This is a genomic window from Streptomyces sp. NPDC020299 (genome assembly GCF_044387825.1).
Lineage (GTDB): Bacteria > Actinomycetota > Actinomycetes > Streptomycetales > Streptomycetaceae > Streptomyces.
This window is the reverse complement of the sequence record NZ_JBIRWL010000004.1, coordinates 57,672-113,143: the sequence shown is the minus strand read 5'-3', so window position 1 is coordinate 113,143 and position 55,472 is coordinate 57,672. Positions and strand designations below refer to the sequence as shown.

55 protein-coding genes, 1 tRNA gene and 2 pseudogenes (2 of these 58 cut by a window edge) are annotated in these 55,472 nt (G+C 71.1%); 26 read left to right on the top strand and 32 right to left on the bottom strand.

Annotation, left to right across the window (positions count from 1 at the left end; all coding sequences use genetic code 11):
- Nucleotides 1-753 carry the 3' portion of a pyruvate kinase gene (gene pyk, locus ACH45E_RS11875; RefSeq protein ID WP_361437216.1) on the top strand. It extends 678 nt beyond the left edge of the window, so 753 of the gene's 1,431 nt are visible here — the last part of the coding sequence; its start codon lies beyond the left edge, outside the window; the stop codon is at nt 751-753.
- A 14-nt stretch (nt 754-767) separates the two neighbouring features.
- Here pyk and ACH45E_RS11870 read toward each other — a convergent pair whose 3' ends face one another.
- A complete protein-coding gene (locus ACH45E_RS11870; RefSeq protein ID WP_361437213.1) occupies nt 768-1,523 on the bottom strand; it encodes a helix-turn-helix domain-containing protein in 756 nt (251 codons plus the stop codon).
- Between the two features lie 106 nt (nt 1,524-1,629).
- A tRNA-Leu gene (locus ACH45E_RS11865) sits at nt 1,630-1,704 on the bottom strand.
- A 102-nt stretch (nt 1,705-1,806) separates the two neighbouring features.
- On the opposite strand from ACH45E_RS11865, the gene ACH45E_RS11860 reads away from it, so the two are divergent.
- Complete coding sequence (locus ACH45E_RS11860) at nt 1,807-2,463, top strand: response regulator (RefSeq protein WP_361437210.1); 657 nt, start codon at nt 1,807-1,809, stop codon at nt 2,461-2,463.
- Between the two features lie 99 nt (nt 2,464-2,562).
- Here the strand turns inward: ACH45E_RS11860 and ACH45E_RS11855 are convergent, their stop codons facing one another.
- The 8 genes from ACH45E_RS11855 to ACH45E_RS11820 all read right to left on the bottom strand — a co-directional run bounded on the left by ACH45E_RS11855 (nt 2,563) and on the right by ACH45E_RS11820 (nt 12,138).
- Entirely contained in the window at nt 2,563-3,279 is a 717-nt protein-coding gene (locus ACH45E_RS11855; protein ID WP_361437208.1) for an ABC transporter ATP-binding protein, read from the bottom strand.
- Complete coding sequence (locus ACH45E_RS11850; protein ID WP_361437205.1) at nt 3,276-4,232, bottom strand: ABC transporter ATP-binding protein; 957 nt, start codon at nt 4,230-4,232, stop codon at nt 3,276-3,278. The genes ACH45E_RS11855 and ACH45E_RS11850 overlap by 4 nt, the downstream gene beginning before the upstream one ends.
- Nucleotides 4,229-6,049 (bottom strand): branched-chain amino acid ABC transporter permease, encoded by a 1,821-nt coding sequence (locus tag ACH45E_RS11845; RefSeq protein WP_361437203.1) that lies wholly within the window; start codon nt 6,047-6,049, stop codon nt 4,229-4,231. Before ACH45E_RS11845 ends, ACH45E_RS11850 begins: the two co-directional genes overlap by 4 nt.
- Before the next feature lie 5 nt (nt 6,050-6,054).
- Nucleotides 6,055-6,984, bottom strand: a complete 930-nt coding sequence (locus tag ACH45E_RS11840; protein WP_361437201.1) for a branched-chain amino acid ABC transporter permease — start codon at nt 6,982-6,984, stop codon at nt 6,055-6,057.
- A 129-nt stretch (nt 6,985-7,113) separates the two neighbouring features.
- The gene (locus ACH45E_RS11835) at nt 7,114-8,340 is read right to left on the bottom strand and encodes a branched-chain amino acid ABC transporter substrate-binding protein (protein ID WP_399040521.1); all 1,227 of its coding nucleotides are present in this window, start codon (nt 8,338-8,340) and stop codon (nt 7,114-7,116) included.
- Nucleotides 8,341-8,817: 477 nt separating this feature from the next.
- Nucleotides 8,818-9,246 carry a hypothetical protein gene (locus tag ACH45E_RS11830; RefSeq protein ID WP_361437199.1) on the bottom strand — a complete coding sequence of 143 codons (429 nt, stop codon included), beginning with the start codon at nt 9,244-9,246 and terminating at the stop codon, nt 8,818-8,820.
- A 75-nt stretch (nt 9,247-9,321) separates the two neighbouring features.
- Complete coding sequence (locus ACH45E_RS11825) at nt 9,322-9,810, bottom strand: hotdog fold thioesterase (protein WP_361437197.1); 489 nt, start codon at nt 9,808-9,810, stop codon at nt 9,322-9,324.
- Between the two features lie 48 nt (nt 9,811-9,858).
- Complete coding sequence (locus ACH45E_RS11820; RefSeq protein WP_361437195.1) at nt 9,859-12,138, bottom strand: FdhF/YdeP family oxidoreductase; 2,280 nt, start codon at nt 12,136-12,138, stop codon at nt 9,859-9,861.
- Nucleotides 12,139-12,299: 161 nt separating this feature from the next.
- Here ACH45E_RS11820 and polA point away from each other — a divergent pair, with 161 nt between their 5' ends.
- On the top strand, nt 12,300-15,026 hold the full coding sequence (gene polA, locus ACH45E_RS11815) for a DNA polymerase I (RefSeq protein WP_361437193.1): 2,727 nt from the start codon (nt 12,300-12,302) through the stop codon (nt 15,024-15,026).
- Between the two features lie 256 nt (nt 15,027-15,282).
- Entirely contained in the window at nt 15,283-15,675 is a 393-nt protein-coding gene (locus tag ACH45E_RS11810; RefSeq protein ID WP_361437191.1) for a hypothetical protein, read from the top strand.
- Here ACH45E_RS11810 and ACH45E_RS11805 read toward each other — a convergent pair.
- Nucleotides 15,596-16,462, bottom strand: coding sequence for a DUF4184 family protein (locus tag ACH45E_RS11805; protein WP_361437189.1), 867 nt, complete (start codon nt 16,460-16,462; stop codon nt 15,596-15,598). The genes ACH45E_RS11810 and ACH45E_RS11805 overlap by 80 nt on opposite strands.
- A 280-nt stretch (nt 16,463-16,742) precedes the next feature.
- Between ACH45E_RS11805 and ACH45E_RS11800 the strand changes: the two genes are divergently transcribed.
- From ACH45E_RS11800 to ACH45E_RS11790, 3 genes are all read left to right on the top strand, one after another.
- On the top strand, nt 16,743-18,509 hold the full coding sequence (locus ACH45E_RS11800; protein WP_361437187.1) for a lytic transglycosylase domain-containing protein: 1,767 nt from the start codon (nt 16,743-16,745) through the stop codon (nt 18,507-18,509).
- Between the two features lie 174 nt (nt 18,510-18,683).
- Complete coding sequence (locus tag ACH45E_RS11795; RefSeq protein ID WP_361437185.1) at nt 18,684-18,818, top strand: SPW_0924 family protein; 135 nt, start codon at nt 18,684-18,686, stop codon at nt 18,816-18,818.
- A 25-nt stretch (nt 18,819-18,843) separates the two neighbouring features.
- Nucleotides 18,844-19,836: a DUF3068 domain-containing protein gene (locus tag ACH45E_RS11790; RefSeq protein ID WP_361437183.1), complete on the top strand. Its 993-nt coding sequence runs from the start codon at nt 18,844-18,846 to the stop codon at nt 19,834-19,836.
- On the opposite strand, the gene hrpB is transcribed toward ACH45E_RS11790, so the two are convergent.
- Together hrpB and ACH45E_RS11780 are read right to left on the bottom strand one after the other, a co-directional pair.
- Nucleotides 19,826-22,357, bottom strand: coding sequence for an ATP-dependent helicase HrpB (gene hrpB, locus ACH45E_RS11785; protein WP_361437181.1), 2,532 nt, complete (start codon nt 22,355-22,357; stop codon nt 19,826-19,828). The genes ACH45E_RS11790 and hrpB overlap by 11 nt on opposite strands.
- Before the next feature lie 4 nt (nt 22,358-22,361).
- Entirely contained in the window at nt 22,362-23,222 is an 861-nt protein-coding gene (locus ACH45E_RS11780; protein ID WP_361437179.1) for a class I SAM-dependent methyltransferase, read from the bottom strand.
- 317 nt (nt 23,223-23,539) lie between these two features.
- Between ACH45E_RS11780 and rpsA the strand changes: the two genes are divergently transcribed.
- From rpsA to ACH45E_RS11760, 4 genes are all read left to right on the top strand, one after another.
- A complete protein-coding gene (rpsA, locus tag ACH45E_RS11775; protein ID WP_361437177.1) occupies nt 23,540-25,039 on the top strand; it encodes a 30S ribosomal protein S1 in 1,500 nt (499 codons plus the stop codon).
- A 193-nt stretch (nt 25,040-25,232) separates the two neighbouring features.
- Nucleotides 25,233-26,171: a PAC2 family protein gene (locus tag ACH45E_RS11770; RefSeq protein ID WP_361437175.1), complete on the top strand. Its 939-nt coding sequence runs from the start codon at nt 25,233-25,235 to the stop codon at nt 26,169-26,171.
- Between the two features lie 409 nt (nt 26,172-26,580).
- A complete protein-coding gene (coaE, locus tag ACH45E_RS11765) occupies nt 26,581-27,213 on the top strand; it encodes a dephospho-CoA kinase (protein WP_361437173.1) in 633 nt (210 codons plus the stop codon).
- Nucleotides 27,214-27,263: 50 nt separating this feature from the next.
- Nucleotides 27,264-27,644, top strand: coding sequence for a tetratricopeptide repeat protein (locus tag ACH45E_RS11760; RefSeq protein WP_361437171.1), 381 nt, complete (start codon nt 27,264-27,266; stop codon nt 27,642-27,644).
- A gap of 39 nt (nt 27,645-27,683) precedes the next feature.
- Here the strand turns inward: ACH45E_RS11760 and ACH45E_RS11755 are convergent, their stop codons facing one another.
- Nucleotides 27,684-28,004, bottom strand: coding sequence for a DUF6343 family protein (locus ACH45E_RS11755; RefSeq protein WP_361437169.1), 321 nt, complete (start codon nt 28,002-28,004; stop codon nt 27,684-27,686).
- A 66-nt stretch (nt 28,005-28,070) separates the two neighbouring features.
- Between ACH45E_RS11755 and ACH45E_RS11750 the strand changes: the two genes are divergently transcribed.
- The 3 genes from ACH45E_RS11750 to ACH45E_RS11740 all read left to right on the top strand — a co-directional run bounded on the left by ACH45E_RS11750 (nt 28,071) and on the right by ACH45E_RS11740 (nt 30,283).
- On the top strand, nt 28,071-28,982 hold the full coding sequence (locus ACH45E_RS11750; RefSeq protein ID WP_361437167.1) for an acyltransferase domain-containing protein: 912 nt from the start codon (nt 28,071-28,073) through the stop codon (nt 28,980-28,982).
- 74 nt (nt 28,983-29,056) lie between these two features.
- Nucleotides 29,057-29,734: a class I SAM-dependent methyltransferase gene (locus ACH45E_RS11745; RefSeq protein ID WP_361437165.1), complete on the top strand. Its 678-nt coding sequence runs from the start codon at nt 29,057-29,059 to the stop codon at nt 29,732-29,734.
- Between the two features lie 66 nt (nt 29,735-29,800).
- Nucleotides 29,801-30,283: a DoxX family protein gene (locus tag ACH45E_RS11740; RefSeq protein ID WP_361437163.1), complete on the top strand. Its 483-nt coding sequence runs from the start codon at nt 29,801-29,803 to the stop codon at nt 30,281-30,283.
- A 21-nt stretch (nt 30,284-30,304) separates the two neighbouring features.
- On the opposite strand, the gene ACH45E_RS11735 is transcribed toward ACH45E_RS11740, so the two are convergent.
- Entirely contained in the window at nt 30,305-30,802 is a 498-nt protein-coding gene (locus ACH45E_RS11735; protein ID WP_361437161.1) for an RNA-binding S4 domain-containing protein, read from the bottom strand.
- A gap of 90 nt (nt 30,803-30,892) precedes the next feature.
- Here ACH45E_RS11735 and ACH45E_RS11730 point away from each other — a divergent pair, with 90 nt between their 5' ends.
- On the top strand, nt 30,893-31,606 hold the full coding sequence (locus ACH45E_RS11730; RefSeq protein WP_361437159.1) for a uracil-DNA glycosylase: 714 nt from the start codon (nt 30,893-30,895) through the stop codon (nt 31,604-31,606).
- A gap of 7 nt (nt 31,607-31,613) precedes the next feature.
- Here ACH45E_RS11730 and ACH45E_RS11725 read toward each other — a convergent pair.
- Nucleotides 31,614-32,036, bottom strand: a pseudogene (locus ACH45E_RS11725) (GntR family transcriptional regulator); the annotation flags it as partial.
- On the opposite strand from ACH45E_RS11725, the pseudogene ACH45E_RS11720 reads away from it, so the two are divergent.
- A pseudogene (locus ACH45E_RS11720) lies at nt 32,024-32,497 on the top strand (aspartate/glutamate racemase family protein); the annotation flags it as partial. The pseudogenes ACH45E_RS11725 and ACH45E_RS11720 overlap by 13 nt on opposite strands.
- Here the strand turns inward: ACH45E_RS11720 and ACH45E_RS11715 are convergent.
- The 4 genes from ACH45E_RS11715 to ACH45E_RS11700 all read right to left on the bottom strand — a co-directional run bounded on the left by ACH45E_RS11715 (nt 32,498) and on the right by ACH45E_RS11700 (nt 34,687).
- Nucleotides 32,498-32,956 (bottom strand): GNAT family N-acetyltransferase, encoded by a 459-nt coding sequence (locus ACH45E_RS11715; protein WP_361437157.1) that lies wholly within the window; start codon nt 32,954-32,956, stop codon nt 32,498-32,500.
- Nucleotides 32,953-33,354, bottom strand: a complete 402-nt coding sequence (locus tag ACH45E_RS11710) for a RidA family protein (RefSeq protein ID WP_361437155.1) — start codon at nt 33,352-33,354, stop codon at nt 32,953-32,955. The genes ACH45E_RS11715 and ACH45E_RS11710 overlap by 4 nt, the downstream gene beginning before the upstream one ends.
- A gap of 40 nt (nt 33,355-33,394) precedes the next feature.
- On the bottom strand, nt 33,395-33,664 hold the full coding sequence (locus tag ACH45E_RS11705; RefSeq protein ID WP_361437153.1) for a hypothetical protein: 270 nt from the start codon (nt 33,662-33,664) through the stop codon (nt 33,395-33,397).
- A gap of 66 nt (nt 33,665-33,730) precedes the next feature.
- On the bottom strand, nt 33,731-34,687 hold the full coding sequence (locus ACH45E_RS11700) for an expansin EXLX1 family cellulose-binding protein (protein ID WP_361437151.1): 957 nt from the start codon (nt 34,685-34,687) through the stop codon (nt 33,731-33,733).
- 220 nt (nt 34,688-34,907) lie between these two features.
- Here ACH45E_RS11700 and ACH45E_RS11695 point away from each other — a divergent pair, with 220 nt between their 5' ends.
- The 3 genes from ACH45E_RS11695 to ACH45E_RS11685 all read left to right on the top strand — a co-directional run bounded on the left by ACH45E_RS11695 (nt 34,908) and on the right by ACH45E_RS11685 (nt 38,324).
- Complete coding sequence (locus tag ACH45E_RS11695; protein ID WP_361437148.1) at nt 34,908-35,639, top strand: hypothetical protein; 732 nt, start codon at nt 34,908-34,910, stop codon at nt 35,637-35,639.
- Nucleotides 35,640-36,170: 531 nt separating this feature from the next.
- Nucleotides 36,171-38,045 (top strand): FUSC family protein, encoded by a 1,875-nt coding sequence (locus tag ACH45E_RS11690; protein ID WP_361437145.1) that lies wholly within the window; start codon nt 36,171-36,173, stop codon nt 38,043-38,045.
- Nucleotides 38,046-38,147: 102 nt separating this feature from the next.
- Complete coding sequence (locus tag ACH45E_RS11685; RefSeq protein WP_361437143.1) at nt 38,148-38,324, top strand: hypothetical protein; 177 nt, start codon at nt 38,148-38,150, stop codon at nt 38,322-38,324.
- Between the two features lie 28 nt (nt 38,325-38,352).
- On the opposite strand, the gene ACH45E_RS11680 is transcribed toward ACH45E_RS11685, so the two are convergent.
- The 3 genes from ACH45E_RS11680 to ACH45E_RS11670 form a co-directional block, all read right to left on the bottom strand.
- On the bottom strand, nt 38,353-40,293 hold the full coding sequence (locus ACH45E_RS11680) for an ABC transporter ATP-binding protein (RefSeq protein WP_361437140.1): 1,941 nt from the start codon (nt 40,291-40,293) through the stop codon (nt 38,353-38,355).
- Between the two features lie 288 nt (nt 40,294-40,581).
- Nucleotides 40,582-40,989, bottom strand: coding sequence for a hypothetical protein (locus ACH45E_RS11675; protein WP_361438192.1), 408 nt, complete (start codon nt 40,987-40,989; stop codon nt 40,582-40,584).
- A 26-nt stretch (nt 40,990-41,015) separates the two neighbouring features.
- Entirely contained in the window at nt 41,016-41,696 is a 681-nt protein-coding gene (locus ACH45E_RS11670; RefSeq protein ID WP_399040509.1) for an ATP-binding protein, read from the bottom strand.
- 282 nt (nt 41,697-41,978) lie between these two features.
- On the opposite strand from ACH45E_RS11670, the gene ACH45E_RS11665 reads away from it, so the two are divergent.
- The 3 genes from ACH45E_RS11665 to ACH45E_RS11655 all read left to right on the top strand — a co-directional run bounded on the left by ACH45E_RS11665 (nt 41,979) and on the right by ACH45E_RS11655 (nt 44,000).
- Nucleotides 41,979-42,839 carry a helix-turn-helix transcriptional regulator gene (locus ACH45E_RS11665; RefSeq protein WP_361437136.1) on the top strand — a complete coding sequence of 287 codons (861 nt, stop codon included), beginning with the start codon at nt 41,979-41,981 and terminating at the stop codon, nt 42,837-42,839.
- The gene (locus ACH45E_RS11660; RefSeq protein WP_361437133.1) at nt 42,840-43,094 is read left to right on the top strand and encodes a DUF397 domain-containing protein; all 255 of its coding nucleotides are present in this window, start codon (nt 42,840-42,842) and stop codon (nt 43,092-43,094) included. It abuts the gene before it with no gap.
- 93 nt (nt 43,095-43,187) lie between these two features.
- The gene (locus tag ACH45E_RS11655) at nt 43,188-44,000 is read left to right on the top strand and encodes an SAM-dependent methyltransferase (protein ID WP_361437131.1); all 813 of its coding nucleotides are present in this window, start codon (nt 43,188-43,190) and stop codon (nt 43,998-44,000) included.
- 29 nt (nt 44,001-44,029) lie between these two features.
- On the opposite strand, the gene ACH45E_RS11650 is transcribed toward ACH45E_RS11655, so the two are convergent.
- Nucleotides 44,030-45,487 (bottom strand): PLP-dependent aminotransferase family protein, encoded by a 1,458-nt coding sequence (locus ACH45E_RS11650; RefSeq protein WP_361437129.1) that lies wholly within the window; start codon nt 45,485-45,487, stop codon nt 44,030-44,032.
- 47 nt (nt 45,488-45,534) lie between these two features.
- Between ACH45E_RS11650 and ACH45E_RS11645 the strand changes: the two genes are divergently transcribed.
- Complete coding sequence (locus ACH45E_RS11645; protein ID WP_361437126.1) at nt 45,535-46,014, top strand: carboxymuconolactone decarboxylase family protein; 480 nt, start codon at nt 45,535-45,537, stop codon at nt 46,012-46,014.
- 30 nt (nt 46,015-46,044) lie between these two features.
- Here the strand turns inward: ACH45E_RS11645 and ACH45E_RS11640 are convergent, their stop codons facing one another.
- From ACH45E_RS11640 to ACH45E_RS11630, 3 genes are all read right to left on the bottom strand, one after another.
- Nucleotides 46,045-47,532 (bottom strand): glutamate synthase subunit beta, encoded by a 1,488-nt coding sequence (locus ACH45E_RS11640; protein ID WP_361437124.1) that lies wholly within the window; start codon nt 47,530-47,532, stop codon nt 46,045-46,047.
- A 201-nt stretch (nt 47,533-47,733) separates the two neighbouring features.
- Nucleotides 47,734-48,213 carry an anthrone oxygenase family protein gene (locus tag ACH45E_RS11635; protein ID WP_361437122.1) on the bottom strand — a complete coding sequence of 160 codons (480 nt, stop codon included), beginning with the start codon at nt 48,211-48,213 and terminating at the stop codon, nt 47,734-47,736.
- Nucleotides 48,214-48,377: 164 nt separating this feature from the next.
- A complete protein-coding gene (locus tag ACH45E_RS11630; RefSeq protein ID WP_361437119.1) occupies nt 48,378-49,073 on the bottom strand; it encodes a DUF2293 domain-containing protein in 696 nt (231 codons plus the stop codon).
- Between the two features lie 62 nt (nt 49,074-49,135).
- Here ACH45E_RS11630 and ACH45E_RS11625 point away from each other — a divergent pair, with 62 nt between their 5' ends.
- Nucleotides 49,136-49,777: a uridine kinase gene (locus ACH45E_RS11625; protein WP_361437117.1), complete on the top strand. Its 642-nt coding sequence runs from the start codon at nt 49,136-49,138 to the stop codon at nt 49,775-49,777.
- Nucleotides 49,778-49,820: 43 nt separating this feature from the next.
- Here the strand turns inward: ACH45E_RS11625 and ACH45E_RS11620 are convergent, their stop codons facing one another.
- Entirely contained in the window at nt 49,821-50,948 is a 1,128-nt protein-coding gene (locus ACH45E_RS11620; RefSeq protein WP_361437115.1) for a magnesium and cobalt transport protein CorA, read from the bottom strand.
- A 149-nt stretch (nt 50,949-51,097) separates the two neighbouring features.
- Here ACH45E_RS11620 and ACH45E_RS11615 point away from each other — a divergent pair, with 149 nt between their 5' ends.
- Nucleotides 51,098-51,913, top strand: coding sequence for a methyltransferase domain-containing protein (locus ACH45E_RS11615; RefSeq protein ID WP_361437113.1), 816 nt, complete (start codon nt 51,098-51,100; stop codon nt 51,911-51,913).
- A gap of 10 nt (nt 51,914-51,923) precedes the next feature.
- On the opposite strand, the gene ACH45E_RS11610 is transcribed toward ACH45E_RS11615, so the two are convergent.
- The gene (locus ACH45E_RS11610; protein WP_361437111.1) at nt 51,924-52,853 is read right to left on the bottom strand and encodes a PfkB family carbohydrate kinase; all 930 of its coding nucleotides are present in this window, start codon (nt 52,851-52,853) and stop codon (nt 51,924-51,926) included.
- Nucleotides 52,853-53,761 (bottom strand): pseudouridine-5'-phosphate glycosidase, encoded by a 909-nt coding sequence (locus ACH45E_RS11605; RefSeq protein WP_361437109.1) that lies wholly within the window; start codon nt 53,759-53,761, stop codon nt 52,853-52,855. Before ACH45E_RS11605 ends, ACH45E_RS11610 begins: the two co-directional genes overlap by 1 nt.
- Nucleotides 53,762-53,860: 99 nt before the next feature.
- On the opposite strand from ACH45E_RS11605, the gene ACH45E_RS11600 reads away from it, so the two are divergent.
- Nucleotides 53,861-54,289 (top strand): VOC family protein, encoded by a 429-nt coding sequence (locus ACH45E_RS11600; RefSeq protein ID WP_361437107.1) that lies wholly within the window; start codon nt 53,861-53,863, stop codon nt 54,287-54,289.
- A 16-nt stretch (nt 54,290-54,305) separates the two neighbouring features.
- On the opposite strand, the gene ACH45E_RS11595 is transcribed toward ACH45E_RS11600, so the two are convergent.
- Together ACH45E_RS11595 and ACH45E_RS11590 are read right to left on the bottom strand one after the other, a co-directional pair.
- Nucleotides 54,306-54,860, bottom strand: coding sequence for a methylated-DNA--[protein]-cysteine S-methyltransferase (locus tag ACH45E_RS11595; RefSeq protein ID WP_361437105.1), 555 nt, complete (start codon nt 54,858-54,860; stop codon nt 54,306-54,308).
- 54 nt (nt 54,861-54,914) lie between these two features.
- A protein-coding gene (locus ACH45E_RS11590; RefSeq protein ID WP_361437103.1) for a glycerophosphodiester phosphodiesterase family protein crosses the window boundary here: on the bottom strand, nt 54,915-55,472 show its 3' portion. 315 nt of this gene lie beyond the right edge of the window; only the last 558 of its 873 coding nucleotides appear in the window; the start codon falls outside the window, past its right edge; the stop codon is at nt 54,915-54,917.

The window sequence follows — 55,472 nt, the reverse complement described above, 5'->3', positions numbered from 1 at the left end:
GCCATCGAGGACATCGTCGCCGCCTTCGACGGCATCATGGTCGCCCGCGGCGACCTAGGCGTCGAGATGCCCCTCGAACAGGTCCCCCTCGTCCAGAAACGCGCGGTCAAACTGGCCAAGCGCAACGCCAAGCCGGTGATCGTCGCCACCCAGATGCTGGACTCGATGATCGACAACTCCCGCCCGACCCGAGCGGAGGCCTCCGACGTCGCCAACGCGGTCATCGACGGCACCGATGCCGTGATGCTTTCCGGCGAGACCAGCGTGGGCAAGTACCCCGTCGAGACGGTCCGCACCATGTCCAAGATCGTCGAGGCCGCCGAGGAAGACCTCCTGGCCAAGGGCCTCCCGCCGCTCACCGAAAGCAACAAGCCCCGCACCCAGGCCGGCGCCGTCGCTCGCGCCGCCGCGGAGATGGGCGACTTCCTCGGCGCCAAGTTCCTCGTCGCCTTCACCCAGTCGGGCGACACCGCCCGCCGCCTCTCCCGCTACCGCTCGCCGATCCCCCTCCTGGCCTTCACCCCGGAACCGGCGACCCGGTCCCAGCTCGCCGTGACCTGGGGCGCCGAAACCTTCCTGGTGCCGGACGTCGGCTCCACCGACGCGATGGTCGACCAGGTGGATGAACTGCTCCTGCGGTACGGCCGCTGCCGCCCGGGCGACACCGTGGTCATCACGGCCGGCTCACCGCCCGGGGTCTCCGGCTCGACGAACATGGTGCGGGTGCACCACATCGGCGAGGACGACTGCTGACCTGGCGGGCCCTTTCAGTGCTTGGGGCCCACGTGGATGTCCATCAGGGCTACGGAGGCTTTGCGGGCGACAGAGATGTTGAAGGGGGTTCCGTTGCGTGTGCACTGCGTCCACTCGACGCCGAGTTTGTCGAGGGTGTCGGTGTACAGACGGCGGATGTCCTCGGAGACGTTGGTGAAGAAGTACCGCGGGTATTCGTAGCGCTTGCGCTCACCGGCAATGACCTTCTCGGTCCAGTTGGTGATGCGGCAGCCGTCTGAGTGGATGAGGCCGCGGATGAACTCCCAGGGGTGGGCGTCGACGATGTCCTGTTGCCAGGGTTCGAGGACGATGCGACGTTGATGTTTCTTGCCGGGGCCGTGCTGGGGGAACAGCCGAGGCCAGTGCGGGGAATAGCTGGTCACTGTCGCGCAGCCCTGCTTCTGAAGCGTGGAGACGCCTACGCCGGGGCGCACTTTTGTGATGGCCTCGCGGCACTGCTGCATGAGCCCGGGCCACGCATCGGCGCACGCGATTCTGAGGTAGTAGCCACTGCGCGGGTGAGGGCTGATACACCCATCACCGAGATAGAGGCCAAGCAAGTAGGCATACGCGTGGTCGTCTGAGGGCGGCCCCGGGTCCGGCGACGCCATGCGGGGCAGCGGCTCAAGGCGGTCCTGCCACGAGCGGATCGCGGCGCGTGAGATGCCGGTCTCGCGGCTCACCGAGTTGAGGCTGCGGCCTTGGGTGACCAGGGCGAGGGCTTGCTTGCGTGTGCTGATGTCGTACATGCGGCCACTCTGTGAGAGTGATCGCGGCGACACGCAGCAAAAAGCGGATGTTCACGGGAACGTGGACATCCGCTTTCTTTCTGGAACCTCGGAATCGAAGGAAAAGTGCCCCGGGTGGGATTCGAACCCACACTGTATGCTGTTTGAGAGCATCGCCTGCTACCGATTGGGCTACCGGGGCCCAAGGAATCGAAGGTTGACCTCGACCCGCTGCCTGACCACCATACCGCAGCTAGGTACGCTCTTGTCAGCAGTACCCCCGCCCCTGAACGAGGAGCCCTGCGTGACCGCCCCCGAGTCGCCCCAGCCCGTAGACGTGCCCGAAGACGACAAGTCGCACGTGCCTCCGCTGACGACCCGTGTCGTCATCGCCGAGGACGAGGCCCTGATCCGGCTCGATCTCAAAGAGATGCTGGAGGAGGAGGGGTACACCGTCGTAGGCGAGGCCGGTGACGGGGAGCAGGCCGTGGAGCTGGCCCGCGAGCACAAGCCGGACCTGGTCATCCTCGATGTGAAGATGCCGAAGCTGGACGGCATCTCGGCGGCGGAGAAGATCGCCGAGGAATCCATCGCCCCCGTGCTGATGCTCACCGCCTTCTCCCAGCGCGACCTGGTCGAGCGGGCCCGGGACGCGGGCGCCATGGCGTACCTGGTGAAGCCGTTCAGCAAGAGCGATGTCGTTCCGGCGATCGAGATGGCCGTTTCGCGCTTCACGGAGCTGAAGGAGTTGGAGAAGGAGGTCGCCGACCTCACGCTGCGACTGGAGACGCGCAAGCTGGTGGACCGGGCGAAGTCGGTTCTTCAGACGGAGTACGGGCTGACCGAGCCGGCCGCGTTCCGCTGGATCCAGAAGACCTCCATGGATCGCCGGATGTCGATGCAGCAGGTCGCGGAGGCGGTCATCGCGGACAGCGAGGAGAAGAAGTCGGCCAAGGGCTGACCGACCGCTCCACATACACGCGGCGAGGCCCGCGCCCCGGAGAAACGGGCGCGGGCCTCGTCGTGTATACGCACATACGCTCTACGTGCCTCGGTCGGTTCAGTCCTCGCCGAGGTACGCCTTGCGTACGGACTCGTCGTGCAGCAGGTCCTGCCCGCTGCCGGAGAGGACGATCTTGCCGACCTCCATGACGTGGCCGTGGTCGGCCAGGGACAGTGCGGCCTGGGCGTTCTGCTCGATGAGCAGGATGGTGGTGCCGGCGGCCTTGAGTTCCTGGATGGTGGCCATGATCTTCTGCATCATGATCGGGGAGAGGCCCATGGAGGGCTCGTCGAGCATGAGCAGTTTGGGCCGGGACATCAGGGCGCGTCCCATCGCGAGCATCTGCTGTTCGCCGCCGGAGAGGGTGCCCGCGGGCTGCTTGCGCCGTTCTCCGAGGATGGCGAAGAGCTCGTAGGCGCGTTCGATGTCCTTTTCGATGCCGTCCTTGTCGTTGCGGAGGAAGGCGCCGAGGCGGAGGTTGTCCTCGATGGTCATGCGGGGGAAGATGTGCCGGCCTTCGGGGGAGTGGGCCAGCCCCAGCGAGACGATCTTGTGGGCGGGGATCTTGTTCAGCGTCTTGCCGTCGAACTTGATCTGTCCGGCGAGGGGCTGGAGGAGGCCGGAGAGCGTCCGGAGGGTGGTGGTCTTCCCGGCGCCGTTGGTGCCGATGAGGGTGACGACCTCGCCGGCCTCGACCTTGAACGAGATGCCCTTGACGGCTTCGATCTTGCCGTAGGCGACCCTGAGGTCTTCGACCTCGAGCAGTGCGGTCACTTGGCGTCTCCTTCTGCGGTGCTCTGCGCCTCGGTGGCCTCGGCCTCCGCGGCCTCGGAGGTCTCGGCCTCGGCGGCCCCGGCCTCCGCAGCCCCGGCCTCCGCAGCCCCGGCCTCCGCGGCCTCGACCTCGGCGGCCTCCTCCGTACCGGGCGCGCCCTCGAAGGGTGTGCCGAGGTAGGCGGCGATGACGCGTTCGTCGGCCTGGACGACTTCGGCGCTGTCTTCGACGATCTTCTCGCCCTGGACGAGCACGGCGACGCGGTCGCAGAGGTTCATGATGAACCGGATGTCGTGCTCGATGACGAGGATGGCGGTGCCCTTGTCGCGGATGGCGAAGACGAGTTCCTCGGTGGCCCGGGTCTCCTGGGGGTTCATGCCCGCGGTGGGTTCGTCGAGGAGCAGCAGGCCGGGTTCGCTGGCGAGTGCGCGGGCGATTTCGAGCTTGCGCTGTTCGCCGTAGGGCAGGTTGCGGGCGAGGTGGTCGGCTTTGGCGGCGAGGCCGGTGAACTCGAGGAGTTCCATGGCGCGTTCGCGGGATTCGGCTTCGGCTTTCTTGAAGCCGGGGAGGCGCAGGAGTGCGGACCAGAGGCCTTCGTTGGTTCTGGTGTGGCGTCCGACGAGCACGTTTTCCAGGACGGTCATGTTGGCGAAGAGCCGGATGTTCTGGAAGGTGCGGGCGATGCCGGCCTGGGTGACGAGGTGGGGTTTGGGCGGCAGGACGGTGCCCTTGTACTTCACGGTGCCGCTGGTGGGGACGTAGAGGCCGGTGAGGCAGTTGAAGAAGGTGGTTTTGCCTGCGCCGTTGGGTCCGATGAGGCCGACGATCTCGCCGCTGTTGACGGTGAGGTCGACGGAGCGTACGGCGGTGAGGCCACCGAAGCGCATGGTGACGTCGCTGGCGTCGAGGACCGTGGTGGCGGTTGCGGTTGTGGTGGTGGTCATGTCGGTCACGCACCTGCCTTGGCGACGCCGGTGGTCTCTGGCAGTTCCGTGTCTTCGGGTACGTCCAGTTGTCCGGTTTCGTGGAATTCGAGCTGTTTCCTGCGGTCGGCGACGAGGCCTTCGGGCCTGAAGCGCATGAGGAGCATGAGCGCGATGCCGAAGAGGAGGAGCTGGTAGTCCGCCATGAACTGGAGTTTGGCCGGGATGAGGTAGAGCAGGGAGGCGCCGATGAGGGGTCCGCTGATGGTGCCCATGCCGCCGAGGATGACGGCGGCGAGGAGGAAGGCGGAGTTGGGGGGTACGGAGCCGGCGAACTGGTACTGCTCGGGGGTGACGCTGTAGGAGACGTGGGCCTGGACGGTGCCGGCGAAGCCGGCGAGGGAGGCGCCGAGGGCGAAGGCGAGGAGTTTGAGGCGGAAGCCGTTGATGCCCATGGCGGTGGCGGCGGTCTCGTCTTCGCGGATGGCGACCCAGGCGCGGCCGATGCGGGATTCCGCGGAGCGGCGGAAGACGGTCACGACGACGGCCGTGAACAGGAGCATCAGCAGGTAGTAGTTGGCGGAGCGGGTGAGCTGGTGGCCGAGGACGTCGTGGGGGATGCCGAGGTTGTAGCCGAAGATCTCCAGGTCGGGGATGTTCGGGATGCCGTTGGAGCCGTTGGTGACGTCGGGGCCGCTGTTCCCGTTCAGGTTGTTCATGGTGATGCGGAAGATCTCACCGAAGCCGAGGGTGACGATGGCGAGGTAGTCGCCGCGCAGCCGCAGGGTGGGGGCGCCGATGACCACGCCGAAGATCAGTGAGGCGAGGGCGCCGGTGAGGACGGCGGCCCAGAACGGGAAGTGGACGCCGATGGTGGACTGGGGGGAGCCGGAGACCAGGGCGGCGGCGTAGGCGCCGACGCCGAGGAAGGCGACGTATCCCAGGTCGAGCAGTCCGGCCAGTCCGACGACGACGTTGAGGCCGAGGGCCACGGTCGCGAAGATCAGGATGTTGGCGCCGATGAGGGCGTACTGGTCGTTGGACTGGGTGAAGGGGAAGCAGATCGCGGCGGCGAAGGCGGCGGCGACGGTGACGCTGCGGTGTTTGGCGGTGAGGGCCGACAGCCGCTTGAGGAGGCCGGCGCGGGTGACGGCGGTGAATCCGAAGCCGGCGATGATGAGGAAGCCGACGAACAGTTCGGAGTAGTCGGTGCCGATGCCGTAGGAGAAGACGTACAGGCCGGTGCCGAAGCCGGCGGCGATGATGAGGATCTCGGCCCAGGAGGGGAGTTCCTTGGCGCGTCCGGGTTCGGGGGCGGTGAGGGAGTGGCGGAACCTGCCCCAGATGCCGGGGTTGGGGTCGCTTTCGTCGTACGGCTGGTCGACGGGGAGGCCGAAGGCGGCGATGACGGCGATGAGGGAGCCGATGCCGGAGACCCAGGCGCCGGGTTCGAGATTGACGAGGCCGCCGAGTTCGTCGCTGATGGCGCCGATGGCGTAGCCGGTGGTGCCGAAGGTGCCGAGGGCGAGGAGGACGACGGGGCTGTTGGTGCCGCCTGGGGTGAGCCAGCCGAGTCCTCGGATGCCGTAGCCCGACAGGGCGAAGAGCAGGGTGAGGATCGAGCCGATGAGGGTGAGGACCTGGAGGCCGCCGGGGTAGCCGGTGACGGTGAGGTCGCCGGGGAATTCGGCGGTCCAGGTCCAGGCGAGGAAGGTGCCCACGAGTGCGACGGCGGAGCCGGCGATGGTGGTGATGCGGGCGATGGCCGGGGGCAGCGGGATCAACGGGGTCGCCTGGGTGGGCGGGTTGGTGCTGTCCGGGGTCTCGGTGGGTGTTTTGGTGGTCATGGGTATCACGCCCGATCCGCGACGCGTTCGCCGAGGAGGCCTTGTGGTCTCACGAGCAGGACGAGGATGAGGAGGACGAAGGCCCACACGTCCTTCCAGGCGCCGCCGCCGAAGAGGTCCATGCCGGGGATGTCGCCGATGTAGCCGATGGCGAGGGATTCGGCGACGCCGAGGACGAGGCCGCCGAGCATGGCGCCGTAGATGTTGCCGATGCCGCCGAGGACGGCCGCGGTGAAGGCTTTGAGGCCCATGAGGAAGCCCATGCGGAAGCCGACCTGGCCGTTGTGGAGGCCGTAGCCGACGGCGGCGATGGCGGCGAACGCGGCGCCGATGGCGAAGGCCATGACGATGATGCGGTCGGTGTTGATGCCCATGAGTTTGGCGGTGTCCGGGTCCTGGGCGGTGGCCTGCATGCCGCGTCCGGAGCGGGTCTTGGTGACGAAGAGGCCGAGGGCGAACATGCAGAGGGGGGCGGCGATGATGACGAAGAGGTCGCCGCGCTGGATGTTGGCGCCGAAGACGTCGAAGGGTCCGCCGTCGAACTGGGGGAAGGGGCGGTCCTTCTTGGCGTCCGGGTACCACTTCCAGACGATCTGCTGGAGGACGATGGACAGTCCGATGGCGGTGATGAGGGGTGCCAGGCGGGGTGCGTTGCGCAGGGGGCGGTAGGCGAAGCGTTCCGCCGCGGTGGCGACGCCGACGGAGACGATGACGCCGCCGAGGATCATGAGGGGGATGGCGAGGCCCAGGGCGAAGTCCTTGGGCAGCCAGAGCCAGACGGTGAGGGCCCCGAAGCCCCCGACCATGAAGATCTCGCCGTGGGCGAAGTTGATGAGCTGGACGATGCCGTAGACCATCGTGTAGCCGATCGCGATGAGTCCGTACATCGCGCCGAGGATGAGTCCATTGGCCAGCTGTTGCGGCAGTTCGTTCACCGCAGGGCCTCCGTGGAGTGGTTCGGATACGGCGCCGCGCGGGAGCGCTGGTGGGCACTCCCGCGCGGCCTGATCAATGTGTGCAGTGGTGAGGAACCGGTGTTTTTTCGACCGGTGTTCTTTCCTCGCTCAGCCGATCTTGGGCACCCCGCTGTACTCCGGCTTCCACGCGTTGCTCGTGATCTTGTACGCGGTCATGGTGTGGTTGGTGGTGTCGCCGTACTGGTCGAAGGAGATGGTGCCGGTGACGCCGTCGAACTTGACCTTGCTCATGGCCTCCAGGACCGCCTTGCGGCCGTCGGAGGGGAGCTTGCCGCTGTTGCCTTCGACGGCGAGCTTGACGGCCTCGATGATGGACCAGGTGGCGTCGTAGGTGAGGCCGCCGTAGGCCTCGTAGGCGTCCTTGTAGCCGGCGTTCTTGTAGTTCGCGATGAACGTCTTGGCGGAGGGGAGCTGCTCGACGGGCTTGCCGACGGAGGTGGCGAGGTCGCCTTCGGCCTTCTTGTTGAGCTTGGGGTAGTCGCCGGAGTAGATGCCGTCGCCGCCCATGAGGGGGATGTTCTGGCCGCTGTCCTTGAGCTGCTGGCTCAGGGGGGCGGCGGCCGGGTACTCGCCGCCGTAGTAGAGGGCCTGGGCGCCGGTCTTCTTGACCTTGGCGACGATGGCGTTGAAGTCGCGGTCGTCGGGGTTGACGTGGTCGGCGCCGACGATCTTGCCGCCGAGCTTGGTGAAGTTCGTCTTGAAGGAGGCGGCGAGGCCCGCGCCGTAGGTCTTCTGATCGTCGATCAGGTAGACCTTCTTGATCTTGGCGCGGTTGTAGAGGTAGTCGGCCGCGAAGGCGCCCTGGATCTCGTCCGTGGTGGCGGTGCGGAAGAATGTCTTGAACTGGCGGACCCGGTTGTTGGTCTTCCAGCCGTCGCCCTGGGTGAGTTCGGTGCCCGTGTTAGCGGGGGAGACCTGGGTGAGGCCGGCGTCGTTGAGCGGCTTCTGCATCTGCTGCGAGACGCTGGAGTTCAGCGGGCCGACGACGCCGAGGACGTCCTTCTCGTTGATGAACTTCGTGGCGTTCTGCTGGCCGACGGAGGGCTGGGCCTGGTCGTCGAGGGCTTCGACCTTGAACTCGACGCCCTTGACGAACCCCTGCTTGTTGGCCGTCTTGGCGGCCAGGTCGGCGGAGTTCTTGATGCCGAGGCCGAGGGCCGAGAGGTCGCCGGTGGTGGGAGCGTCGACACCGATCACAACCGTGGTCTTGTCGCCGCTGCTGCTGCCCTTGTCATCGCGCGACCCACAGGCGGTGAGTGTCAGCGATCCCGCCGCGAGTGCGGCGGTGATGGCGATGATCGAACGTTGACGCACGAATCAGGTCCTTTCCCTGGCGCGCGGCGGCTCCCCGTGGAACGCACCGAGTCCGGCGCCGTGGCCCTGTGGCCGGCTGTGAATCGCGTGGCGCGGTGACTGGCCGTGACTCTAAGCGTGTGCGGGGAACGTGGAGGAGTGTCTGACCAAGGCTGTGACGCTCTTGTTATGACACGACGTAATGCAGAGCGGTACTGGGTGGGGGGATGCGTGGAATTCCAGCCGATTCGCCCTGTCCGCATGGTGAGAACCCGCAGGACGCGCGCTCGTGTTTTCAGTAGCGTCGAACTGTTTTGGTGATGACGTGGACTTGTTGCCGCGGGCGACCAGGGCGGCTTTCGGGGACGGTGTGGGCGGTGGGGGCAGCGGAGTTGACGCGCGTGGTTTTCATTGCGCGCGTATTACGCAGAGTTACGCCTGGGGGAGAGGGGCGGGCATTCGCCGGCGCATTCCTGCGTTCCGTGACAAGATCGTCGCTCATCCCCAAGGGCCCTTGCTCGGGCCGCCCGTTCGGTACCAGTTGTCGCAGCCCTCGCGTGCCTTGCGGTCGATCAGTCGGTCGGCCGCGTCGGTGTCGGCGTGTGCGAGTTCGGCGCGGGCGGCGTCGACGACGTCTCGAAGGATGTCGTACTGGCCGTCGGACAGGCCCATCTCCTGGTAGTCGCCGACGGTGTCCTCCTTGAGCTGCCTGCGCGACCAGTACGCGACGATCCGCGTGCACAGTTCCTCGGGCGACGTGGTACGGGGCGAGGGCGTGCCGGTGGCGGCCGCCGGGCTGGTCCGGGCCGCCGCCCCGTCCGCGGTGCCGGAGCCTGCGCATCCGGCGGCCAGGGGGCCCGTCAGGAGTACCAGCCCGAGCCCGAATCCGAGTGCCGCCCCCGGCGCGGCGGCCCGTCCCCTAGCCATGTCTCGACGCTATGCGGCCGGGTGCCTGACATCAACTGCCGGGCACCCGCGGTTGGTTGCCGGCGTCGGTCTGGGTCAGTCGGCGGCGCGCACATGGGCCCCGTCGCCGGGTCGCGCGTCCCGCAGCAGACAGGTCAGCCGCGCCGTGCACACCCGCCGGCCCTCCTCGTCGCTGATCACGATCTCGTACGTCGCCGTCGTCCGGCCCCGGTGTACGGGGGTGGCCACGCCGGTGACGAGGCCGGAGCGCACTCCGCGGTGGTGGGTGCAGTTCAGGTCGACGCCGACGGCGATCTTCGAGCTGCCGCCGTGCAGCATCGAGCCCACCGAGCCCAGGGTCTCCGCCAGTACCGCGGAGGCGCCGCCGTGCAGCAGCCCGTACGGCTGGGTGTTGCCCTCGACCGGCATGGTGCCGACGACCCGGTCCGCCGACGCCTCCGTGATCTGCACACCCATCCGCGTGCCGAGGTGCCCGGCGGAGAACAGCGCCAGGAGGTCGATGCCGAGCGCGGCGTACTCGTCGATGACCTCCTGCGGGAACTTCACGTGCTGCTGCTCACCCATCGGCCCGGCTCCGTTCGTCGTACCTGCGTCCGTCGACTGAGCAAACGCTCAGTCGGTGGCCGATTGTTCCAGACGCACGACGACGGACTTGCTGGCCGGGGTGTTGCTGGTGTCCGCCGTGGCGTCCAGCGGGACCAGGACGTTGGTCTCCGGGTAGTACGCCGCCGCGCAGCCCCGCGCGGTCGGGTAGTGCACGACCCGGAAACCGGGCGCCCGCCGCTCCACGCCGTCCTGCCACTCGCCGACCAGGTCGACGTACGCCCCGTCGGCCACACCGAGCTTCCGCGCGTCCTCGGGGTTGACGAGGACGACCCGGCGGCCGTTCTTGATGCCCCGGTAGCGGTCGTCCAGGCCGTAGATCGTGGTGTTGTACTGGTCGTGCGAGCGCAGCGTCTGGAGCAGGAGGCGGCCCTCGGGCAGTTCGGGGTACTCCACCGGGGCCGCCGTGAAGTTCGCCTTGCCCGTCGCCGTCGGGAAGCGGCGCTCGTCGCGCGGGGCGTGCGGCAGGGCGAAGCCGCCGGGCCGGGCGACACGGGTGTTGAAGTCCTCGAAGCCGGGGATCACGCGCGCGATGCGGTCGCGGACGGTGGCGTAGTCCTTCTCGAACTCCTCCCACGGCACCTTGCTGTCCTCGCCGAGCACGTGGCGCGCCAGGCGGCACACGATCGCCGGCTCGGACAGCAGGTGGGGGCTCGCGGGCTCCAGACGGCCGCGTGAGGCGTGGACCATGCCCATGGAGTCCTCGACGGTCACGAACTGCTCGCCGCCGCTCTGCAGGTCCCGCTCGGTGCGGCCGAGGGTCGGCAGGATCAGGGCACGCGCGCCCGTGACCACGTGCGAGCGGTTGAGCTTCGTCGACACGTGGACGGTCAGCCGGGCCCGGCGCATGGCCGCCTCGGTGACCTCGGTGTCGGGGGAGGCGGAGACGAAGTTGCCGCCCATGGCGAAGAAGACCTTCGCCTCGCCGTCGCGCAGCGCGCGGATGGCCCGTACGACGTCGAAGCCGTGCTCGCGCGGGGGTGCGAAGCCGAACTCCTTCTCCAGGGCGTCGAGGAAGGCGGGGGCGGGGCGTTCGAAGATGCCCATCGTGCGGTCGCCCTGGACGTTCGAGTGGCCGCGCACCGGGCACACGCCCGCGCCGGGGCGGCCGATGTTGCCGCGCAGCAGCAGGAAGTTGACCACCTCGCGGATGGTCGGCACGGAGTGTTTGTGCTGGGTGAGGCCCATGGCCCAGCAGACGATGGTGCGTTTGGAGGCCAGGACCATGCCGAGGGCCTTTTCGATCTCCGCGCGGGTGAGGCCGGTCGCGGTGAGCGTGCCGTCCCAGTCGGCGGCGCGGGCGGCCTCGTCGAACTCCTCGAACCCGTGGGTGTGTTCGCGGACGAACTCCTCGTCGACGGCGCCCTCCGTCTGGAGGATCAGCTTGTTCAGGAGGCGGAAGAGGGCCTGGTCGCCGCCGATGCGGATCTGCAGGAACAGGTCGGTGAGGGCGGCGCCCCGGAGCATGCCCTGGGGGGTCTGCGGGTTCTTGAAGCGTTCCAGGCCCGCCTCGGGCAGCGGGTTCACGCTGATGATCTTCGCCCCGCCGGCCTTGGCCTTCTCCAGGGCGGAGAGCATCCGGGGGTGGTTCGTGCCGGGATTCTGCCCGGCGACGATGATCAGGTCGGCCTTGTGGAGGTCCTCCAGCAGGACGCTCCCCTTGCCGATGCCGATGGTCTCGTTCAGTGCCGAGCCCGACGACTCGTGGCACATGTTGGAGCAGTCGGGCAGGTTGTTCGTGCCGAGTTCGCGGGCGAACAGCTGGTAGAGGAACGCGGCCTCGTTGCTGGTGCGGCCCGAGGTGTAGAAGACGGCCTCGTCGGGGGAGGCGAGGGTGGCGATCTCCTCGGCGATGATGCCGAAGGCGCGCTCCCAGCTGACCGGCTCGTAGTGTTCGCCGCCCTCGGGCAGGTACATGGGATGCGTGAGACGGCCCTGCTGGCCGAGCCAGTAGCCGCTGCGGCGGGCGAGGTCGGCGACTGGGTGCGCGGCGAAGAACTCGGGGGTGACCCGGCGCAGGGTGGCCTCCTCGGCCACCGCCTTCGCGCCGTTCTCGCAGAACTCCGCCTTGTGCCGGTGGTCCGCCTCGGGCCAGGCGCAGCCGGGGCAGTCGAAGCCGTTCTTCTGGTTGACCCGCAGAAGCGTCAGCGCGGTGCGCTTCACACCCATCTGCTGCTGGGCGATGCGCAGGGTGTGCCCGATGGCCGGCAGTCCGGCCGCCGCGTGCTTGGGCCCCTCGACCTGCGGCGCGTCCTGGACCGGGTCCCCCGTGGGCGGCTTCGTCGCCATCGCACGCTCCTCTTCGACTGCGTTCGTGCCGTGAGGGACCGATCCTCGCATGCGGCACTGACAGTGCCTACGGTCGGGCGAGACGCTGACAGTGCCTGCGGTGAACCGGCGCCCGCGCACCCCGACCCCGACTGTCAGTGGGGCGTGGCAGGATCGGGGGCGTGGCAGAAACAGCATCGAAGACGACCGACAAGACCCCCGGTGGCACGCGCCCCCGGCTGATGCTCATGGACGGGCACTCGCTGGCCTACCGCGCGTTCTTCGCGCTGCCCGCGGAGAACTTCACCACCGCGACGGGCCAGCCGACGAACGCGATCTACGGTTTCGCGTCGATGCTGGCCAACACCCTGCGTGACGAGGCGCCCACGCACTTCGCGGTGGCGTTCGACGTCTCCCGCAAGACCTGGCGCTCCGAGGAGTTCACGGAGTACAAGGCGAACCGCTCCAAGACCCCGGACGAGTTCAAGGGCCAGGTCGAGCTGATCGGCGAGCTGCTCGACGCGATGCACGCGCCGCGCTTCGCGGTCGAGGGCTTCGAGGCGGACGACGTCATCGCCACCCTCGCCACCCAGGCCGAGGGCGCCGGCTTCGAGGTGCTGATCGTCACCGGCGACCGCGACTCCTTCCAGCTGGTCTCCGAGCACACGACGGTGCTGTACCCGACGAAGGGCGTCTCGGAGCTCACCCGGTTCACCCCGGAGAAGGTTTTCGAGAAGTACGGATTGACGCCCGCCCAGTACCCCGACTTCGCGGCGCTGCGCGGCGACCCGTCCGACAACCTTCCCGGCATCCCCAAGGTCGGTGAGAAGACCGCCGCAAAGTGGATCAACCAGTTCGGCTCCTTCGCGGAACTGGTCGAGCGCGCCGACGAGGTCAAGGGTGTGGCCGGGCAGAACCTTCGCGACCATCTGGAGGCGGTCAAGCTGAACCGCCGGCTCACCGAGCTGGAGCGCCAGGTCGAGCTGCCCAAGTCGGTCGCGGACCTGGAGCGGGCCGCGTACGACCGCAAGGCCGTCGCGATGATCCTGGACACCCTGGAGATCCGCAATCCGTCCCTGCGCGAGCGGCTCTACGCCGTCGACCCGGGCGCGGAGGAGGCCGAGGCCACCCCGATCGCGACGGACGGCGTGCAGCTGGACGGCACGGTCCTCGGCACGGGCGAGCTGGCCCCGTGGCTCGCCGGGCACGGCGCGGAGCGGCTCGGCGTCGCCACCGTCGACGCGTGGGCGCTGGGCACCGGCTCGGTCTCGGAGGTCGCGCTCGCCGCCGCCGACGGGGCCGCCGCCTGGTTCGACCCCGCCGAGCTGGACGAGACCGACGAGAACGCGTTCGCGGCCTGGCTCGCCGACGCGGACCGCCCCAAGGTCCTGCACAACGCCAAGGGCGCCATGCGTGTCTTCGCCGAGCACGGCTGGTCCGTCGAGGGTGTGACCATGGACACCGCGCTCGCCGCCTACCTGGTCAAGCCGGGCCGCCGCTCCTTCGACCTGGACGCGCTGTCCCTGGAGTACCTGCACCGCGAGCTGGCCCCGGCCGCCGCGGCCGACGGTCAGCTGGCCTTCGGCGCGGACGAGGGCGCCGAGGCCGAGGCCCTGATGATCCAGGCCCGCGCGGTGCTGGATCTGGGCCAGGCCTTCGAGGGCCGCCTCGAGGAAGTGGGCGCGGCGGAGCTCCTCAGGGACATGGAGCTGCCCACCTCCGTGCTGCTGGCCCGCATGGAGCGGCACGGCATCGCCGCCGACCGGACGCACCTCGAAGCGATGGAGCAGATGTTCGCTGGTGCGGTGCAGCAGGCGGTGAAGGAGGCGCACGAGGCGGCGGGCCGCGAGTTCAACCTGGGCTCGCCCAAGCAGCTCCAGGAGGTCCTCTTCGGCGAGCTGGCCCTGCCCAGGACCAAGAAGACCAAGACCGGCTACACCACGGACGCCGACGCCCTGGCCTGGCTCGCCGGCCAGACCGACAACGAACTCCCGGTGATCATGCTCCGGCACCGTGAGCAGGCGAAGCTCCGGGTCACGGTCGAGGGTCTGATCAAGACGGTCGCGGGCGACGGCCGTATCCACACCACCTTCAACCAGACGGTGGCCGCGACCGGCCGGCTGTCCTCCACGGACCCCAACCTGCAGAACATCCCGGTCCGCACGGACGAGGGCCGGGCGATCCGTCGCGGTTTCGTCGTCGGCGACGGCTTCGAGTCCCTGATGACCGCGGACTACAGCCAGATCGAACTGCGCGTGATGGCCCACCTCTCCGAGGACGCGGGCCTCATCGAGGCGTTCACCTCCGGCGAGGACCTGCACACGACGGCGGCCTCCCAGGTGTTCGCGGTGGACGCCTCGGCGGTGGACGCGGAGATGCGCCGCAAGATCAAGGCGATGTCGTACGGCCTGGCGTACGGGCTGTCGGCCTTCGGCCTGTCCCAGCAGCTCAACATCGAGGCGGCCGAGGCCCGCGCCCTGATGGACGCGTACTTCGAGCGCTTCGGCGGCGTACGGGACTATCTGCGCCGCGCGGTCGACGAGGCCCGGGCGACGGGCTACACGGCGACCCTCTTCGGGCGCCGCCGCTACCTCCCCGACCTCAACAGCGACAACCGCCAGCGCCGCGAGGCGGCCGAGCGCATGGCCCTCAACGCGCCCATCCAGGGCACGGCGGCGGACATCGTCAAGATCGCCATGCTCAAGGTGGACAGCGCGCTGCGGGCGGCGGACCTCAGGTCCCGCATGCTCCTCCAGGTCCACGACGAAATCGTCCTGGAGATCGCCCCCGGCGAGCGCGAGGCCACGGAGGAGATCGTCCGCCGCGAAATGGCGGCCGCGGTCACCCTCAGGGCCCCACTGGACGTCTCGGTCGGCGTCGGCCCCGACTGGGAATCGGCGGCGCACTAGCCTCCGGTGGTTCGGCGGCAGAGGGGGGCTCGGCCAACAGGGCCGAGCCCCGAAGTCCGCCTCCCCTGATCCCCGCCCCCCTGATCTCCGCCGCCACGGCGAACAACCACGTGCATTCCGGCGGTGCCGAACCAACCGACCCCTGTTTCCCGGGCCCACCCGCACGCCCAAACCCCGCCGAAGCCCCGCCGGGACGTGTCACTCACGTGGCCCCCGCCAGAACGCCCCCACCGCCCCCGCCCGTAAAGATGCGGTCATGGGTATACGCACGCTCCACCGCCGGACGGCCCACGCACGGCCCCCGAGCCGCCCGGGTGCCGCCGAGGCACCGGACACGCCGCCCCCGCCGGTTCCGGCCTTCTCGGCCGAGGCAAGCACCGCCCGCATCCCCGCCGACCCGGCCGGAACCGTCCGCAGGACGACGGCGGACGTCAGCCGCAGGCTCACCGGCCGGCTCTCCCGGGCGAGACAAGCGGCCGCCGACCTCGGCCGCGGCTACTTCGCCCTGCTCCTGGCACGGCTCCCGAGCAGCCGCCCCGCGCGCACCATGACCGTCTTCGTGGCACCCCTCACCGAGCGGCCGACCGGGTCCGCCGCACGCCGTCCCCACCCGGACCGGCGGCATCCAGGGCCGGACGCCACGCCCTGACCCCGAGGGCGTACCCGAGCAGCCCCGGCACCAGCCCCGCACCCAGCCCGAAGCACAGCGTCGGCACCAGATCCCAGGGCTTCGCGACGGCACCCCAGTACGCCCACCACCGCAGCGCCCGCTGCGCGGCTCCGGCGACCGCGCAGCCGCCGATCACCACGGCGGCCCACCACCGGTCCCGCGCCGACAGCAGCGCAACCCCCACCGGCTGGCTCACCGGCCTGCTCATCGGCACCCGCCGTACCGCACGCCCCACCCACGCCACGACCACGAGGGCGGCCACGAGCGAACAGCCGTACTGGAGGTACGAGTACAGCGGCATCCCCGCCGCGGACCGGCCGAGAACCGGGAAGAGCCGCACCCCCCAGCGGTCGTGGTGCGTGAACGCGTCCCACACCACGTGCGTCGACGCGCCGAGCACCGCGGAGAGGTACCACCAGGCGACCGAATCGGGCCGCACGCGCGCGCGTGGCGCCCCGCACCGCAGCAGGGCCGCCCACCGCCCCTGGCGGGCCCGCGGCAGCAGCGCCACCAGCGGTTCGCGCAGCACCAGCCACAGCCCGACCAGCCCCCAGGACACCAGCACGTCGACGCTCAGCACCCCGGCGAAGGAGTGCGTGACGTCCCCGAACCGCATCGCCCCGGGCAGCAGGCTCGCCGCGTAGTAGGTCATGTCGGGAGCGAAGGAACCCGCCACGAGCACCGCCGGTATCAGCCGTCCCCGACCGGATCCGTCCCCGCGGACCGCGGGCAGCACCGCTGCCGCGTGGCTGAAAGTGAACGGCAACTCGGCCCCCTTCGCCGGATGTTACGGGGCGGATCGCCCGTGATCACGCCGCCCAGTATGCGGGACAGCGCCCCGGACCAACGGGACATGGCCAACCGGTGAAAATCGGGCAGCACCGGGTGCCCCCGCAAAGGAAGTTGTCGTAGGGTCACATCGGCGTTCGAGTGGAAATACGCAACGGGGGCAACCACAGCCACAGGTCATCCGTCAGAACAGAGCGAGCGGGAAGAGCGGAAAGACTTGAGAGGGCGCTCGGGCGTCCATGGGAGGGGTTCACTCTATGGCGGCGCATTTCGGCAGTCGGCTGCGCAAAGGGGCGGCGACCACCGCCGTGGCCGCGGCGGCGGTAGCGGCTCTCTCCGCTTCCCAGGCTCCTGGAGTGACGGCCGAGGACGCGGGCAGACAGACCGCCGCCGGCGCCACCGTGCCGGACGCGACGGCCGACGGCAACGCCACCGGCGACTCGCCGTACTACACGGACCTGCCGCCGCTGAACAGCCCCAATCCCAGCGCCAGTCCGTCGCCGACCGCCGGTGCGCCCGCCTCGACGGGTGAAGCCGAGGCGGGCATACCCGCGACCGTCCTGGCCGCCTACAAGAAGGCCGAGGCCGAACTGCGCGGGTCCAAGCCCGGCTGCAACCTGCCGTGGCAACTGCTCGCCGCCATCGGCAAGGTCGAGTCCGGCCAGGCGCGCGGCGGACGTGTCGACGCGAACGGCACGACCATCGGCCGGATCCTCGGCCCGCAGCTCGACGGCAACGGCTTCGCACTCATCAAGGACACCGACCACGGCGCGTACGACGGCAACAGCCACTACGACCAGGCCGTCGGACCCATGCAGTTCATCCCGTCCACCTGGGCCTGGGCCGGGCGCGACGGCAACGACGACGGCGTGAAGGACCCCAACAACGTCTACGACGCCGCGCTAGCCGCCGGCCACTACCTGTGCCGCAACAACTGGGACCTGTCCCAGCAGAGCGGCCTGCACAGCGCCATCCTCAGCTACAACAACTCGCAGGACTACCTCAACACGGTCCTGTCGTGGCTGGAGTACTACCGCAAGGGCACCCACTCCGTCCCCGACGGCACCGGTTCGGTGCCCTCGCACCGCAGCGACGACCACACGCCGGGGACGGCCCCCTCCCCGAAGCCGACGAAGCCGTCGAAGCCGACCGAGCCGGGACACGGCAACAGCAGCCCCGACCCGACACCGCCGAGCACCCCGCCCAGCACACCACCGAGTACGCCGCCCAGCACACCACCGAGCACCCCGCCGAGCACGCCCCCCACCCCCACCGACACGGTGGACCACCTGGAGGACGCGGGCACCGCCAAGCTCACCGCGATGGCCGGGGACGCCTTCGCCAAGCGGATCAGCACGCGCGCCGAGACCAAGGCCGGCAAGGCCGTCGGCAAGGTCAGGATCCGGTTCACCATCACCGGCGACACGGACGCCACCTTCACCGGCGGTGAGAAGGTCGCCACCGTGGTCACCGGAAGCACCGGCATCGCCGTCGCACCCACGCTCCAGGCGGGCGAGAAGACCGGCGACTTCACCGTCCACACGGCCGTCGTGGGCCGCTCGGTCACCGGCGTCGACTACAAGGCGACCGTCACGGCCCGGGCCGCCGACACCCTCGCCCGCACCAGCGACACCGCGCTGACCTGCACACCGGGCGGCGAGTTCGCCGACCAGGTGGAGGTGAAGGCCACCTACAAGGGCGCCGTCGCCGACAAGGTCGCGGCCAGCGCGACCCTGATCAAGTCCGCGGACGACCCGACCGTGAACGACAAGGGCCCCTACTTCAAGGACGCCGACGGCAAGGCCGTCTACACCCTGACGGGCCTGGAGACGGACGCCAAGGGCCTGCTGAAGCTGCCGAAGCTGTACGCGGACGACACCACCGGCACGTTCCTGCTCCGCATCACGACCACCGGTGGCGCGACGCTGACCGTCGAACTCAAGGTCGCCGCGGCGGACCCGTCGACGAGCCCTTCGCCGAGCAGCACCGAGAGCACCACCGCGTCCCCGAGCCCCTCCGCATAGGGACCGGCCCGTGCCCGACGAGGGCGCCCCGTCCGCTCCGGCGGAAGGGGCGCCCTCGTTCCATGTGCGCGACGTGTTCTCATCTCAACCTCCCGTTGCTACCGTGCCCGGAACTGACGACACGTCAGACGCACTTCAGACGCACTCGTTCCGGACGGCCCGGGGGAGGTCCGTATGCGCGCCCTGATCGCCGCCGCGACCGGCTTCGTCCTCGCGTTCGTACTGGTCCTCGCGATCAGCTCGCTGGGTTCGCCCACCGGCGACACGTCCCCCAAGCCGATGCTCACCACGGTGCCCCCGCACCCGTGACCGCCCGCCCGGGAGGGAGGCCGAGATGCGCCGTACGGCCAGTCTGATCCTGCTCGCCGTCGCCGTGTTCTTCGCGGCGCTGTCCCCGCTGCTGCGCTGGTACGCCTTCCCGCGCCTGGCCGAGATCCCCGCGAACCAGTACCAGGACATGGTCCTCGAGGCGAAGAACGCCACCCTCCTCGACTACGGCACGATGAAGGCGAAGAAGGTCTCCAAGGTCACCATCGTGCAGACCCTCAAGGGCGATGTGGAGGCGGCCCGGAAGATCGAGAAGACGGCGGGGCGGGACGTGGTCGTCTGGAACGGCCTGTCCTACGTACAGGGCCCCGACGGCAAGATGGTCTCCAAGGTCCCCGAGCGCTACATCTTCGACGCCCACTCCCAGGAACCCGTCCACGCCACCGGCGAGATGGTCGACGGCGATCCCGTCAGGCGGGACGGCATCGAGTTCAAGTGGCCCTTCCTCACGCAGAAACGGGACTACGAGTACTTCGACGCGCAGACCCGCACCACCAACCCCATCCACTACCAGGGCACCCGGACGTTCCGCGGCCTGAAGGTCTACTACTTCGAGCAGACCATCCCGTGGACCAAGGTGAGCATGCCCAAGACCATGCCGGTCAAGGGCATCACCCCCGAGACGGTCGCCAAGACCGGCACGACCCGCTGGTACACCACCGTCCGCAGATTCTGGGTCGAACCCGTCACCGGCGCCCCCGTCTACGGCGAGGAGAGCCACCAGGAGGAACTGCGCGGCGGCACCCTGCTCGGCGGCCGCGCCAAGGTGACGGCGTTCGCGGGGGACGTGAAGATGCGCGAGGACTACATCCAGCACACCGTGGCCCTGGTCGAACACAACCGCACGATCATCCTGCTGATGACGTCGTACCTGCCCTGGGGCTTCCTGATCCTGGGCACCCTGCTGCTGGCGCTGTCCCTGTACCTGGAGGCACACGGCCGCAGACCATCGGACCCCGACCCCTCGCCGGCCCCCACACCGGAGCCGGTCAGCGCCTGAGCCGGGCGTTGGTGTGGCGGGTCGGTTCGGCGGTGGCCGGGTCCTCGGGCCACGGGTGCTTCGGATACCGCCCGCGCAGTTCGGCCCGTACGCCCTTGTAGCCGTCCTTCCAGAAGGACGCGAGGTCGGCGGTGACGGCGGCGGGCCGCCCGGCGGGGGACAGGAGATGGACGAGCAGCGGCACCCCCGCCACGACGGGCGACTCGCGCAGGCCGAACATCTCCTGAAGCTTCACGGCGAGGACGGGCCGCTCCGGATCGCCGTAGTCGATCCGGATTCTGGACCCACTCGGTACGGTGATCCGCTCGGGGGCGAGCTCGTCGAGCCGCGCGGCTTCACCCGAGGACCAGGGCAACAGCCGCCCGAGCGCCGCCCCCGCGTCGATCCGCGCCAGGTCCGCGCGTCGCAGGGCCCGGCCGAGTTCGGGCTCCAGCCACTCGTCCACGCGCGTGTACAGCGCCTCGTCGGACACGTCCGGCCAGGGCTCCCCGACCCGCAACCGCAGGAAGGCCAGCCGCTGCCGCAGCCCGACGGCCTCCACCGGCCACCGGAGCAGCCCGAGCCCCTCCTGCCGCAGCCCCTCGACCAGCGCCTGGCGTACGAGGCCGGAATCGACGTCCTTCAGAGGCCGCACCGCCAGCTCGACCGCCCCCAGCCGCTCCACCCGGCGCGCGACGACGTCCCCGTCCCCCCAGCGCACCTCGTCCCGCTCCTCGTACAGCGCGCGCGCCGCGGACCGCGCGAGCTCCTCGTCGACCGCGGCCCCGAGCCGCACGCGCGCGTGCCCCTTGCCGAGCGGCCGGTCCGCCACGGCGACGGCGATCCAGGGCGCCCCGTGCAACGGCGACCCCTCGGCGAGCTCGGCCCGCGTCCCGGAGACCATGAGGTACGACCCGCCGTCGAGCTTGGCGACCCGCTCGGGAAACGCGAGAGCGGCGACGAGCCCGGCGATCCGGTCGTCGCCGGTCACGGCACCGACCTGGGCGTCCACTGGTGACCGGGGGCCACGGGTGGGTGGGTGCGAAACCCCCTCCGACACGACGGCCCGCAGCCGCCGAACCTCAGCAGCCCACCGCTTGGCGTACGCGTCGCCGCCACGCCGCGCGACACGCAAGGCCGACGCCAGGTCATCCCCGTAATCCCTGGGCGCCTCTTCACTCAGCAGCGCGACAACCTCCGCACCCGCGCCAGAGGTGTCCAGCAACGCCCTCCCCAGCCGGGGATGCAATCCCAGCCGAGACAACCGCATCCCTCGCTCGGTGGCCCGCCCGGCCGTGTCCACGCCCCCGATCGCAGCGAGGGCGCTCCGCGCCGAAGCCATCGCCCCGCCGGGCGGAGCATCGAGCAACGCCAGCCCGGAGGCGTCCGGATCGCCCCAGCAGGCCACTTGGAGGGCGAACGCGGTCAAATCGGCCACCTTGATCTCCGGCGACGGAAACCGCGGCAGACGCCCGTCCTCGGCCTCGGACCAGCACCGGTACACGACCCCCGGCGCCTCACGCCCGGCCCGCCCGCCCCGCTGCCGCCCGGCCGCGTGCGACGCCCGTACCGTCGTCAGCGCGCTCAGCCCGCGCGCGTGGTCCACCCGCGGCTCCCGGGCCAGCCCCGAGTCGACGACCACCCGCACCCCGGGAACCGTCAGCGACGACTCCGCCACGGAGGTCGCCAGCACCACCCGCCGCCGCCGCCCGGGCACCAGCACGGCGTCCTGCACCGCCGCCGGTGCCCGCCCGTGCACCTGGAGCACATCCACGTCACCCAGGTCCCCCAGCAGCCCGGCGACCCGCGCGATCTCACCCACGCCCGGCAGGAAGCACAGCACGTCCCCCGCGCACTCCGCCAGCGCCCGCCGCACCACCGACGCCACGTGCGCGAGCAGCGCCGGATCCACCCGCATGCCGTGCGGCGGCCGTACCGCACGCACCGGGGGCGCGTAGACGATGCCGACCGCGTGAGCGGAACCCCGGGCCTCGACGACCGGCGCCCCGCCGAGCAGCCGCGCCCATTCCCTCCAGTCCGTCGTCGCCGACGCGGCCACCAGCCCCAGCTCGGGCCGCAGCGTCTCCCGGACGTCCCACAGGAACGCGGCCACCGTGTCGGCGTCCAGATGCCGCTCATGGCACTCGTCGAGCAGGACCACGTCGACACCGGTCAGTTCCTGGTCCCGTTGCAGCCGCTGCAGCAGCACACCGGTCGTGACGACCTCCACGCGCGTGTGCCGGCCCACGACCCGCTCGCCGCGCACGGTGTGACCGACGCTGTCGCCGGCCTTCTCGCCCAGCAGCCAGGCCATCCGCCGGGCGGCGGCCCGAGCCGCGATCCGCCGCGGCTCGGCCACGACCACCCGCCGCGCGGGCCCGTCGTCTCCGAGCAGCCCGGCCAGCGCGAGCGGAACCAGCGTCGTCTTGCCGGTGCCGGGCGGCGCACCGAGGACGGCGGCGCCGTGCCCGTCCAGGGCCTCGTTCAGCGCGGGCAGGGCGCCGCGTACGGGCAGGGCGTCCAGGGCGTCGTAACGGATCACACGTTCAGTCTCGTACGCACACGAAGATCGCCGTCCCCGGGATCAGGTTTCCCCGCAGCGGCGACCACCCGCCCCACTCGGAGCTGTTCCAGGCCGGCCACTCCGGCTCCACCAGGTCCACCAGCCGGAAGCCCGACGCCACGACGTCCCGGACCCGGTCGCCGAGCGTCCTGTGGTGCTCGACGTACACCGCCCGGCCCTCGTCGTCCTGCTCGACGTACGGCGTGCGGTCGAAGTAGGAGCCGGACACCGACAGGCCCTCGGGCCCGGGCTCGTCCGGGAACGCCCAGCGGACCGGGTGCGTCACCGAGAACACGAACCGGCCGCCCGGCCGCAGCACCCGGCACACCTCGCGCAGTACCAGCCGCGGGTCGGCGACGAACGGCAGCGCCCCGTACGCCGAGCACGCCAGGTCGAAGGAGCCGTCCGCGAAGGGCAGCGCGCCGGCGTCGGCGCACACCAGCGGAAACGATCCGCCGATGCGCAGCCCGTGCTGGAGCTGGCGGTGCGAGAGGTCCAGGGCCACCGGGCGGGCTCCCTGGGCGGCCAGCCAGCGCGAGCACTGGGCGGCGCCCGCGCCGATCTCCAGTACGTCCCGGCCCTTCAGGTCCTCGGGCGGGCCGAGCAGCTCCGCCTCCACCTCGTCCAGGCCCTCGGGGCTCCACACGAAGCGGTCGTCACCGAGGAACGTGCCGTGTTCGATCTGGTACTCGTCCGCGTTCCGGTCCCACCAGCCCCGGTTGGCCCGGGAACTCTCCGTCGTCCCGGCGGCACGCCGGGTGGCTTCCGGTTCGAACGGTTCGGGCTCTTGGATGATCGGCTCCCTCGTCGTACTCTTCCGTGCAACCCGCCGGGGTCGTGTCACCGAAGAGGTCCCTCAGGCCTGCTTGGCCTCGTGGGACGGTTCTTGTGCCGGGTATGCGGCGATCCGCCCCGGGTGTGCGGCTTCGCGCATTGACCCTGTCCGGCTGCCCCCGTATGCTACAAGTTGCGCTGCGGGCCTGCGCACCTCAGACGTAGCAGGCTGCGCTCGCATCTGTTGTATGTCCCCTCGGTTGTCGAGGCGTCATCACCCATACCGGTGGGGCGCTTCCTTGGCTGTCCGGCTTCTGCAGAGCGAAACGGGCTCCCGGCGTAAGCAGTACCTACGACTTCAATGTCCGTACCGGAGCCCTTTCCCACATGACGAGCAGCACCGAGACCACCGCCACCACCCCGCAGGTTGCGGTCAACGACATCGGTAACGAGGAAGCCTTCCTCGCCGCTATCGACGAGACGATCAAGTACTTCAACGATGGCGACATCGTCGACGGCGTCATCGTCAAGGTTGACCGGGACGAGGTTCTCCTCGACATCGGTTACAAGACCGAAGGTGTCATCCCGAGCCGCGAGCTCTCGATCAAGCACGACGTCGACCCCAACGAGGTCGTCGCCGTCGGTGACGAGATCGAAGCCCTTGTTCTCCAGAAGGAGGACAAGGAAGGCCGCCTGATCCTCTCGAAGAAGCGCGCCCAGTACGAGCGTGCCTGGGGCACCATCGAGAAGATCAAGGAAGAGGACGGCATCGTCACCGGTACCGTCATCGAGGTCGTCAAGGGTGGTCTCATCCTCGACATCGGCCTCCGCGGCTTCCTCCCGGCCTCCCTGGTCGAGATGCGCCGTGTCCGCGACCTCCAGCCCTACGTGGGCAAGGAGCTCGAGGCGAAGATCATCGAGCTGGACAAGAACCGCAACAACGTGGTCCTGTCCCGCCGTGCCTGGCTGGAGCAGACCCAGTCCGAGGTCCGCCAGACGTTCCTCACCACCCTCCAGAAGGGTCAGGTCCGTTCCGGCGTCGTCTCCTCGATCGTCAACTTCGGTGCCTTCGTGGACCTGGGTGGCGTCGACGGTCTGGTGCACGTCTCCGAGCTGTCCTGGAAGCACATCGACCACCCCTCCGAGGTCGTCGAGGTCGGCCAGGAGGTCACGGTCGAGGTCCTCGACGTCGACATGGACCGCGAGCGCGTCTCCCTGTCGCTGAAGGCGACCCAGGAAGACCCGTGGCAGCAGTTCGCCCGCACCCACCAGATCGGCCAGGTCGTGCCCGGTAAGGTCACGAAGCTGGTTCCGTTCGGTGCGTTCGTCCGCGTGGACGAGGGCATCGAGGGTCTGGTCCACATCTCCGAGCTGGCCGAGCGCCACGTGGAGATCCCGGAGCAGGTCGTCCAGGTCAACGACGAGATCTTCGTCAAGGTCATCGACATCGACCTCGAGCGCCGCCGCATCAGCCTCTCGCTGAAGCAGGCCAACGAGTCCTTCGGTGCCGACCCGGCCTCGGTCGAGTTCGACCCGACCCTGTACGGCATGGCCGCGTCCTACGACGACCAGGGCAACTACATCTACCCCGAGGGCTTCGACCCCGAGACCAACGACTGGCTCGAGGGCTACGAGACCCAGCGCGAGGCGTGGGAGCACCAGTACGCCGAGGCGCAGCAGCGCTTCGAGCAGCACCAGGCGCAGGTCATCAAGTCCCGCGAGGCGGACGAGAAGGCCGCTGCCGAGGGCGGCGACGCTGCGGGTGCGGCTCCGGCCGCGTCCGGTGGCGGTTCGTACTCCTCCGAGGGCCCGGACACCTCCGGCGCGCTGGCCTCGGACGAGGCGCTCGCCGCGCTGCGCGAGAAGCTGGCCGGCGGCCAGAGCTGAACGCTGCCGCTTAGGCGATAGCTGGTCCTGAGGGGCCGCACCTTTCGAGGTGCGGCCCCTCAGGCGTATTCGCGGCCCGGACTGCAGCCGGGCCCCGTCGAAGACGCACCGATTCCTGATCATGGCGGTGGCGCGGGAATGCCCACGTTCCAGGGCGCGTTGTGCTCTATGAACACGAGGAGGGGCGGTCACTGTGCTTGATCCGCAGGGTTTGTACGCGTGGGAGCCGAAGGGGCTGGCCGTCGTCGACATGGCGCTGGCCCAGGAGTCGGCCGGTCTTGTCATGCTCTACCACTTCGATGGATACATCGACGCGGGGGACACGGGCGACCAGATCGTCGACCGGCTCCTCGACTCGCTGCCCCACCAGCTGGTCGCCCGCTTCGATCACGACCGGCTCGTGGACTACCGCGCGCGCCGCCCGCTGCTGACGTTCAAGCGCGACCGCTGGACCGAGTACGAGGAACCCGCCATCGAGGTCCGGCTCGTCCAGGACACCACCGGTGCGCCCTTCCTGCTGCTGTCGGGTCCGGAGCCGGACGTGGAGTGGGAGCGGTTCGCCGCGGCCGTACGGCAGATCGTGGAGCGCCTCGGCGTCCGCGTGTCCGTGAACTTCCACGGCATCCCCATGGGCGTCCCGCACACGCGGCCCGTCGGCCTCACCCCGCACGGCAACCGCACCGACCTCGTCCCGGGACACCGCAGCCCCTTCGACGAGGCCCAGGTGCCCGGCAGCGCCGAGTCGCTCATCGAGTACCGCCTCATGGAGGCGGGCCACGACGTCCTGGGCGTCGCCGCGCACGTCCCGCACTACATCGCGCGCTCCCCGTATCCGGACGCCGCGCTGACCGTCCTGGAGGCCATCACGGCCGCGACCGGCCTGGTCCTCCCCGGAATCGCGCACTCCCTGCGCACGGACGCCCACCGGACCCAGACCGAGATCGACCGCCAGATCCGCGAGGGCGACGAGGAGCTCACCGCCCTCGTCCAGGGCCTCGAGCACCAGTACGACGCCGCGGCGGGCGCCGAAACCCGAGGCAACATGCTCGCCGAACCGGCCGACATCCCGTCCGCGGACGAGATCGGCCTCGAGTTCGAACGCTTCCTGGCGGAACGCGAGGGCGACAACTGACACCCAGCCGCTGTGCCCGGCGGCTCATGCCGCAGCCGCGGTGCTCGGCCCGCCTTCCTCAGCCGTGCGCTCACCCTGACAGCAGGGCGGCAGGCTCCCAACCCGTTCGGCGGACTCCGCCGCAGCCGCGGCGCTCGCCCCGCCCTCCTCAGCCGATCCGCCGGCCGGTCCCTGGGCTGCGCTCACTCTGACAGCGGGGTGGCAGGCCCCGAACCTGTCCGGCGGTCTCCACCGCACCCGTGCTGTCCGCCCCGCCCTCCCCAGCCGATCCGCCGGCCGGTCCCTGGGCTGCGCTCATCCTGACGGTGGGGCGGCAGGCCCCGAACCTGTCCGGCGGACTCTGCCGCGGCCGCGGTGCTCGGCCCGCCCTCCTCAGCCGATCCGCCGGACAGGCCCTAAGCTTCCGCTCATGCTGACAGTGGGCCTGACCGGTGGCATCGGCGCCGGCAAGAGCGAGGTGTCGCGGCTGCTCGTGGAGCACGGAGCCGTGCTGATCGACGCGGACCGCATCGCGCGCGAGGTCGTGGCGCCCGGCACCGAAGGGCTGGCGGCCGTCGCGGAGGCCTTCGGCGACCAGGTGCTCGCCGAGGACGGCAGCCTGGACCGGCCGAAGCTCGGCTCGATCGTCTTCGCCGACCCGGAGAAGCTGGCCCGGCTCAACTCGATCGTGCACCCCCTGGTGGGCGCCCGCTCCCGCGAACTGGAGAACGCGGCGGCCGAGGACGCCGTCGTCGTCCACGACGTCCCCCTCCTCGCGGAGAACGCCCTCGCTCCGCTGTACGACCTCGTGGTCGTCGTCGACGCCACCCCTGAGACCCAGCTCGACCGGCTGGTCCGGCTGCGGGGCATGAGCGAGGAGGACGCACGCGCGCGCATGGCCGCACAGGCGACCCGCGAGAAGCGCCTGGAGATCGCGGACATCGTCATCGACAACGACGTACCGCTGCAGGCACTGCGGCAGCGGGTCCGCGAAGTGTGGGACGACCTGGCGCGCAGAGCACACGCCCCGCGAGGGGGCGCCCCGGCGCCGCCCCAGGAATAGCGGCCTCCGATCCGGGCGTTGAACCCTTCCAGTGAGGGAAGGACTGTGCCGTGCCCGAGATCAGCGGTTCCACCGGACGTACTCCGGAGACCCATGTCATCGACTTCCGTGCCGCCGAGCAGTTGCTCAACGCACGGGACCCGCGGGGCGCGGTGAAGCTGCTCGACGGAGTCATCGCCGCGCACCCGGAGAACACGGCCGCGCGGCTGCTGCGCGCGCGTGCCTTCTTCGCCGCCGCGCAACTGCGGCCCGCGGAGCTCGAATTCACCATCGTCCTGGAGCGCGAGCCGGACAACGCCTTCGCGCACTTCGCCCTCGCCCGCACCTATGAACGCCAGGGACGGCACGACCAGGCCACGCGCCACTTCCGGCTGGCGGCCGCGCTGGACCCCAACCCGCAGTATCTGAAGGCGGCGCGCTTCGACTCCTGACCGCTTCGACTCCTGACCGCTGCGACCCCCGACCGCCGGTCACGGATGCCGGTGCCGCGGCGGCCGGAGCGGCGGTCGGCGCCGTGGCCTGCGGTAGACCGGGGGGTCGTCCACCGGACGGTACGGCGGGACGTCCCGGCCCGGCTGGTAGTGCGGGCCCTGCCGGATGTGCCGGACGATCAAGGTCATGTCGACGGCGGTCACCAGCCACAGCACCCCGCACGCCGCCGCCCACCCGGAACGCCCGGCGAGCGTGAACACCGCCGTGCCGAAGATCGCCCAGGCCATACCCCACACGCTCAGCCACAACCGCGCCCGCAGCGCACTGCGCGCGGTCGCCGGCTCACTGCCCGTACGCATCACCGTTCACGCTCCTGCCTCTCACGTACCCTTCGACGAGGACGTTCACCCAAGGGGGACCGCACCGTGCTGCCGGACGCCGACGACCTGCCCGAGCTGCTTCTCGACCTCGCCGTACCGCACGAGGACATCAACGAACTGGTCGGACTGCGGAGCACGGTGACGGGCGACCCGGGCGTGCTGCGACTTCTGGCGGAGTGCGTGGAGGAGCTGGTCCAGGACATCGGGGAAATCGGCAGGACGCCGGACATCGACGAGCGGATCGCCGCCGCCCCGGCCGCCCTGGCCCGGCACTTCGCCGTGTACGTCTTCCTCGCCGCGGTGCCGCACGCGCGCGCTTACCACCGCGAGCGCGGCATCACCGCCGATGTCTCCCGCCGCACCCTCGCCGACCTCGGCCGAAATCTCGCCGCGCACCGCAGACGGCACGGCACGGCCGGTGTGCAGTCCCCGCGCTGGCTGGCCCATCACTTCCGCGGTGAGCTGTACCAGCTGGGGCGCCTTCAGTTCGAGCGGGCGGCGCTCGCGGAGCGTGCCGCACCGGGGCTGGCGGCGGCCGGGCTGCCGGCGGCACCGGGCGATCCCTGCCTCGCCGTCCACATACCCGACTTCCACGGTCCGTTGACCCCGGCGGCCTGTGACCGCTCCGTGGCGCTGGCGCGGAAGTTCTTCGCCCTGCATTTTCCCGAGGAGCCGTACTCGACCGCGGTGTGCCATTCCTGGCTGCTCGACCCGCAGTTGAGGCGGTACCTGCCCGCGCAGTCCAACATCGTCCGCTTCCAGGAGCGGTTCCGCCTCGCCCGCGAGGACACGGAACCGGCCGACCAGGAGCCCGTCCGGTTCGTCTTCGGCGACCCGGACCTGCCGGTGGGGGAGTTGCCGCGCCGGACCTCCGTGGAACGGGCGGTCGGCGATCACCTGCGGGCCGGAGGGCACTGGTACATCGGGGACGGCTGGTTCCCGTTGCGGCCCGAATAACTCGAACGAGTGAACAAGGGCCGTGCGGGAACGGCCGTGCGGGCACCGGCCGTTGTCCGGGCATGAAGGTCGAAATGCGTGAGGGATACGACGGAACCGGACCCGGTGCGATCACCCCGGACGGCTGCGCGGTGGAGTTGTACTCGCGGCTTCCGGTGCGCGACGAACCCGACATCATCGCGGCGGCGGTCCCCGCCGGGGCACACATCCTGGAACTGGGCAGCGGAGTGGGCCGCGTGACCCACTCACTGCTGGAACGCGGGTTAACGGTCACGGCGGTGGACGAGTCCGCCGAGATGCTCGAGCGCGTCCGCGGGGCGCGCACGATATGCAGTCCGATCGAGGACCTCGACCTGGGCGAGAAGTTCGACGTGGTGATGCTCGCGTCGTTCCTGGTCCACGCCGGGGACGTCGAGGTCCGCCGGGGACTGCTGCGCACCTGCGCCCGGCACGTGGCGGAGGGCGGCTGCGTGCTGATCCAGCGGGAAGGAGGGAACTACCACACCGAACTGCCGCGCGAGCGGGTGGACCCCACCGGCTTCACGACGCGGATAGTGTCGGCGGAGCCGGTCGGCGACGGGGTGAACTCGGTCCGCGCCGAGTATGTGTTCCCCGACGCGGTGTGGACACAGACGTTCTTGAGCCGGCCACTGTCGAAGGAGCAGTTCGAGGAGGCGCTGGCGGAAGCGGGACTGGAGGTGGACGAGTACCTGACCCCGGACCGGGTGTGGGTGAGAGCGGTGCGCCGATGAGTTTTCGGCCAAGGGCGGGTCTACATCGGTGACAGCAACCGAGACCGCGCCACCCAGGAGAACCCCATGGCCGAGACCACCGCCCCTGCCACCTACGTCAGCCCCGCCACCGTCGGCCGCGCCTCCGTCAGCCCAGCCGCCTCCGCGCCGGCCCGCGGTCGCCGTCCACAGATCGCCCGCGTCACCCTGCGCACGGTGCAGGTGCTGCTCGCCCTCTTCTACGGGATCGCGAGCGCGCTGCCCAAGCTGATCGCCCACCCGTCGGCCGTCGAGTCCTTCGACAAGATCGGCTGGGGCAGCGCGGGCATGTACACGATTGGTGCGCTGGAACTCGCGGGGGCCGTGGCCCTGCTGGTCCCGGCGCTCCAGTCCCTGGCGGCGATGGCGCTGAGCGCGCTGATGGTGGGTGCCTTCATCGTCCAGCTCACTGTCTTCGACGGTCAGTACGCCGCGACACCGCTGATCCTGATCGTGCCGCTGGCCCTGATCGCCTGGGCCCGGCGCGGGCACAACGCGCAGCTGCTGCGGCTGCTGCGGCCGACCCGGTGACGGACGAGCGTGACCGTGACGTCACTGTCCCCCGGGCCCGGTGCGCCCCCTGAGCCCGTTCAGCGCCCGCAGGCGCTCCAGTTCGCGGCGGTCGCGCTTGGTGGGGCGGCCGGCGCCGGGGTCGCGGAGACCAGCGGGGGCCACGGCCTCGCGGGGCGGGGGCGGCGGGGAGTTGTCGATGTAGCACTGCTGGGCCACGGGGGCGCCGACCCGCTTGCGGATCAGGCGCTTGACGATCACGACCCGTTCCCGGCTCTCGTGCCGCAGCCGCACCTCGTCGCCGACGCGCACGGAGTACGCGGGCTTGACGCGTTCGCCGTTCACATGGACGTGTCCGCCACGGCAGGCGGTGGCCCCGAGGGAGCGGGTCTTGATCAGCCGGACGGCCCAGATCCAGCTGTCGATGCGCACGGTCTCACCGCCCGCGGGACCGGCCGCCTCGGCCGCGGCCACGGCGGCGGCGACCTTCGGGTCGACGGTGTCGCGGGTGGTGTCCTCGTCCGCATCCTGGGAAGCCATGCTCCCGACCTTAGCTCGCCGGGGCGGGGGAACCGGACCCGATTTTCCTCCCGGAGGAACCGGTCCCGGCGCAGCCCCTACGGTGGAGGCATGACTACCAGCGGCCTTGCACGGCTCGACGGCCGCGTCGCGGAGTGCCGGGCCTGCCCCCGGCTGGTCGCCTGGCGGGAGGAGGTCGCCCGGACCAAGCGGGCCGCCTTCGCCGACTGGACGTACTGGGGGCGGCCGGTGCCCGGCTTCGGGCCGCCCGACGCCCGGCTGCTGATCATCGGCCTCGCCCCCGCCGCGCACGGCGGCAACCGCACCGGCCGCATGTTCACCGGTGACCGCTCCGGGGACGTGCTGTACCAGGCGCTGTACGACGTGGGACTGGCCTCGCAGCCCACCTCCGTGCGCGCCGACGACGGACTCGAACTGTACGGCGTCCGCGTCACCTCGCCCGTGCACTGCGCCCCGCCCGCCAACAAACCGACCCCGGGGGAACGGGACACGTGCCGGCCCTGGCTGGTGCAGGAGCTGCGGCTGCTGCGGCCGACGCTGCGGGCCGCCGTGGTGCTCGGCGCCTTCGGGTGGCAGGCCGCGCTGCCCGCGTTCGCCGAGGCGGGCTGGAACGTCCCCCGCCCCCGCCCGGCCTTCGCCCACGGCACCCGCGTGGCGCTCGACGGCCTGGAAGGCCCGGACGGCCTCGACGTCTTCGGCTGCTTCCACGTCAGCCAGCGCAACACCTTCACCGGCCGGCTCACCCCCGAGATGCTGCGCGAGGTACTCCGCACTGCGGCGGAAACGGCCGGGCTGCCGGCCTGACCCGGTGTCACCCGGCGTCGGCGGCCTCGCCGAAGAGGTGCCGCACCGTGGACCGGTAGTTGGCCTGGACGTGGCGGAGCGCGTGGGCGCGGGCGCGGTCCGGGTCGCCGGAGGCGATCGCCTCGTACAGCTCGCGGTGCTCCATGAGCAGTTGGGGCCACTCCTCGTTCTGCCGGGTCAGCCAGCGCAGGCGGCCGTCGACCGGTTCCATGACCGAGATCAGCAGGCTGTTGCCCGCCAGGGCCCGGATGCGGTCGTGGAAGCGGGTGTTGACGTCGGTGATCGTCTCGGCGTCCCCCGTCTCGGTGGCCGTGGCCGACTGGGCCAGCAGCTCGCGCAGCTCCGCCAGCGCCTGGGTGGTCGCCCGTGACGCGGCGAGCCCGGCCGCGTACACCTCCAGGGCCTCGCGCAGCTCGAAGAGTTCGGGAACTGGTGGACGTACCGGTCGTCGACATCACGGAGGCCGCGGCCCACCTGGCGTGTCTCCTCGGGCGGCGGTACGGCGTGGTCACCACCCTCGAGCGCTCGTGCGGGCAGATCCAGGACAGCCTGGAGACCGCCGGGGTGGCACGCAACTGCGCCGCCGTCGTCGGCACCGGACTGGGAGTCCTCCACCTCGGCGACGACGACGAACGCACGGAGACCGCCTTCCTGGCGGCGGCCGAGCGGGCCCGCGAGGCAGGCGCGGAGGTACTGGTGCTCGGCTGTGCCGGGATGACGGGCTTGCAGCGGGCGCTGGGAGAGAAGCTCGGGCTACCGGTCGTCGACGGGGTCGGCGCGGCGGTGAAGCTGGCCGAGTCCCTGGTCTCGCTGGGCCTCACGACGAGCCGGACGGGCACCTACGAAAAGCCCCTCCCCAAGCGGAGACTGTGGGGCCGCCCGTCCGCCTGATCACGGCCGCCACTCATAACGAACGTCCGGCTCCCGCTCCTCGTTCCCGCTGCCGTCCGTGAACTCCACCGCGACGAACCCGTGCCGCTCGTAGAAACGGTGGGCGGGCTTGTTGACCTGGAAGGTCCACAGGGTGAGCCCCTGCGGGGCGCGCTCCTTGGCCAGCGCGACGAACCGGTCCCCGACACCCCGCCCGCGCCACTCCGGGGCAAGGTAGAGCTGGGACAGCGTCTCGCCGTGGAGCACCATCACCCCGACGACCGCGCCCGCCGCCTCGGCCACCCAGGTCTCCCGCCGCGGCACCAGGACATCCCGGAAGTACCGGCGCACCTCGTCATCGGAGAGCGGCCGGACGACCGTGGGCAGCGCGGCGGCGAAGGACCGCAGCCAGACGTCGGCCGCGGCGGCGGAGTCGGCATCGACCGCCCTGCGCAGGACGCTCTCTTCCCCGGCACTCATTCGGGCACCACAGCCGTGGCCGTGATCTCCACGAGCTGCCCGGTGTACCCGAGGCACGCCACGCCGATCAGCGTCGACGAGTGCGGCCCCGCACTGAGCCCGGAGGCCTCCACCACCTCCCACACGGCGGACAGCACCGACGGTTCACCGCTCACCACGTACACGTCCGTCGACACGACGTGGGCCAGGTCGCTTCCCACCGCGGCCAGTTGCTCCCGCAGATTGCGGATCACCTGCTCCGCCTGCCGCACGGGATCTCCCGGCCCGACGACCTCCCCCTCCTCGTCCAGAGGCACCGAGCCCGCCAGGAACGCGAGCTTCGTGCCGGCCTCTACGACGGTGGCGTGGGAGTAGGTGGGGGGCGGGAAGAGACCGGGGGCGGTGACGCGCCGGATCATGGGCGGGGCTCCTGGGTTCGAATGACGGACAACCATCCGATCATCCGAACGACCGCCCGTCGCCGCATCCCAATTTCCAGGCGGTGAACAGCGGTTCGAGGAAGCGGCTGGGCGCCCCGTGCCAGAAGACGGCGAGCGCGCCGTGCGCGCCGACCTGGCCCAGTTCGCGCAGCAGGTCGCCGGTGCTGCGCCGCTCGGCCGGCCACTCCAGGTGCTCCCGGTCCTGTTCGGGGCCGGAGCGGACGAGCCCGTCCATGACCGTGTCGATGGCGGCGATCCGGGGCCGCAGTTCCTCCCCGCCAGTGGACATCGGTCCCGCGCCCGTCGGCACCGACCTCGACCCGGAGCGCCCCACCGTCCTCGGAGTGTCGTGGTGTCAGTGCCGGGCGAACTGGACCCGGGTCGCCTGCACGGCGTCCGGGCGGATCGCTATCCCGCTGACCGTCAACTGCTCCCCGTAAATGTCGGTGAGCCGGAGCGCGCCGCCGCAGCCGGTGCCGCTCTCGGAGAGGAAGTAGTTGTAGGTCTCGCGGGTCAGTTGGCGCCAGCCGCTGCCCGTGCTGACCTCGAGGCGGGCCAGCGGGTTGCGGTGGCCGATCGCCTGGATGCCGCACCAGTTGGCACTGGAGCCGGTCTTGTAGCGGATCGAGACCGTGTCGGAGGTGCTGGGGCTCAGCAGGCTCCAGGTGACCGGGATGCGGCCGGCGTTGAGGGCGGCGAGCTTCGCGAAGGCCTGCTCGCTGAGGTCGAGCGCCCCGGGTGCGCACTCGGGGCATTCGTTGGTGACCCGCACCGTGACGGAGGCGCCGCCCGCGCGGACGCTGATGTACGCCCCGCACGCCTTGGACGCCTCGTAGTCGGTGTGGTTCATCGCCACGATCATCAGGTCGGAGGTCGGGCCGTACGTGCAGGCGCCGTTGCCGTCCGCCGCGTCGTAGTGGGTGGCGACCCCGGTGTAGGTGACCCCTGGCTTGATCCGTCCCGCCAGCGGGGCTGCCCCGGAGGCCGGCCGTGCGTTGGTCACGGGAGTGTGGGCGGGCGAGGGCCGCGCCGATGAGGTGTGTGCCTTGGTCGGCTTCGGGGTGGTCTTGGTGGGCTTCGGCGTCGGGGACGCCGTGGACGGCTTCGGAGACGGTGTCGGCGTCGTGGGCGGGACGCTCGTCTGCCGGGTGCTCGCGGCGGGTGTGGCCGCGGCTGCCACGGTGTGCGCACTGCCGTCGGGGCGGAGCACCATCACCAGGGATACGAGAAGTCCCACGGCTGCCACGGCGACGGCGGAGACCAGGGCTGTGCGTCGCCTGGGGACGGAGCGGCGATGGGAGGAGGATGCCACGGTGAGTCCTTTGAGTCCTTCGGGTCCGCACACGGGTACGCGTGAACGTGTGCCTTTGACTCACCAGTGGTCGCAGGGGCGGAAAAGGTTGCCGGGGATCCGGTCCTCAGGGCCGCCTGGGCACGTGGCGGAGAAAGCGGGCCCAGACGGACGGGGAGAGTTCCCAACCGTTCGAATAACCCTTCGAGAGAGCGCTGTTACCGCTGCTACCGTCCTGTCCGTGGCGAAACTCAATCAGATCATCGCAGTCGAGAAGGGCGTCAAGTCCAAGGCCCATCAGGACCTGACGGCCGCACACCACGGCCTGCAGAAGCCTGCCCTGCTCGCCGGTATCTCGCGGACGTACCAGCCGAAGGACGAGGAGGGCGAGCAGTTGCCGCCCGAGTCGACGCGGGTGCAGGTGCAGGCCGAGGACGTGCTGCGGCAGACGGCGGCGACACTCACCCGGCTGTTCGACGTGACCGCCACCAAGGACTGGGCCAACTGCGCCGCCCGCGCGGACGTGAAGGTGGACGGGCGGGTGCTGCTCGCCGACGTGCCGGTGGCCTACCTGCTGTTCCTCGAGAAGCAGCTCGTGGACCTCAACACCTTCGTGCGGAAGCTGCCCGTCCTCGACGCCTCCGAGTCCTGGGTGCAGGACCCGTCCACGGACGCGTGGAAGACCGAGCCCGTGCGGACGCTGCGCACCAAGAAGGTGCCGCGCAACCACGTGAAGGCGGAGGCGACGGACAAGCACCCGGCGCAGGTCGAGGTGTACTACGAGGACGTGCCGGTCGGGTACTGGACCACCGTGAAGTTCTCCGGCGCCCTCCCCGCCCGGCGCGTGAACGAGATACTCGACCGCGTCGAGAAGCTCCAGCAGGCCGTGAAGTTCGCCCGGGAGGAGGCGAACGGCGTGGAGGTCGTCGACCAGCGGACCGGAGACGCCGTGTTCGGTTACCTGTTCGGGTAATCTCAGAGACTCCCCGGCCCTCCGTGGCCGGGGTGCGCGAGGAGCGCAAGCTGAAGCTGAGGCTTGTCGTGATGAGCGGCCGTACCCGCCAAAGAATTCAGGGCCGGACCGCGTTCAATCTCAGACTCTCGCTCCAGACTCAGCATTCGCCGCCGATCGCCGGATCGACCGGGCCCAGGCCCCAGCACGTCGAAATGCTGGTTCAAGTCCAGCCCGCGCAGCTCGATGCGCGGTGGTCCAAAGGCAGGACGCGGCGACATAACGACTGACCTGGACTCTCAAGCGTGCCGGCGTGCCGATATGGGCGGCCTTTCAGGACCCGGGGGCAGGCTACGCCCCCGGGTCCGCTTACCTGTGCGCGCGGCCCACGGAATTGCGTTCATAAAGAACACGGCTCCCCGGCCATCCGTCACACCGCCGAAACACATACGCCCCGTCCCGCACGGGAACACGATTAGGGTTGCAGTACCGAGCAGCCCCGGCCACCGTCGCCCGAAGGCACACCCCCGCCCTCGTCCGCACAGGAGCCCAGTGACCCGCGTCTCCCTCGCCCTGCCTCCGTGGCTCGCCCACGCCTTCCGCGCCCAGCGGGGACCCGTCCCCTGGAGCGCGGTCACGAGGGGTGCGCTGTCCGCCGGTCCGCTGCTCCTCGTCGCCGTGCTCACCGACCGTGTCTCCCTCGGCATCGTCGCCGCCATCGCCGCCATGCTGGCCGGGACCAACGACCGGCCGGGCAGCCGACGCGCCTCGGTCAAGCGGATCGGGGTGCCCGCGCTGGCCGGGTCGGCGGGGCTGCTGGCGGGGACGTACAGCGGGCAGCACCTGGCAGCCGTACCGCTGACGCTGCTGCTCACCGGGCTCGGCCTGGTCGCGGGCGGCGCGGTCGCCGTCGGGCCCGCGGCCAGCGCCGCCGGTTCGCAGCTGCTGGTCGGCGCCGCCATCGGCGCCGGGATGCCACTGCCCGAACCGGGCTGGCTGCGGGCCCTCGCCTGGCTCGCCGGAGCGGGCTGGCTGCTCGCGCTGCGGCTGGCGCTGCCCACGCCCGGCTCCCTCGCCGGTGACTTCCGCTTCGACGGGGAGCGGGACGCCGTCGCCGGGGTGTACGACGCGATCGCCGAGCTGCTCGACGCGGTGGGGACCGACGCCGCCCTGGCCCGCCGGGCCGCGCTGACCGCCGCCCTCGACCACGCGCAGGACGCCCTCGCCGGGCCCCGGCTGCGACGCCACGCCAGCTCGGCGACCGAGCGCCGGCTGCACGCCCAGTACACCGCCGCGCTGCCCCTCGCCGAGGCCGCGACCGCCCTCGCGTGGGGCGGGGAGGCCGTCGGCGAGCGTGCCTCGGAGGGGCCCCGGCGGCTCGGCGGCGCCGTACGCGACAACAGCGCCACCGGCCCGCTGCCCGCGCCCCACCGGTCCGCTCCCGCGCTGCGCGCCCTCGATGACGCCCTGCTGCGGGCCGCCGAGACCTTCGACCGGGCCGAGGACGCGGAGCAGCGGCTGTACACCCGCCGCCGCACCGCGCGGGACCTGCTCCGCGCCGCCCTCGGGAGCGGTGGACGGGAGTACGCCCTGAGGGTCGCCCTCAGCTTCGGAGCCAGCGTGGCCATCGCCCAGGCCCTCCACCACGCCCGCTGGTACGGGCACGAACACTGGTACTGGCTGCCGGTCACGGCCGTGTGGCTCGTCAAGCCCGACCTCGGGCCGCTCGCGTCCAGGGTGCTGTCCCGGGCCGCGGGAACCGTGCTGGGCGCCCTTGTCTTCGCCGGGTTCGCCGCCGTACTGCCCCGGCCCGAGGGACTCGTCGCGCTCGTGACCGTCTGCGGGGCTCTCATCCCCGTCGCCGCCCGGCACTTCGCCGCCCAGACCGCCGTCATCACCCTGCTCGTGCTCGCCCTCGTCATGGTCGGCGGGGAACCGCAGGCCTCCGCGGGGCGGATCGGCGAGACGCTGCTGGCCTGCGCCCTGGTGCTGATCGTCGGGCACCTGCCGATGCCGGGGGCGCGCGGCGCGGGCGTACGGCAGCGGCTCGCGACGGCCGAACACGCCGCGCACGCCTACCTCGCCCATGTGCTCAGCGAGTCCGACGACCACGCCGAACGGTGGGACCTGCGCCGCGAGGCCTACCGCACACTCGCCGAGGCACGCACCGCCATCGCCCTCTCGGCGGCCGAGCTGCCCGCCCTCGCCCGTCACACGGAGGGCACGGACAGCGTCGCCGCCGTCCTCGAACGGCTCGTCGACACGACCACGGCGAGCGCCGTGCATCTCGACGAGACCGGTCACCTGACCCCGGAGCAGACCCGGATCCTCACGGAACTCGTCGGCGATCGTGCGGTGAGTGCCGAATCCAACACGTTCGGTGTTTTCGATGCCGCAAAGTGCACGGACTCTCACCTACCGCAGTGAACAGGTGTCAACAATGTCTCAGTCCCGTCACCGACCGAGCCCTTTTCCCTTTCCAGAGCGTTAACTCCTTTACGGAGTACGACGCATTTCTGGAGGTGGAGGATGGTGAACGGGCGAACGGTGCTCGAACGCTTTCCCGCCGGTGGTCCGCGCGGATCGTGGCCGGCCGAGGAGTTCGCGCACGCGCGGCGTCTCGAAGGGCTGCCCGCGGAGGTCGTCATGGATCTCGCGACCGACACGTTCCTGGTGATCGTCCGGGGTGCCGACGGCGCCGAATGAGCGGCGAGCGAGCGGCGAACGAGCGGGTTCAGCCCGGTTTCGGGGCAGGCAGCTTCGCCGTGAACTGTTCCGCCTGGAGCGCGTACAGCTCCGCGTAGAGGCCGCCGGTGGCCAGCAGCTCGTCCGGGGCGCCCGACTCCACGAGCCGGCCCTGGTCGAGGACGTGCACCACGTCGGCGTGGCGCACCGACGCCAGCCGGTGGGTGATCAGTACGACGGTCTGGCCGCTGCCCGCCAGCGCGCGGATCCGCTCGAAGACCTCCAGCTCGGCCCGGGCGTCCAGGGCCGCGGTCGGCTCGTCCACGATCAGGATCCGGCCGCGCCGGTACGCGGCCCTGGCGATGCCCAGCCGCTGCCACTGGCCGCCGGACAGCTCGTGCCCGCCGCTGAAGTTGCGGGCCAGCAGGGTGTCCAGGCCGCGGGGCAGGTCCGCGACCACCTCCTGCGCGCCGGCGTCCTCGACGGCGTCGGCCAGGCGTTCCTCGGTGAGGGGCGCGGAGGAACGGCCGACGGCGACGTTGACCCTGGCCGTGAAGGGCCAGCGCTTGAAGTCCTGCGCGACCATCGCGATGCGCTCGGCCAGTTGGCGCCGGTCGGCCCGCGCCGCGTCCACGCCGTCCCACAGGATCCGGCCCCGGTCCGGCTTGTAGAGGCCCGCGAGCAGCTTGACCAGGGTCGTCTTGCCCGAACCGTTCTCGCCCACCAGTGCCACGATCCGGCCCAGCGGGAGGGAGAGCGTGACGTCGTCCAGGGCGGGGCGGCTGGACTCGCCCGGGTAGCGGAAGGTGACGTTCTCGAAGCGGATCTCGCGCGGATCCTCGGGCAGGGCCTCCCCGCCGACCGGGATGGCACGCTCGGCCGCCTCGGTGTACAGCCGCTGCAGGTCGCCGACGAACAGGGCCTCCTCGTGCAGCGTGTTGATCTCCAGCACCAGCGTGTCCAGGCTCGACGAGCCGGTGCGGATCGCGATCACGGCGGTGCCCGCCACGGACAGCGCCATCGCGCCGGACAGCAGCAGCCCGCCGAGTGTCGCGTACGTCGCCACCGTCGCCAGGCCCGTCCACGCCGCCGCGATCAGACCCGTACGGGCCGCGAGCCGGGACAGCCGCTCCTGCTCCGCCTCCGCGCTCTCCGACATCGCCCGGAAGTGCCGTAGCAGGAACGGGCCGACGCCGTGCACGCGGATCTCCGGGGCGGCCTCCGGTTCGGTGAGCAGGCTGCTGATCAGATGCCCGGCGCGGGCGTGCTGCACCCAGGTGTGGAAGGACTCGTAGCGCCGCCGGGCGATGGTCAGCGCGCCCCAGGCGCTCGGCAGGGTCATCGTGATCAGCAGCGGGAGCAGAGCCGGGTGCAGCACGGTCAGCACGCCGGCCGCCGCGATCAGCGAGATCATCGCGTTGATCACACGAGTGCCGTACGCGATCATGCGGCGCGCCGACGACGCCCCGTACTGAGCGGTGTCCAGCAGCTTGTGAAAGGCATGGTCCTCGATCGCGGCCAGCTCCACGGCCGCGGCCCGCTCCAGGTACAGCTCGGTGGCCACCCGCTCCACCTTCGGCTCCAGCCGCCCGGTCGCGTACGTCGACGCCGCGCCCAGCAGCGTGGTGACCAACGCCACCCCGGCCATGACGACCAGGGCGGGTGCGGCGCCGCGCAGCCGCTCCTCCAGCGCGCCGCCGCCGATCAGCCGCCCCAGCACGCTGTTCACCGCCAGCAGACTCACCGCCTGCGCCACACCCCGCCCCGCCTCGGCCGCCAGCACGCTCCGGGCCGCGCTCCGGTCGGCCTCCCGGGCCAGCCGGAAGCTGCACGCGAGCATGCCGGGCAGCCGGGCCACCATGGCCCGGAAGCCCAACTCCAGGAAGGCGTCCGTGTGCTGGTTCCACCCCATGTCATAACGCAGCGGCCCCCCGAACAGCAGCCGCTCCGACTCGGACACCTCACCCACAGCCGACCTCCCCCGAGCCATGACCGAACGGCCACTATCCCGGGGACGAAGGCCCACGGGGCAGGGCGCGAGCCACATCACTGGGGTCGCGCGGGCGTACGCGGGAATTCAGTCCATCCGACGTTCGAGCCGCGGGCCTGAAAATTCAGCCCCTCCGGCGTTTGAGGAGCGGGGTCTGGGGCGGAGCCCCAGGCGGGGTCGAAGGGGCGCAGCCCCTGGAGGACGGGAAGGGTAGGGGCGGCGGGGGCGAAACCCTTCCCGGACCAGCCCCGGCACCGCCCAGCCCACCCCTCGCCCAACGGCGGAGCGTTACGCGCTCACGGACCGCGACCAGTCCGGCGTGATCCCCATGACCCGGCACAGCGCCACGTACAGCGGAATCGGCGGAGTGTACGGAACCGTACCCTCCGGCCGGTGAATAAGGCGCGCGCCCCGAGGAACCGGCGCCCCGGTGGCATAGTGCGCGGGCGCAGGCCATGACAGGGCGTAGTCGGAGTCGGCCGGCACGATCCACCACCAGTGCGCGCCATCGGTATACACGCACCCCACCCGCGGCAGCCGAGGCACGATCACCGGCCCGAAGCGGGCAGGCACGGCCACGGCGTCGCAGCCCAGCGGGGCCGTCATCCCGTCGGGGACGGCCGGCAGCAGAGTGTTCCCGGCACTCCCCGAGGGCCCCTGCTCACGCCGGATGCGCACCAGCGTGTCCAGACCCATCGCCTGCCCGGCCCGAGGCGCGCCGGTCACGGCCTGCCCCACGTCCGGTCCCGCTCGCGCGGAATCCTTCCGAAGCCCAGGGCACCCGAGTCATGCAGGGCCGTGGCCTGCTCGTCCGCACCCGGCCCGCGCCCGGAGTCGCGCCCCGTACCGTGCGGCGCCGCCGGCTTGGACCGCGCACCCCACCCGAGGTCACTGCGCGGCTCGTCCACGTCCTCGTGCGGCACGTCACCCAAGCGCGACAGCTCGGCCCAGACCAGCAGGCCGGACCCGAGCTCCTGCGCACCCCAGGCCCGGCACATGGCGTCGACGAGAAGCAATCCCCTCCCGTGCTCCTCATCGGGCCGCTGCGGGGACGGGTGGGGCTCACCAGGGGCACAGCCCTCGTCCTGCACGGCAATGCGCACGGTGTCGTCGTGATCGTGCAGCTCACACACCACGCGACTGCTCGCGGTGTGCACGATCGCGTTGGTGACCAGCTCGGATATCACCAGTGCCGCGGTGTCACAGGTGTCCGCGCAGACCTGCCAGCCCGTCAGCCGGGCGCGCGCCAGACGTCTCGCCTGTGCGGGCGAACCCGGATGTGCGGCCAGCTCGAAGCGGAACCGGCGCCCGGCAGCGCCCCCACCTGGGGCGACTCCCGTGGCGGCACCGAGACCGAAACGGCCTGCGGCGGCGTCTGTTCCTAAGGGCGCGGACGGAATCACGCTTGCCACTATCTCCCCGCCGTGAACACTTGGCAAGTGTCACTCTGAAAATTGCAGAGTGCTGTGTGACTCGGTTGGACGCCGTGGCACACTGCTCGCAACAGCACGTTGAGCGGCGCCAGTTGGGATCGGCGAGGATCCACATGATCTTCGAACGTGATTTCGAATGGCGCCGTAGGTCTGTCAGTTGCATGTCGACCGAATGTCAGCTGATGTCAATTGATGTCAGCGGAATATCCGTTGAACCATGTTTGAGCCGTATTCGTCCGTGGAGGTGGGAGCGTGAGCGAGCCACGGTCCGCGCCGACGGTGGGCCAGGTGGTCCTCGGTCGGCGCCTGCTGGACCTGCGGGAACGCGCCGGGCTCAAGCGGGAGGAGGCCGCCCGGATCCTCCGCGTCGCCCCCGCCACCGTCCGCCGCATGGAGATGGCCGAGGTCAGCCTCAAGATCCCGTACCTCCAACTGCTCCTCAAGGCCTACGGAGTCTGCGACGAGGAGGCCGAGGCCTTCGTCCAACTGGCCGAGGACGCCAACAAACCCGGCTGGTGGCAGCGGTTCCACGACATCCTGCCGGGCTGGTTCTCGATGTACGTCAGCCTGGAGGGCGCGGCGAGCCTCATCCGGTCGTACGAACCGCACTTCGTGCCCGGCCTGTTCCAGACCGAGGACTACGCGCGCGGGGTTCTGAAATCTGGCGCCATCGGACAGACCCGCCCCGAGGACATCGAGCGGCACGTCGCGCTGCGCATGGAACGCCAGCAACTGCTCACCCGTTCCGACGCGCCCCGGTTGTGGGCCGTCATGGACGAGACGGCCCTGCGCCGTCCGGTCGGCGGCCCGGAGGTGATGCGCGCGCAGTTCGACAGGCTGATCGAGGCCACGGAGCTGCCCAACGTGACGCTCCAGGTCGCCCCGTTCGCCAACGGGCCACACCCCGGTACGTACGGGCCCTTCGTGCTGTTCCGATTCGCCATGCCCGAACTTCCGGACATGGTCTACAGCGAGTACCTGACCGGCGCGGTCTACCTGGACGCGCGTACCGAGGTGGCGACCCACCTCGAGGTCATGGACCGCATGGCGGCGCAGGCCGCTACGGCACAACGCACGAAGGAGATCCTCCGGGATCTCCGCAAGGAGCTGTGAATGGATCGCATCAAGCCGCGCAGTCGCGTCTACAACGGTATGCCCGCGGGGGAGTTGGGCAGCGAGGGGTGGCACAAGCCCTGGAGCGGCGGCAACGGCGGAAACTGCCTGGAGGCGATGAAGCTCGCCGACGGCCGGATCGCCGTACGCCAGTCGACCGACCCGGACGGTCCGGCGCTGATCTACACCACGGACGAGATGACCGCCTTCATCGAGGGCGCCAAGGCGGGGGAGGCCGACTTCCTCCTGTCCTGACCACCTGTTGTTTTTCTGCCACTTGCTGAACTTCGCTGCACATCGCTGAACCTTCCCTTCGGGTAATGACTTGAACCTCTTACGGAGTGCCTCATGACCGGGCAGGACCCCACGGCCGCCACCCAGATCGACACCAGCAGGCCACACCCCGCGCGCATGTACGACTGGTATCTCGGCGGCAAGGACAACTACCCCGTCGACGAGGAGATGGGCCGGCAGATGCTGGCCCTCGACCCCAGGGTGCCGGTGATGGCCCGGGTCAACCGCGCGTTCATGCACCGCGCCACACGCTGGCTCGCCCAGCAGGGCGTACGGCAGTTCCTGGACGTCGGCACCGGTATCCCGACCGAGCCGAACCTGCACCAGATAGCCCAGCGGGTGGCACCGGACTCCCGGATCGTCTACTGCGACAACGACCCGATCGTGCTGGCCCACGCGGCGGCCCTGCTGCGCGGCACACCCGAAGGGGCCACCGAGTACCTGCAGGCCGACGTGCGCGACCCGGCCGCCATCATCAAGGGCGCGAAGCAGGTCCTGGACCTCGACCGTCCCGTCGCGCTCTCGCTCGTCGCCCTGCTGCACTTCGTCTCCGACGAGGACGGCGCGCACGAGCTGGTCGACCGGCTGCTGTCCGAACTGCCCTCCGGCAGCTACCTGGTGATGACCCACGCCACCGCCGACTTCACCCCGGAGGAGTCCGCGGCGGCCACCGCCAAGCTCAAGGCGGCGGGCGTCACCCTGGCGCTGCGCTCCCGCGAGGAGTTCACCCGCTTCTTCACCGGCCTCGAACTGGCCGACCCCGGCGTCGAGATCGTCCACAAGTGGCACCCCGAGCTGGGCGACCCGGTCCCCGGGCAGGACGACGGGGTGATTCCGGGGTACGGGGCGGTGGCCCGCAAGGCATAACTCCCGGCCCCTTCCTTCCGGCCCCCTCCTCACGGCGGCGGCAGTACGGCACACAACGCGTCCACTGCCGCCGCGTACGCGTGCTCCGGTGGCGTCGCGTAACCCACGACGAGGCCGTCCCCGGCGGGCATGTCCGTCTCCGTTTCCGTCTCCGCGTCCGGGTGCCGGAACGCGCCGAGGCCGTCGAGGGCCACGCCGTGCCAGGCGGCGGCCTTGACCGCGGACGGCTCGCTGCCGGGCGGAAGCCGGAGCACCGCGTGCAGCCCGGCCGCGATGCCGGTGACCTCGATATGCGGGGCGTGCTCGGCGAGCGCCGCGACCAGCCGGTCCCTGCGGCGCCGGTAGCGCTGCCGCATGCGCCGCACATGACGGTCGTACGATCCCGAGACGACGAAATCGGCCAGGGCCAGCTGGTCCGGGACGCTCGCCCACGCCTCACGCTCACCCTTGGCCGCGAGCACGGCTTCGACGTACCGCTCCGGCAGGACCATCCACCCGAGCCGCAGCGCGGGCGACAGACTCTTGCTGACCGAGCCGATGTGGATCACCCGCTCGGGATCGAGGCCCTGGAGCGTGCCGACCGGCTTGCGGTCGTACCGGAACTCGCCGTCGTAGTCGTCCTCCACGATCACCCCGCCACGCGCGCGTGCCCAGTCGACGACGGCGGCCCGGCGCTCCGCGTGCAGCGGGCCCCCGGTCGGGAACTGGTGCGCGGGCGTGAGCAGCACGGCCCGTTCGCGCCCCAACCGGTCCACCCGCGCACCGTGTTCGTCGAGGGGGAGCGGCACGGTCCGCACACCGGCCGTCGCGAGCACGTGCCGGTGGAAATCCAGGCCGTACGCCTCCACCGCCAGCGGACCGCGCAGCACACCGCCGCCGGTCTGCCCCTGCCCGAAGAGCAGCCGGAGGGCGTGCGCGAAACCGGAGCAGACGACGATCCGGCCCGGCTCGGTGCGCACGCCACGCGCGCGTGCCAGATACTCCGCGAGCGCCTCCCGCAGTTCCGGTCGCCCGGCGGGATCCCCCGGCCCGAACGCCTCGCTGGGCGCGGCCTGGAGGGCCCGCCGGTACGACGCGCCCCAGGCCGCCCGGGGGAACGCGGACGCGTCGGGCGTGCCCTGCCGCAGGTCGTGCCGGGGTCCACGCGCGCGTGCGGGCACCTTCCGCGGCGTCCGTACGGCCGGCCGCAACGGCTCGGCCCGGTCGGCGACGCGCGTGCCCGAGCCCTGGCGGGCGGTCAGCCAGCCCTCCGCCACCAGTTCCGCGTACGCGTCGGCCACCGTGTTGCGGGCGACGCCCAGGTCGGCGGCGAGCGAGCGGTACGGCGGCAGCGGGGTGCCCGGAGCCAGTCTGCCGCCGCGCACGGCCTCGCGCAGCGCCCGGATCAGCGCGGCCCGCCGCCCGCCCGGCCCGGACAGCTCCGCCTGCAGGTCAAGATGCAGGTCCGAGCCGATCCGCTCCGCCAGATTGACCCATGATTCCGCCATGGAAATGCACCCTACAACTGGTCTTTCCGGCCCGTAGGTTGAAGGACATGACGACGAACACGACAGCTTCTGGACACTCCCGCCTCGACTTCGCGAAGTCCGCGCCGAAGGCCTTCCGCGCCCTCATCGGCTTCGACGCCGCCGCCCGCGAGGGCCTCGACCCCGCCCTGGTCGAGCTGATCCAGATCCGCAGCTCGCACCTCAACCACTGCGCCTACTGCCTGCACATGCACACCAACGACGCCCGCAAGGCAGGCGAGAGCGAGGACCGGCTGCACATGGTCGCCGTGTGGCGCGAGGCCCGCCACTTCTTCACCGAGAAGGAACAGGCCGCGCTCGCCCTCACGGAGGCGGTCACCCTCGTCGCCGACGACGGCGTCCCCGACGACGTCTACGCCCAGGCCGCGGCCCACTTCGACGAATCCGAACTGGCCCACGTACTCGCCCTGATCTTCGCGATCAACACCTGGAACCGGGTGGCCCTGTCGACGGCCAAGGTCGCGGGCACGGACGAGCGCCGCCGCTGACGCCGCGGGACAATCACACCGTCGCACGGTTCACACCCTCATGGGCCGGTCGTACGGCCCTATCGGCGCCGGCAGCCGCGAACTTCCCGTCAGATGACGGTCGACGGCCGCCGCCACCGCCCGCCCCTCCGCGATCGCCCACACGATGAGCGACTGCCCGCGCGCGGCGTCCCCGGCGGCGAACACACCGGGGACGTTGGTCGCGAACCCGGCGTCCCGGCTGATCGTGCCGCGCGGCTCCAGCGCCAGCCCCAACTGGTCGATCAGGCCGTCCCCGCGGTCGGGCCCGGAGAAACCGAGGGCCAGCAGGACGAGATCGGCGGGGATGTCCCGCCCGGTGCCGGGCAGCGGGCGGCGCAGCGCGTCCACCTCGACCAGGTGCAGCGACCGCACGTGACCGTCCGCGTCGCCGGTGAAACGCAGCGTCGAAGCGGCGAACAGCCGCGCGTCGGCCGTCGCGACCGGCGCGGTCTCCAGGTCACGCGCCTCCTCGTGCGCGGCCGACATCCGGTAGATCTTCGGATACGTCGGCCAGGGCTCGGTGTCCTCGTCGCGCTCGGCGCCCGGCTGGGCGTAGATGTCCAGCTGGGTGATGGACGCGGCCCGGTCCCGCACCGCCGTGCCCAGGCAGTCGGCGCCCGTGTCACCGCCGCCCACGATGACGACGTGCTTCCCGGCGGCCGACAGCGGCGACACCTCCAGGTCGCCCTCGCACACCCGGTCGGCCAGCGGAAGGTACTCCATCGCCTGGTGTATGCCGGCCAACTCCCGGCCCGGCACGTCCAGTTCCCGCCAGGCCGTGGCTCCCGTGGCGATGACCACGGCGTCGTACCGCGCGCGCAGCTCGGCCGCGTCGACGTCCCGCCCGACCGCCGTCGACGTGCGGAACTTGGTGCCCTCGGCACGCATCTGCTCCAGCCGCCGATCCAGATGCCGCTTCTCCATCTTGAACGCGGGGATGCCGTAGCGCATCAGCCCGCCCACCCGGTCGTCCCGCTCGTACACCGCCACGGTGTGCCCGGCCCGCGTCAGCTGCTGGGCCGCCGCCAGCCCCGTCGGACCCGAACCGATCACCGCGACGGTCCGCCCGGACAGCCGCTCCGGAGGCCTTGGCGGCGCGAAACCCTCCTCCCAGGCCCGGTCGGCGATCGCGCACTCGACGTTCTTGATGGTGACGGCCGGCTGGTTGATGGCGAGCACGCACCCCGCCTCGCACGGCGCCGGACACAGCCGCCCGGTGAACTCCGGGAAGTTGTTCGTGGCGTGCAACCGGTCGCTCGCCGCCCGCCAGTCCTCGCGCGAGACCAGATCGTTCCACTCGGGGATGAGGTTCCCCAGCGGGCAGGCGTCGTGGCAGAAAGGAACCCCGCAGTCCATGCAGCGGTCGGCCTGCTTGCTGATGATCGGCAGCAGGGCTCCCGGGACGTACACCTCGTCCCAGTCCTGGACGCGCTCCGCCACCGGCCTGCGCCGCCACTCCTGGCGGGGCGTCTTCATGAAACCCTTGGGATCGGCCATGGCCGTCTCCCTTGCTCGGGCGTGGGACGGGCCGTGCGTCATCGGGCGGCACACTCTTTCGGCCACTTTACGTCCCCTCCGCCCTGCCCGCAGAGGGGTGGACAGCGCTTTCTGCGGGGGTTCCTCAGCCGTCTGCGGTGGGCCGCTCAGGCGGGGGCCAGACTTCTCCGAGGCCTCCCCGAGGCACTCCCGAGACCTCCCTCAGGTGAGGGCCAGCACGTACACCAGCGCGGCGGCGGCCGAGGCGACCGTGCGGAGGTGGTTCCAGAAGGTCCACTCGCGCACATATCTCGGCCAGTAGGCGGCCGCTTCCGCGGTGCCCGGATCCAGCCGCAGCAGCGTCTCGTTGCGCGGCACGTTCGCCACGACGGTCAGCCCGAACGAGCCGAACAGATACAGCGCACTGCCCAGCAGCAGCTCCACCGTCCCGTCCTGCGGCCACAGCACGAAGGTCACCACGGCGATCACGGCACACAGCACCGCCGACCCCACGAACACGGTCATGAAGGCCGGTGTCACCGCCGCCACGTTGATCGCGTTCATCGCGGCGACGCCCTGCGCGGGCGGCAAGGCGGCGAGCCCCCTCATCACGAACGTCGAGAACGCGCAGAAGACCCCGGCCACCAGCCCGGTCCCCAGTACACCCAGCACGACCAGCACCAAGTACGGCCCGTGGATCATGCTCCGACCACCTCCCGCCTCGAATCGGGCGCCATCCCCGCCCGCCCACCCCGGCAGCGGCCCGCCATGGACCGACCGCACCGCCCCCATCTCGCCCATCTCGCCAGTCTCATCCCACCTCACTCATCTCGCTTATCACACCTATATCGCTTATCTCGCTCATCTCACCCGACTTCCATCCCGGCCGCGCGCCATCCGCTCAGCACCGTCTCCACGACCGCCGCGATCCGCCGTCGCGCCTCGTACCGCGGCACCCCGCTCATCAGCAGCTGGTCGTACGGCGTGTCCAGATGCCGTACGGACGCCACGACCGCCGAGACCACCGCCCCCTCGGTCAGTGCCCGCCCGGCCGCGCTCCGCCCGACCCGCCCGCTGCCGCGCAGGGAGGCGTGCAGGGCGATCGCCCGGGCCCGCTCGGCCGGACATGCCGGGAAGAGCCGCCGGACCTCCGCCGCGAACGCCTCCGCGAACCGCGTGTCCTCCACCGCCCTGCGCCGCGCGTCCCGAGCCCGGCGCCGGCGCCGCGCCTCCGCGTCCGCCAGGCACCGCTCCTCGGCCCGCCCCAGCGCCCCCTCCTCGACGAGGACGCCCTGCCGCTCGTAGCGGCTCCTGCGCCGGTTGAAGCGCACCACCACCGCCGACAGCGTGCTCTCCTCGCGCGACCTGCGCGTCAGCGCGGTGTCGCCGCGCGGCAGGAAGACCAGATGCCCCAGGTCCGCGCAGTCGAGACAGCGCGGCACGCCCCCCTCCAGCACGAGCAGTGACAGCGGCCCGCGCCGGCACGCGGCACAGCGTGTGCGCCGCAGCGGCTGGATGACGAGAAGTCCGGCGTGGAACGAGGTAGTTGCGGGTCGCACCATATTCGGTTTCTTCCCAGCGGCGCCCGGGCTGCCACGCCAAAGGGGTGGTGCCGCGCGGCATCATGGGCCCTGTGCGACTCGAAGCGATCACCTGGGACCGGATGGCCGAGCTGCTCGCCGACCGGCTGGCCGAGCTGAAGCCCGCCGACGGCGGCTCCTGGCCACGCGTCGCCTTCGACGGGGCCCCGGCGGCCCGGCCGGAAGACCTCGCCGAACGCGTCGTGCAGGCCCTGCGGGTACGCGGTCGCCCCTCGCTGGTGGTGGGGACGGAGGGCTTCCTGCGCCCGGCATCGCTGCGGCTTGAGCACGGCCGACGGGACGTGGAGTCGTACTACAGCGGATGGTTCGACACCGGCGCCCTGTGGCGCGAGGTCTTCGGCCCGCTCGAAGCCGACGGCACCGGCCGTGTCCTGCCCGACCTGTGGGACCCCGCCACCGACCGGGCCACCCGCAGCCCCCACGTCCAGCTCCCGCCCGGGGGCCTCCTGCTGCTGCACGGCCCCCTCCTCCTGCGCCACTGGTTCCCTTTCGACCTGACCGTCCACGTCCTCCTCTCACCGGGCGCCCTGCGGCGCCGCACCCCCGAGACCGACCACTGGACGCTCCCCGCCTTCGAGCGCTACACGGCCGAGACCGACCCCGCCGAGACCGCCGACGTCCTGGTACGCGCCGACGACCCCCGGCATCCGGCGTGGAACGGCTGACCGGTGCGTCAGCCTCTCGGCCCCACCGGCCCGGCGGCCGGGGTCAGAGCCAGCCGTTGCGCCGGAAGCCGCGGTACAGCGCCAGACACGCCACGGATATGACCCCGATGACGAGCGGATAGCCGAACCGCCAGTGCAGCTCCGGCATGTGATCGAAGTTCATGCCGTACACCCCGCACACCATCGTCGGCACGGCGATCACCGCCGCCCATGCAGTGATCTTGCGCATGTCCTCGTTCTGGGCGACCGTCACCTGCGCGAGGTGGGCCTGAAGAATGGAGTTGAGCAGTTCGTCGAAGGCCGCGATCTGCTCCTTGGCCCGCATCAGATGGTCGAGCACGTCACGGAAGTAGGCCTGTATCTCCGGCGCGATCACCCGGATCGGCTTGGTCGCGAGGTCCTCCATCGGACGGCCGAGGGGCGCCACGGCCCGCTTGAGCTCGAGGAGTTCACGCTTCATCTGGTATATGCGGCCGGGATCCACCCGCGCACCGTTCTCCGCGAACACATCCGTCTCGACCTGGTCGATGTCGGCCTGCACCGAGTCCGTGACGGTCAGATAGTCGTCGACCACATGGTCCGCGATCGCGTGCAGCACCGCCGCCGGCCCCTTGGCGAGCTGCTTCGGATCCGACTCCAGCTCCTCGCGCAGCGGACCCAGGGAGCCGTGCATCCCGTGCCGCACCGTGACCACGAAGTCGTGGCCCACGAACACCATGATCTCGCCGGTGTTCACCACCTCGCTCGTCGCGGTCAGTTGCTCGTGCTCGACATAGCAGACCGTCTTGAACACCGCGAACAGCGTTTCGTCGTACCGCTCCAGCTTCGGCCGCTGATGGGCCTCGACCGCGTCCTCGACCGCCAGCGGGTGCAGGTCGAACAACTCGGCGAGGCCCGCGAACTCGCGGTCCGTCGGCTCGTGCAGCCCCAGCCAGACGAAGCCGTCGCCGCTCTTGCGCACCCGCTCCACGATGTCCACCAGATCGCCGTCCTCGGGGACCCGGACGCCGTCCTGGTACGTCACGCAGTTCACCACGGAGGAGCCCAGCGGGGAGCGCGCGGGATGACTCAGGTCGACCTTCGGCCGCCGCCGGGCCAGCCGCGCCACCCGGCGCAGACCGCCGACCCTGCCGAGGCCCGTGACCTTCCGCAGATTCCCTGCCATGGACATCTGGATCTCCTTGCGTGGATCTCCTCGCGTAACGCTTCCGCGCCTTGCCGAGCCAGTTTGCCAGTCCTGCCCGATCAGCGGGTAAGCCTGTGGAAACGATGGATTCCGCTTGGTTCCCGCCTGTGGACAAATCATTGGATGATCTCGGCATGGCCCCATACGACTCGACGCCGTCCGACAGGTATCTCCTCGACAACCGGCAGGACGAGGCGGGACAGCGCTTCGACGCCTTCGCCACCCTCTTCGATCCCACCACCTTCCGCCATCTCGAAGGACTCGGGATCGGCCCCGGCCTGCGCTGCTGGGAGGTGGGAGCCGGCGGTACCTCCGTGGTGTCCTGGCTGGCCGAAAGGGTCGGCCCCACCGGCAGGGTGGTCGCCACCGACATCGACATCTCGCGGGTCGCCGCGGCCGCCCGCCCACCGGTGGAGGCGCGTGTCCACGACGTCGGAGCCGAGGAGCCGCCGGGGGAGGGCTTCGACCTGGTGCACGCCCGGCTCGTCCTCGTCCATGTGCCGGACAGGGAAAGAGCGCTCCGGTCGATGGTCGAGGCGCTGCGGCCCGGCGGGCGCCTCCTGATCGAGGACGCCGATCCGGCCCTGCAACCACTGCTCTGCCCCGACGAGCACGGCCCCGCGCAACAGCTCGCCAACCGGCTGCGGCACGGTTTCCGCAAACTGCTCGCCGACCGCGGCGCCGACCTGTCCTACGGCCGCAAGCTTCCCCGCCTGCTGCGCGAGGCCGGCTTGCACGATGTGCAGGCCGACGCCTACTTCCCCATCACCTCACCCGCCTGCGCCGCGCTGGAGTCCGCCACCGTGCGCCAGATCCGCGAGCGGCTCGTGGCCGCGGGCCTGGCCACCGACGAGGACATCGACCGGCACCTGTCCAACATCGCCTCCGGGTCGATGGACCTGGCCACCGCGCCGATGATCTCGGCGTGGGGCCGGAAGGCGGTTCGCTGAGCCGGTGCCGTCACCCGGGCGTCGGCGGCCTGGCGCCCACCCGCTGCACCGCCCGGGCCCCCGTCCGGCAGCCCGCGACGGCCGCCTCCTCGGGGGGCGCGCCCGCGACGAGCGAGGCGAGGAACGCGCCGGTGAAGGCGTCCCCGGCGCCCGTGGTGTCCGTCGGCGTCGCCGGCGTGGCCGGGATCCGGGCGAGCAGGGCGCCGGAGCGGGCCACCAACGCACCGTCCGCGCCGGCCTTGGCCACCACCAGCGGGACATGGCGGCTCAGCTTGGCCGCCGCGTCCACCGGATCCGGCAGCCCGGTCAGCAGGGCCGCTTCGTCCCGGCTGGGCAGCAGTACGTCCAGCCGCTCGGCGAAGGCGAGGAACCGGTCCACTCCCAGCCGCGCGAGGAAACCGGCCGACGCCGGATCCAGGCTCACCGGCACACCACGGGCCCGCGCCGCCTCCAGGGCCACCACCGCCAGTGCCCGGCTCGGCTCGGAGAACAGCAGATAGCCCGACAGGTGCAGCCGGGCGACCCCGTCCAGCAGCGCGTCGGACCAGTCGGCGGGTTCCAGCCGCAGCGACGCGCCGCTGTCCGTGAGGAACGTACGCTCGGCCGACGCCCCGGTATCGACCAGGCACACCACCGTCCCGGTGGCCGCCTCCGGGTCGACGACCAGCCGTGGCCGCACCCCGGCCGCGACCAGCTCCCGCTCGTGCCAGGCCGCCGCGTCCACGCCCACCCGCCCCAGCAGCTGCACGTCCGCACAGCCCGTGTGGGCGGCCCAGCAGGCCACATTCGCGCCCGCGCCACCCGGCAGCGTCCGGATCGTGGCCGCCGTGTCGGTGCCTGCCGCGAGCGGCCCCCGGTGCCTGGCGACGACGTCCGTGACGACATCGCCGACCACCAGCAACCCCCCGCCGCCGCCCGCCGGGCCCCTGGCGTCCGCCATCACCCCCGCGACCACGCCGTCGCGATCCGCGCCGCAAGCCGGACGTTGCCGCGCACCGCCGCGAGGTTGGCGCTCAGCGAGGCCCCGTCCGTGTGCCGGACCAGATAGTCGAGCAGGAACGGTGTGACCGCCTGGCCGGTGATGCCCTCCGCCTCGCAGGCCTGCAGCGCGTCGGCAAGCACGCGCGCGTGCAGCGCGGGGTCGAGCTGCTCCTCCTCCGGGACGGGATTGGCGACGATCAGCGCCGACTCCGGCCCCCGGAGGCCGTCCTGCGCCCGCATGACCTCCGCCACCTGCTCGGGCGTCTGAAGCGTCCAGTCGACGGGGTGCCCGGAGTCCGACAGGTAGAAGCCGGGGAAGCGGTCCGTGCCGTATCCGGCGACGGCCACGCCCAGCGTCTCCAGCCGCTGCAGGGTGGCCGGCACGTCCAGGATCGACTTCACCCCCGCGCACACCACCGTGATCCGCGTCCGCGCCAGCAGGCCCAGGTCCGCGGACTCGTCCTGTGTGACCGTCCACTCACGGTGCACACCACCCAGCCCGCCCGTCGCGAACACCCGGACACCCGCCAGCGCCGCCAGCAGAGCGGTCGCCGACACCGTGGTCGCCCCGCTCGCCCCGGCCGCCACGGCGAGCGGCAGGTCCCGGTGGCCCAGCTTGCGTATCCCGTCCTCGTTCGCGACCCGCTCCAACTGCTCCTTGTCGAGGCCGACATGGGGCTGCCCGTCCAGCACCGCGATCGTCGCCGGTACGGCACCCTCCCGCCGTACGACCTCCTCCAGCTCCCGGGCCACCTGTAGGTTGCGCGGGCGCGGCAGCCCGTGCGCGATGATCGTGGACTCCAGCGCCACCACAGGCCGACGCGCGTTGAACGCCTCACGTACTTCCTCGGAAACCACCAGCACCACGTGCCTGCCTCCTGTCAGTCCGTCTTCCCTCATCTCTGGCGGGCCGTACGCCCGGATAAACGCTTGCGGCCTGTGGCGGCCACCACCAGCCTTGGCCGTATGACCGACAACAGCACACGTCTCGACCATGTCGTCCTGTGGGTGAGCGATCCGGCTGCCGCAGCCGACTTCTACGAGAAGGCGGTCGGCCTCGAGCCCCTCAGGGTCGCCGAGTTCACCGCGGGCAAGGTGTCCTTCCCCTCCGTGCGGGTCAACGAGGAGACCATCCTCGACCTCGCGCCCCGCACCCTCGCCGAGCGCATGAAGATGCTCCCCGGCTCCGCAGACAGCGCGGGCCACCCCGTCAACCACGTCTGCCTCTCCCTGCCGTCGGACGCGTTCGACGCACTCCGCGCCCGCCTTGAGGAACGCGCCGTCCCGGTGTCCAAGATCGCGCACGATTCCTACGGCGCCCGCGGCAAGGCCAGGCGCAGCTTCTACTTCCGCGACCCCGACGGCAACGTCTTCGAGGCCCGCCACTACGAGTGACCGCCGCCCCGGGCCGTCAGAACAGCGGCTCGGGCAGCACGCCCTCCAGGGCGAGCAGTTTGCGCTTGGTCTCCAGCCCGCCCCCGAACCCGCCGATGCCGCCGTCGCTCTCGACGACCCGGTGACACGGCACGACGACCGGCAGCGGATTGGCGCCCATCGCCGCCCCCACCGCCTGTGCCGCGCCCGGCTGCCCCACCCGCCCGGCCAGGTCGCCGTACCCGACGACCGTGCCGTACGGGACGGCGGAGGCCAGCTCGCGCAGCACCTGCCGGTTGAAGCCGGATATCAGCGACCAGTCCAGCGGCAGCTCGAAGGCGTGCCGCTCACCCGCGAAATACGCCCGGATCTGGTGCGTCGCCTCGGCCAGCAGCGGGGAGCCGGGCGCCTCGGCGGGCTCGGTGCCCAGCCGGGCCGCCAGCCGCTCCAGCGCCCGGTCGCGCACCGCGTCGGTGGCGTGGAACACGACGTTGACCAGGCCGTCGCCGGTCGCCGCCAGCAGCAGAGGGCCGATGTCGGTGCCGACGACGGCCCACACGACCCGCTGCTCGTACTGCCCATGGCTGTCCATGCGCCCCACGCTACGACCCGCCACTGACACTGCCACCGGCCACCGGCCGCGGGCTCAGGACCCGCCGAGCGCCGACCGGACCACGTCGGGCCTGTTCGTGATCAGGCCGTCGACGCCGTAGCGGGCCACCTTCCGGGCGGTGGCCGCGTCGTCGACGGTCCACGCGAACACACCCATGGGCCTGCCGTGCGGACTATCGAACATGTGAACGGTGGTGACGTAGTTGGCGGAGATCGACCCGTACGAGGGGTTGATCAGGTCGGCGAAGCCCGCGTACCGCTGGAGGCTGCCCACCGACGGCGTGCCGAGATAGCCGGTCGTGACAGCGGGCTTGAGGTCGTGGACGATGCGCAGGCTGTCCGCGCTGAAGCTCTGCACGATCAGCCGCCCCTGGTGTCCGTGGTCCAGCCAGCCCTCGTTGCTCAGGAGTTTCAGGGCCTGCCGCTCGATGCCCGGGTACAGCTCGGGGTTCTTGATCTCCAGGAGCAGTCTCTGGTGGTTGTGCTCGACCCGGCGCATGTACTGCTTCAGCGTAGGCACGCGTGTGCCCCTGTACGCGCGGCTGAACCAGCTGCCCGCGTCCAGGCGGGCGATCTCGGCGGCCGTGAAGTC

Bases quoted from the DNA above. Each gene is read 5' to 3' on its own strand.
- ACH45E_RS11810 (WP_361437191.1), top strand. From the start codon at position 15,283: ATGGGTATACGCACGCTCCACCGCCGGACGGCCCACGCACGGCCCCCG.
- coaE (WP_361437173.1), top strand. From the start codon at position 26,581: ATGCTGACAGTGGGCCTGACCGGTGGCATCGGCGCCGGCAAGAGCGAG.
- ACH45E_RS11645 (WP_361437126.1), top strand. From the start codon at position 45,535: ATGACGACGAACACGACAGCTTCTGGACACTCCCGCCTCGACTTCGCG.
- ACH45E_RS11735 (WP_361437161.1), bottom strand. From the start codon at position 30,802: ATGGCTTCCCAGGATGCGGACGAGGACACCACCCGCGACACCGTCGAC.
- ACH45E_RS11600 (WP_361437107.1), top strand. From the start codon at position 53,861: ATGACCGACAACAGCACACGTCTCGACCATGTCGTCCTGTGGGTGAGC.
- ACH45E_RS11730 (WP_361437159.1), top strand. From the start codon at position 30,893: ATGACTACCAGCGGCCTTGCACGGCTCGACGGCCGCGTCGCGGAGTGC.
- ACH45E_RS11795 (WP_361437185.1), top strand. From the start codon at position 18,684: ATGCGCGCCCTGATCGCCGCCGCGACCGGCTTCGTCCTCGCGTTCGTA.
- ACH45E_RS11710 (WP_361437155.1), bottom strand. From the start codon at position 33,354: ATGATCCGGCGCGTCACCGCCCCCGGTCTCTTCCCGCCCCCCACCTAC.
- ACH45E_RS11680 (WP_361437140.1), bottom strand. From the start codon at position 40,293: ATGGCTCGGGGGAGGTCGGCTGTGGGTGAGGTGTCCGAGTCGGAGCGG.
- ACH45E_RS11655 (WP_361437131.1), top strand. From the start codon at position 43,188: ATGACCGGGCAGGACCCCACGGCCGCCACCCAGATCGACACCAGCAGG.
- rpsA (WP_361437177.1), top strand. From the start codon at position 23,540: ATGACGAGCAGCACCGAGACCACCGCCACCACCCCGCAGGTTGCGGTC.
- ACH45E_RS11870 (WP_361437213.1), bottom strand. From the start codon at position 1,523: ATGTACGACATCAGCACACGCAAGCAAGCCCTCGCCCTGGTCACCCAA.
- ACH45E_RS11635 (WP_361437122.1), bottom strand. From the start codon at position 48,213: ATGATCCACGGGCCGTACTTGGTGCTGGTCGTGCTGGGTGTACTGGGG.
- ACH45E_RS11820 (WP_361437195.1), bottom strand. From the start codon at position 12,138: ATGGCGACGAAGCCGCCCACGGGGGACCCGGTCCAGGACGCGCCGCAG.
- ACH45E_RS11625 (WP_361437117.1), top strand. From the start codon at position 49,136: ATGGGCCCTGTGCGACTCGAAGCGATCACCTGGGACCGGATGGCCGAG.
- ACH45E_RS11845 (WP_361437203.1), bottom strand. From the start codon at position 6,049: ATGACCACCAAAACACCCACCGAGACCCCGGACAGCACCAACCCGCCC.
- ACH45E_RS11595 (WP_361437105.1), bottom strand. From the start codon at position 54,860: ATGGACAGCCATGGGCAGTACGAGCAGCGGGTCGTGTGGGCCGTCGTC.
- ACH45E_RS11800 (WP_361437187.1), top strand. From the start codon at position 16,743: ATGGCGGCGCATTTCGGCAGTCGGCTGCGCAAAGGGGCGGCGACCACC.
- ACH45E_RS11790 (WP_361437183.1), top strand. From the start codon at position 18,844: ATGCGCCGTACGGCCAGTCTGATCCTGCTCGCCGTCGCCGTGTTCTTC.
- ACH45E_RS11715 (WP_361437157.1), bottom strand. From the start codon at position 32,956: ATGAGTGCCGGGGAAGAGAGCGTCCTGCGCAGGGCGGTCGATGCCGAC.
- ACH45E_RS11675 (WP_361438192.1), bottom strand. From the start codon at position 40,989: ATGGGTCTGGACACGCTGGTGCGCATCCGGCGTGAGCAGGGGCCCTCG.
- ACH45E_RS11660 (WP_361437133.1), top strand. From the start codon at position 42,840: ATGGATCGCATCAAGCCGCGCAGTCGCGTCTACAACGGTATGCCCGCG.
- ACH45E_RS11620 (WP_361437115.1), bottom strand. From the start codon at position 50,948: ATGTCCATGGCAGGGAATCTGCGGAAGGTCACGGGCCTCGGCAGGGTC.
- ACH45E_RS11745 (WP_361437165.1), top strand. From the start codon at position 29,057: ATGCGTGAGGGATACGACGGAACCGGACCCGGTGCGATCACCCCGGAC.
- ACH45E_RS11650 (WP_361437129.1), bottom strand. From the start codon at position 45,487: ATGGCGGAATCATGGGTCAATCTGGCGGAGCGGATCGGCTCGGACCTG.
- ACH45E_RS11615 (WP_361437113.1), top strand. From the start codon at position 51,098: ATGGCCCCATACGACTCGACGCCGTCCGACAGGTATCTCCTCGACAAC.
- ACH45E_RS11630 (WP_361437119.1), bottom strand. From the start codon at position 49,073: ATGGTGCGACCCGCAACTACCTCGTTCCACGCCGGACTTCTCGTCATC.
- ACH45E_RS11830 (WP_361437199.1), bottom strand. From the start codon at position 9,246: ATGGCTAGGGGACGGGCCGCCGCGCCGGGGGCGGCACTCGGATTCGGG.
- ACH45E_RS11640 (WP_361437124.1), bottom strand. From the start codon at position 47,532: ATGGCCGATCCCAAGGGTTTCATGAAGACGCCCCGCCAGGAGTGGCGG.
- ACH45E_RS11755 (WP_361437169.1), bottom strand. From the start codon at position 28,004: ATGCGTACGGGCAGTGAGCCGGCGACCGCGCGCAGTGCGCTGCGGGCG.
- ACH45E_RS11740 (WP_361437163.1), top strand. From the start codon at position 29,801: ATGGCCGAGACCACCGCCCCTGCCACCTACGTCAGCCCCGCCACCGTC.
- ACH45E_RS11610 (WP_361437111.1), bottom strand. From the start codon at position 52,853: ATGGCGGACGCCAGGGGCCCGGCGGGCGGCGGCGGGGGGTTGCTGGTG.
- ACH45E_RS11825 (WP_361437197.1), bottom strand. From the start codon at position 9,810: ATGGGTGAGCAGCAGCACGTGAAGTTCCCGCAGGAGGTCATCGACGAG.
- ACH45E_RS11685 (WP_361437143.1), top strand. From the start codon at position 38,148: ATGGTGAACGGGCGAACGGTGCTCGAACGCTTTCCCGCCGGTGGTCCG.
- ACH45E_RS11705 (WP_361437153.1), bottom strand. From the start codon at position 33,664: ATGTCCACTGGCGGGGAGGAACTGCGGCCCCGGATCGCCGCCATCGAC.